Annotated in this window: 36 protein-coding genes; 25 read left to right on the forward strand and 11 right to left on the reverse strand. The window is 73.1% G+C overall.

What is annotated here, in order from left to right; translation table 11 throughout:
* Positions 1-243: 243 nt before the first annotated feature.
* From recN to ACFV46_RS32670, 3 genes are all read left to right on the forward strand, one after another.
* Positions 244-1,962, forward strand: a complete 1,719-nt coding sequence (recN, locus tag ACFV46_RS32660; RefSeq protein ID WP_385500873.1) for a DNA repair protein RecN — start codon at positions 244-246, stop codon at positions 1,960-1,962.
* 45 nt (positions 1,963-2,007) lie between these two features.
* Positions 2,008-2,772, forward strand: a complete 765-nt coding sequence (locus ACFV46_RS32665) for a hypothetical protein (protein ID WP_385500846.1) — start codon at positions 2,008-2,010, stop codon at positions 2,770-2,772.
* 333 nt (positions 2,773-3,105) lie between these two features.
* Positions 3,106-4,242, forward strand: a complete 1,137-nt coding sequence (locus tag ACFV46_RS32670; protein ID WP_361935430.1) for a glycosyltransferase family 4 protein — start codon at positions 3,106-3,108, stop codon at positions 4,240-4,242.
* Positions 4,243-4,254: 12 nt separating this feature from the next.
* Here the strand turns inward: ACFV46_RS32670 and ACFV46_RS32675 are convergent, their stop codons facing one another.
* The 3 genes from ACFV46_RS32675 to ACFV46_RS32685 all read right to left on the reverse strand — a co-directional run bounded on the left by ACFV46_RS32675 (position 4,255) and on the right by ACFV46_RS32685 (position 9,250).
* Positions 4,255-5,934, reverse strand: coding sequence for a PucR family transcriptional regulator (locus ACFV46_RS32675; RefSeq protein ID WP_385500847.1), 1,680 nt, complete (start codon positions 5,932-5,934; stop codon positions 4,255-4,257).
* A gap of 66 nt (positions 5,935-6,000) precedes the next feature.
* Positions 6,001-7,380 carry an FAD-binding oxidoreductase gene (locus ACFV46_RS32680; RefSeq protein ID WP_385500849.1) on the reverse strand — a complete coding sequence of 460 codons (1,380 nt, stop codon included), beginning with the start codon at positions 7,378-7,380 and terminating at the stop codon, positions 6,001-6,003.
* Positions 7,381-7,447: 67 nt separating this feature from the next.
* Complete coding sequence (locus tag ACFV46_RS32685; RefSeq protein WP_361935503.1) at positions 7,448-9,250, reverse strand: glycoside hydrolase family 15 protein; 1,803 nt, start codon at positions 9,248-9,250, stop codon at positions 7,448-7,450.
* Positions 9,251-9,750: 500 nt separating this feature from the next.
* Between ACFV46_RS32685 and ACFV46_RS32690 the strand changes: the two genes are divergently transcribed.
* The 12 genes from ACFV46_RS32690 (at position 9,751) to ACFV46_RS32745 (ending at position 23,480) form a co-directional block, all read left to right on the forward strand.
* Positions 9,751-11,418, forward strand: a complete 1,668-nt coding sequence (locus ACFV46_RS32690; protein ID WP_151783306.1) for a CTP synthase — start codon at positions 9,751-9,753, stop codon at positions 11,416-11,418.
* Between the two features lie 83 nt (positions 11,419-11,501).
* Positions 11,502-12,128 (forward strand): NUDIX domain-containing protein, encoded by a 627-nt coding sequence (locus ACFV46_RS32695; protein WP_385500850.1) that lies wholly within the window; start codon positions 11,502-11,504, stop codon positions 12,126-12,128.
* A gap of 178 nt (positions 12,129-12,306) precedes the next feature.
* Positions 12,307-14,403, forward strand: a complete 2,097-nt coding sequence (locus ACFV46_RS32700) for a tetratricopeptide repeat protein (protein ID WP_385500851.1) — start codon at positions 12,307-12,309, stop codon at positions 14,401-14,403.
* A gap of 134 nt (positions 14,404-14,537) precedes the next feature.
* A complete protein-coding gene (gene ald / locus ACFV46_RS32705) occupies positions 14,538-15,662 on the forward strand; it encodes an alanine dehydrogenase (protein ID WP_179199280.1) in 1,125 nt (374 codons plus the stop codon).
* 399 nt (positions 15,663-16,061) lie between these two features.
* Positions 16,062-17,198: a ParA family protein gene (locus ACFV46_RS32710; protein WP_079033693.1), complete on the forward strand. Its 1,137-nt coding sequence runs from the start codon at positions 16,062-16,064 to the stop codon at positions 17,196-17,198.
* Positions 17,183-17,767: a hypothetical protein gene (locus ACFV46_RS32715; RefSeq protein ID WP_151783302.1), complete on the forward strand. Its 585-nt coding sequence runs from the start codon at positions 17,183-17,185 to the stop codon at positions 17,765-17,767. The genes ACFV46_RS32710 and ACFV46_RS32715 overlap by 16 nt, the downstream gene beginning before the upstream one ends.
* A gap of 18 nt (positions 17,768-17,785) precedes the next feature.
* A complete protein-coding gene (locus ACFV46_RS32720; RefSeq protein ID WP_385500853.1) occupies positions 17,786-18,937 on the forward strand; it encodes a segregation and condensation protein A in 1,152 nt (383 codons plus the stop codon).
* The gene (gene scpB / locus ACFV46_RS32725; RefSeq protein WP_361935452.1) at positions 18,934-19,584 is read left to right on the forward strand and encodes an SMC-Scp complex subunit ScpB; all 651 of its coding nucleotides are present in this window, start codon (positions 18,934-18,936) and stop codon (positions 19,582-19,584) included. Before ACFV46_RS32720 ends, scpB begins: the two co-directional genes overlap by 4 nt.
* Positions 19,584-20,699 (forward strand): pseudouridine synthase, encoded by a 1,116-nt coding sequence (locus tag ACFV46_RS32730; protein WP_385500854.1) that lies wholly within the window; start codon positions 19,584-19,586, stop codon positions 20,697-20,699. The genes scpB and ACFV46_RS32730 overlap by 1 nt, the downstream gene beginning before the upstream one ends.
* Before the next feature lie 268 nt (positions 20,700-20,967).
* Positions 20,968-21,708 (forward strand): NUDIX domain-containing protein, encoded by a 741-nt coding sequence (locus ACFV46_RS32735; protein ID WP_385500855.1) that lies wholly within the window; start codon positions 20,968-20,970, stop codon positions 21,706-21,708.
* Positions 21,705-22,727 carry an ADP-ribosylglycohydrolase family protein gene (locus ACFV46_RS32740; protein ID WP_385500856.1) on the forward strand — a complete coding sequence of 341 codons (1,023 nt, stop codon included), beginning with the start codon at positions 21,705-21,707 and terminating at the stop codon, positions 22,725-22,727. Before ACFV46_RS32735 ends, ACFV46_RS32740 begins: the two co-directional genes overlap by 4 nt.
* A gap of 3 nt (positions 22,728-22,730) precedes the next feature.
* Positions 22,731-23,480, forward strand: coding sequence for a DNA polymerase beta superfamily protein (locus ACFV46_RS32745; RefSeq protein ID WP_385500858.1), 750 nt, complete (start codon positions 22,731-22,733; stop codon positions 23,478-23,480).
* Here the strand turns inward: ACFV46_RS32745 and ACFV46_RS32750 are convergent.
* Together ACFV46_RS32750 and ACFV46_RS32755 are read right to left on the reverse strand one after the other, a co-directional pair.
* Positions 23,406-24,149 carry a DNA polymerase beta superfamily protein gene (locus ACFV46_RS32750; RefSeq protein WP_376729642.1) on the reverse strand — a complete coding sequence of 248 codons (744 nt, stop codon included), beginning with the start codon at positions 24,147-24,149 and terminating at the stop codon, positions 23,406-23,408. The genes ACFV46_RS32745 and ACFV46_RS32750 overlap by 75 nt on opposite strands.
* A gap of 22 nt (positions 24,150-24,171) precedes the next feature.
* Positions 24,172-24,597 (reverse strand): Rieske (2Fe-2S) protein, encoded by a 426-nt coding sequence (locus ACFV46_RS32755; protein WP_385500860.1) that lies wholly within the window; start codon positions 24,595-24,597, stop codon positions 24,172-24,174.
* A 246-nt stretch (positions 24,598-24,843) separates the two neighbouring features.
* Between ACFV46_RS32755 and aroH the strand changes: the two genes are divergently transcribed.
* From aroH to der, 5 genes are all read left to right on the forward strand, one after another.
* On the forward strand, positions 24,844-25,206 hold the full coding sequence (gene aroH / locus ACFV46_RS32760; RefSeq protein ID WP_361935466.1) for a chorismate mutase: 363 nt from the start codon (positions 24,844-24,846) through the stop codon (positions 25,204-25,206).
* A complete protein-coding gene (locus ACFV46_RS32765; protein WP_385500861.1) occupies positions 25,203-26,288 on the forward strand; it encodes a prephenate dehydrogenase in 1,086 nt (361 codons plus the stop codon). The genes aroH and ACFV46_RS32765 overlap by 4 nt, the downstream gene beginning before the upstream one ends.
* 131 nt (positions 26,289-26,419) lie before the next feature.
* Entirely contained in the window at positions 26,420-27,106 is a 687-nt protein-coding gene (gene cmk, locus ACFV46_RS32770; RefSeq protein ID WP_151783291.1) for a (d)CMP kinase, read from the forward strand.
* Between the two features lie 53 nt (positions 27,107-27,159).
* On the forward strand, positions 27,160-27,747 hold the full coding sequence (locus ACFV46_RS32775) for a lysophospholipid acyltransferase family protein (RefSeq protein ID WP_385500874.1): 588 nt from the start codon (positions 27,160-27,162) through the stop codon (positions 27,745-27,747).
* Between the two features lie 78 nt (positions 27,748-27,825).
* A complete protein-coding gene (der, locus tag ACFV46_RS32780) occupies positions 27,826-29,304 on the forward strand; it encodes a ribosome biogenesis GTPase Der (protein WP_361935471.1) in 1,479 nt (492 codons plus the stop codon).
* Positions 29,305-29,355: 51 nt separating this feature from the next.
* Here the strand turns inward: der and ACFV46_RS32785 are convergent, their stop codons facing one another.
* Both ACFV46_RS32785 and ACFV46_RS32790 read right to left on the reverse strand, forming a co-directional pair.
* Positions 29,356-29,706: a hypothetical protein gene (locus ACFV46_RS32785; RefSeq protein WP_385500863.1), complete on the reverse strand. Its 351-nt coding sequence runs from the start codon at positions 29,704-29,706 to the stop codon at positions 29,356-29,358.
* Positions 29,707-29,779: 73 nt separating this feature from the next.
* Positions 29,780-30,562, reverse strand: coding sequence for a hypothetical protein (locus tag ACFV46_RS32790; protein WP_283290033.1), 783 nt, complete (start codon positions 30,560-30,562; stop codon positions 29,780-29,782).
* Between the two features lie 545 nt (positions 30,563-31,107).
* Here ACFV46_RS32790 and ACFV46_RS32795 point away from each other — a divergent pair.
* Together ACFV46_RS32795 and ACFV46_RS32800 are read left to right on the forward strand one after the other, a co-directional pair.
* Positions 31,108-31,770: a transglycosylase family protein gene (locus ACFV46_RS32795; protein ID WP_385500865.1), complete on the forward strand. Its 663-nt coding sequence runs from the start codon at positions 31,108-31,110 to the stop codon at positions 31,768-31,770.
* A 110-nt stretch (positions 31,771-31,880) separates the two neighbouring features.
* Positions 31,881-32,744 (forward strand): transglycosylase family protein, encoded by an 864-nt coding sequence (locus tag ACFV46_RS32800; protein WP_385500866.1) that lies wholly within the window; start codon positions 31,881-31,883, stop codon positions 32,742-32,744.
* Here ACFV46_RS32800 and ACFV46_RS32805 read toward each other — a convergent pair.
* Genes ACFV46_RS32805 through ACFV46_RS32815 form a run of 3 tightly spaced genes read right to left on the reverse strand, consistent with a single transcriptional unit; the run spans position 32,674 to position 36,736 of the window.
* Positions 32,674-33,354: an ATP-binding cassette domain-containing protein gene (locus ACFV46_RS32805; protein WP_361935479.1), complete on the reverse strand. Its 681-nt coding sequence runs from the start codon at positions 33,352-33,354 to the stop codon at positions 32,674-32,676. The genes ACFV46_RS32800 and ACFV46_RS32805 overlap by 71 nt on opposite strands.
* Positions 33,351-36,260, reverse strand: a complete 2,910-nt coding sequence (locus ACFV46_RS32810) for an ATP-binding cassette domain-containing protein (protein ID WP_385500868.1) — start codon at positions 36,258-36,260, stop codon at positions 33,351-33,353. Before ACFV46_RS32810 ends, ACFV46_RS32805 begins: the two co-directional genes overlap by 4 nt.
* A complete protein-coding gene (locus ACFV46_RS32815; protein WP_385500869.1) occupies positions 36,260-36,736 on the reverse strand; it encodes a hypothetical protein in 477 nt (158 codons plus the stop codon). The genes ACFV46_RS32810 and ACFV46_RS32815 overlap by 1 nt, the downstream gene beginning before the upstream one ends.
* A gap of 153 nt (positions 36,737-36,889) precedes the next feature.
* Between ACFV46_RS32815 and ACFV46_RS32820 the strand changes: the two genes are divergently transcribed.
* Together ACFV46_RS32820 and ACFV46_RS32825 are read left to right on the forward strand one after the other, a co-directional pair.
* Positions 36,890-37,438, forward strand: coding sequence for a hypothetical protein (locus tag ACFV46_RS32820; RefSeq protein WP_385500870.1), 549 nt, complete (start codon positions 36,890-36,892; stop codon positions 37,436-37,438).
* Complete coding sequence (locus ACFV46_RS32825; RefSeq protein ID WP_385500871.1) at positions 37,413-38,705, forward strand: ABC transporter substrate-binding protein; 1,293 nt, start codon at positions 37,413-37,415, stop codon at positions 38,703-38,705. Before ACFV46_RS32820 ends, ACFV46_RS32825 begins: the two co-directional genes overlap by 26 nt.
* Positions 38,706-39,134: 429 nt before the next feature.
* Here ACFV46_RS32825 and ctaD read toward each other — a convergent pair whose 3' ends face one another.
* Positions 39,135-40,820 (reverse strand): cytochrome c oxidase subunit I, encoded by a 1,686-nt coding sequence (ctaD, locus tag ACFV46_RS32830; protein ID WP_376729651.1) that lies wholly within the window; start codon positions 40,818-40,820, stop codon positions 39,135-39,137.
* Between the two features lie 469 nt (positions 40,821-41,289).
* Between ctaD and ACFV46_RS32835 the strand changes: the two genes are divergently transcribed.
* Entirely contained in the window at positions 41,290-41,505 is a 216-nt protein-coding gene (locus tag ACFV46_RS32835) for an I78 family peptidase inhibitor (protein ID WP_062670700.1), read from the forward strand.
* The last annotated feature ends 29 nt before the right edge of the window (positions 41,506-41,534 follow it).

Below are 41,534 nucleotides of genomic sequence, written 5' to 3' on the forward strand. Positions count from 1 at the left end.
CCGCGTACTGGTTGTACGCGGGTGGGCGGCCGGTGCGGCGAGAGTGCGTGCCGGGCGCCGGGCGGCAGGCGGGACTTTGCGGACACGACCTAGGGCACCTGCGGGACCTGGGGAAAGGCCACCCGCCCGGGTGACAAGGTGGGGTCCGTACCCATTCGTCACCTGGACCTTCACAGGACTGGGACCGGGGCCCGTCGCATCCCCGGCCCCGGACCTCGTAAGGTCGTGTCCGTGTTGGAGGAGATGCGGATACGGTCGCTCGGAGTCATCGACGACGCGGTGGTCGAGCTGTCGCCCGGATTCACCGCCGTCACGGGTGAGACGGGCGCGGGCAAGACGATGGTCGTCACGAGCCTCGGGCTGCTGCTCGGCGGGCGCGCGGACCCGGCGCTGGTGCGGATCGGGGCCGAGAAGGCGGTCGTGGAGGGACGGATCACCGTTCCCCCGGACGCGTCGGCCGCCGTGCGGGCCGAGGAGGCGGGCGCCGAGCTGGACGACGGCGCGCTGCTCATCAGCCGTACCGTTTCCGCCGAAGGGCGCTCCCGGGCGCACCTCGGCGGACGCAGTGTCCCCGTGGGGATGCTCGCCGAGCTCGCCGACGAACTGGTGGCCGTGCACGGGCAGACCGACCAGCAGGGTCTGCTGAAGCTGACCCGGCAGCGGCAGGCGCTCGACCGGTACGCGGGGGACGCCGTCGCCGTGCCGCTGGCCAAGTACGGCGAGGCGTACCGGCGGCTGCGGGCGGTCTCCACGGAGCTGGAGGAGATCGTCACGCGCGCGCGTGAGCGCGCCCAGGAGGCCGACCTGCTGCGGTTCGGGCTCGAAGAGATCGCCGCGGTCGAGCCGCGGCCCGGTGAGGACGTCGAGCTCGCCGAGGAGGCCGAGCGGCTCGGGCACGCCGAGGCGCTGTCGTCGGCCGCCACGGCCGCGCACGCCGCCCTCGCGGGCAACCCGGAGGACCCCGAGGGCATCGACGCGGCGACGCTCGTCGCGGGCGCCCAGCGGGCCCTGGACGCCGTCCGGTCGCACGACCCGGCGCTGTCCGCGCTGGCCGACCGGATCGGGGAGATCGGCATCCTGCTGGGCGACGTCGCCGGGGAGCTGGCCGGGTACGCCGACGACCTGGACGCCGACCCGCTGCGGCTGGCGGCCGTGGAGGAGCGGCGGGCCGCGCTGACCGGACTGACCCGCAAGTACGGCGAGGACGTCGCCGCCGTGCTCGCCTGGGCCGAGGAGAGCGGGCGCCGGCTGACCGAGCTGGACGGCGACGACGAGCGCATCGAGGAGCTGACCGCCGAGCGGGACGCCCTCCGCGCCGAGCTGGGCGGGCTCGCCCAGGCCCTGACCGACGCGCGCACCGAGGCCGCGGAGCGGTTCGCGGCGGCCGTGACCGCCGAGCTCGCCTCGCTCGCGATGCCGCACGCGCGTGTGTCGTTCGCCATCCGGCAGACCGAGGACCCGCAGGGCGTGGAGGTCGGCGGGCGCACCGTCGCCTACGGCCCGTCCGGCGCGGACGAGGTCGAGCTGCTGCTCGCCCCGCACCCCGGGGCGCCGGCGCGCCCGATCGCCAAGGGCGCCTCCGGCGGTGAGCTCTCGCGCGTGATGCTCGCCGTCGAGGTGGTCTTCGCCGGCACCGACCCGGTGCCGACCTACCTGTTCGACGAGGTCGACGCGGGCGTCGGCGGCAAGGCGGCCGTGGAGATCGGGCGCAGGCTCGCCCGGCTGGCCAAGTCCGCGCAGGTGGTCGTCGTGACGCATCTGCCGCAGGTCGCCGCGTTCGCCGACCGGCAGCTGCTGGTGGAGAAGACCAACGACGGGTCCGTCACCCGGTCCGGTGTGAAGGTCCTGGAGGGCGAGGAGCGCATCAAGGAGCTGTCCCGGATGCTCGCCGGCCAGGAGGACTCCGAGACGGCCCGGGCGCACGCCGAGGAACTCCTGGAGACGGCCCGCGCGGACGTGTAGGACTCGGGCGGGGGCGTTGTCGGTGGTGCGGCCTAGGCTGGCCGCATGATCGAACGCGCCCGCCGGGTCACCTCCTTCGCCCTGTCCGCGGCCCTCACCCGGGCCGCCGGTGGCGTGCTGCGCGCCACGTCACCCGGCGGGCTGGACCGTTGGGAGCGGAAGAACCACGCGGGCCGGACCGTCACGCTGCACGCCGGGCCGGCCTGCGCGGTGGCCGCCGCGCTCGGCACCGCGCGCGTGTCGCCCGCCGCCGGGTTCGCCGTGGCCGTCGCCGGGGCGTGCGGCGCCTACGACGACATCGCGGGGGCCGGTGACCCCAGGCGGGGCTTCTGGGCCCATCTGTCCGCCCTGCGGGACGGCGAAGTCACCAGCGGCCTCGTCAAGTTGGCCGGGATATCGGCGGCCGGGCTCGTCGCGGGCGCGTTCCTCAAGGAGCGGCCTGCGGACCGGCTGCTCGCGGGCGTGGTCATCGCCGGGGCCGCCCACGCCGTCAACCTGGTCGACGTACGGCCGGGGCGGGCCGCCCTCGGTGTGCTGGCGCTCGGAGCGCCGGGGCTGCTGCGCGCCGGGCCGGGTGCCCGGATCGCCGCCGCCGCCATGGGGGCCGCCGCGGCCGTGCTCCCCGACGACCTGGGCGAGAAGGCGATGGTCGGCGACACCGGTGCCCACGCGCTGGGCGCGGCCCTCGGCGCCGCCGTCGTCGCGGGCAACGGCCGGGCCTCACTGGCCGTCCACGCCGCAGCCGTGGTCGCGGCGGCCGTGTACGGCGACAAGGTCAGCGCCATCGCGCGCGGGGCGGGCACGGTCTGAGACGGCGTCGGGGGCGGGCCGGCGCGCTGCGGGGCGCGGGTGCGTGATCGCCGACGAGTGTCGATCCGGCGTACGGGATCACGCCGGGTGTCGAAAAGTGCGCCACGCGCGCGTGTTCGTGGACCGCGCGCCACGCGCCTCACTCGTGCAGGTGACTCCCGGCGCCGCGTTGCCCGGCCGCCGCCCTCCCACCGGTCCCGGAACGGCCCCGCGTCCTGGCATCCTTGGCGTAAACATGTCGTACGCGTAGGGATTCAGGCGGTACACCCCCTCCGCCCGATCCTTCTGTACGTTCTTCGTGACTGCCCGACCCGAAGCAGGAGACTTGGCCACGTGACCCCCGTGAGCAGCCACTCACCGCACGGCCAGTCGTCGCTGCGCACCGTGCAGGTACTGGGCGGTGGCAACGCCGGCAGTAGCGCGCATGTGCGATCGCTGTCCTCGGGGCTGGTCGCGCGGGGCGTGCGGGTCACCGTATGCGCCCCCGTGGAGGCCGATCACCTCTACGACTTCAAGGGCGCCGGCGCCGAACACGTGCACGTGCCCCGCAGCAGCGACCCCGCCGCCGTGGCCGCGCTGCGTGCCGCCTGCGCCGACGCCGACCTCGTGCACGCGCACGGGCTGCACGCCTCCTTCCGCAGTGTCCTCGCGCTGAGCGGCCGGCGTACACCGCTCGTCGTCACCTGGCACGACCGGGCCCACGCGGAGGGCGCCCGGGCCCATCTCGTCCGGCTGCTGGAGCGACGGGTCGTCAGGAACGCCTCCGTGGTGCTCGGCACCACGTCCGCCCTGGTCGAGCGGGCCCGCCGCACCGGCGCGCGCGACGCCCGGCTCGCCGCGGTCGCCCTGCCCCGGCCGCGCCGGACCGCCGGGCGCGACGACCCCGACCGCCTCACCGCCAAGGCCCGCGCCGAACTCGGCGCCACCGGACGCCCGTTGCTGATCGCGGTCGGCGCGCTCGAACGGCACCGCGGGTACGACGTGCTGCTGGACGCCGCGCGCGCCTGGCGGGCCCTCGATCCCGCGCCGCTCGTCGTGATCGCGGGGGAGGGGCCGCTGCGGGCCGCGCTCCAGCAGCGCATCGAGGAAGAGGCCCTGCCCGTACGCCTCATCGGGCGCCGTGACGACGTCACCGACCTGCTCGCCGCCGCCGACATCGCGCTGCTGCCCAGCCGTGGGGAGGCGCGGTCCGTCCTCGCCCAGGAGGCGCTGCACGCGCGCGTGCCGCTCGTCGCCGCCGGGACCGGCGGTGTGCCCGAACTCGTCGGTGACGCCGCGGAACTGGTGCCGTACGGCGACGCCCACGCCCTCGCCGCCGCCGTCGTGCGGCTGCTAGGCGACCCCGCCCGGCGGGACCTGCTCCGGGAGCGCGCGGTGCGGCAGGCCGCGACCTGGCCGACCGAGGACGAGACGGTGGCCCAGGTGCTCAGCGTCTACGACGAGTTGACGCAGCCCCGGCCCATGATCTGACCCCGCCGCGTCCTACGGCACATACCGCCGGGCCCGCAGCGCGAGGCTCAACGCCAGGACCGTGTGCGGGTCGTCGAGGTCGGTGCCGAGCAACTCGCCGATGCGCGCGAGCCGGTTGTAGAGCGTCTGCCGGTTCAGATGCAGTTCGCGGGCCGTCTCCGCCTTGCGGCCCGCGTGCGCCAGGTACGTCTCCAGGGTGGGCAGCAGGGGCGGCCGGGACCGTTCGTCGTGCGTGCGCAGCGGGCCGATCGCCCGGTCCACGAACGCCGCCAGGCCGGGGTGGTCGCGCAGCCGCCACAGCAGCAGGTCGATGTCCAGCCGCCGGGCGTCGTGCCAGGGCACGTCCGGCAGCCCCTGCGCGGCCGTCGCCGTCTCCGCCGCGTGCCGCAGGGACGCCGAGGCCGCCGCCCAGCCGCCCGCCTCCCCGACGACCACGACCGGCGCCGGCGCGCCCGGCCGCCGCATCCCGGCCCGCTCCGCGCCCGCCCGCAGCGCCGCCGCGACCCGGTCCGCCACCGCCGGCCGCTCCGACTCCGAGCGCAGCCCCAGCAGCAGCGGCACCCGGCCCTCCACCGGCCGCACCCCCAGCAGCACCGGCACGCCCACCGAGGCCAGCTCCTCGCCGACCGCGCGGGCCAGCACCGCCCAGCCGCCCCCGCTCTCGGCGCCGCCGGGCCGGGACGCCCCTCCGGGCGCCGCCAGCCCGTCGCCGAGCCGCATCACGACCGGCAGCAGCGGACCCGCACCCGGCTTGAAGCCCAGGACACGGGCCTGCGCCGGGGCGTCCTCCGGGGTGATCCGGCCCTCCGCGAGATCGGTCAGGAAGTCGCCGCGGCCCCGGGCGGCCAGCTCCTCCTCCTGCCGCGCCTGCATCAGCACCACGGCGAGGATGCCCGCCGCGCGCTCCGCCGCGATCCTGTGCACCGGCGCGAGCGGCCCGCGCACCGGCAGCAGGACGAGCCGGGCGCGCACCGACCCGGTGCCCGCGCCGCCCCCGGGCACCTCCACCAGCACGGACCCGGCCGGCGGCGGCGCCTCCTTGTGCTGGCCGCGCAGGCCCTCCCACACCTGCAGCGGGTCCGTGCCCTCGGGCCCGGCCCCCGCCGCGTACAGCAGCCGGCCGTCCGGCGTCTCCAGGAAGACCGGGTTGCCGGCGAAGTCCGCCAGGATGGCGAGCACCTGCGGCACCCCGCCCCCGCTGAGCAGGGCCTCGGTGCACCGGCGGTGCACCTCCTCCGCCCGCTGCAGCAGCGCGTAGTGCCCGTTGACGATCTCGGTGTGGATCTCCTCGGTGACCGTGACGAACGGCACCTCGCGATGGAGCTGGACCAGCGGCAGCCCCGCCGCGCGCGCCGTGTCGACCAGCGCGGCGGGCAGCCGGGTGAAGCGCGCGCCCAGCTCCACCACCAGGGCCGCGATGCCCCGGTCGGCCAGGGTGCGCACGAACGCCCGCTGGTCGGCGGGCCGGGTGCCGAGGCCGTAGCCGGTGGTCAGCAGCAGTTCGCCGCCCTTGAGCAGCGAGGCGATGTTGGGCACCTCGCCCGCGTGGACCCAGCGCACCGTGCGCCCCAGCCGCTCGCCGCCGGCGAGGATTTCGGGCAGCCCGCTGCGCAGTCCGGGCAGCTCGAGGGCCCGGCGCACGGTGATCCCGGCGCTGTGGGTGTCGAACGCGCTGTCCCTGCGGCTGTCCATAGCCGGACGCTACCCGCGGGCGCCCACCCGGGGCACATCCGCACCGTGCGGCGACGCGTCCGCCCGTCAGGCCGGGGCGATGTTGTGGTTGAAGCGGAACACGTTGTCCGGGTCGTAGCGGCGTTTGAGCGTGGCGAGCCGCTGGAAGTTCTCGGCGCCCAGCCCGGCCTTCACCCGGTCCGTGCCCTCGTCCCCGATGAAATTGAGGTACACGTCTCCCGTGCTGTACGGCCGCGCGCCGGCGCGCACGTCCCGCACCCACTGGACACACCGCTCGTCGTCCGCCGGGTCCTCCCAGATCGCGAAGGGGTGGACGGCCCACGGCGCGTCCCGATAGGGCACCGGGTACTCGCGCGGGCCCGCCGCGATGGCCCCGCCCTGCGGGAACAGCACATGGATGGTGGCGCTCGGCGGCAGGGCCTCGCCGCCCGCGCAGAACACGTCCAGGTAGTCGTCGGGCGCGCCCGTCAGATACTCGGCGGACCAGTAGTTCCGCATCCCCGGCGGGTCGTCGAGCATGCACTGGACGTCGGCGTACGGCATCGCGCCGACGATCTCCTGCTCGTGCGGCAGCGCCAGCAGGGGCTCGGCCAGCTTGCGCAGGTCCTCCTCGGGTCCGGCGTACGTGAGCAGCGCGCCGCACAGCAGCGAGCCGACCAGGTGCGGCGGCACGAAGTCCTCCGGCGGGCCGGTGAGGTAGATCACGCCTCCGCTCGCCTCGTCCGGGGCCGCGGCGATCAGCTCGCGGTAGGTGCGGGCCACCTCGCGGGCGAACTCCGGCAGATACAGCAGCAGGGCGATCGAGAAGTCGGGCAGCGGGTGGAGCCTCAGGGTGAGCGCGGTCGCGACCCCGAAGTTGCCGCCGCCGCCGTGCAGGCCCCAGAACAGCTCCGGGTTCTCGTCGGCGCTCGCGTGGACCCGCTCGCCGTCCGCGGTGACGAGTTCGACGCCGAGGAGGTTGTCGACGGCCAGTCCGAAGCGGCGGTCCAGCCAGCCGGTGCCGCCTCCGAGGACGAAGCCGCCGACGCCGGTCGTGGAGGCCCGGCCGCCGGTGGTGGCCAGGCCGTGCGGCTGGCACGCCCGGTCCAGGTCGCTCATCGTGGCACCGCCCGCGATCCGCACCGCCTCGGCGCCGGGGTCGACGGAGACCGCGCGCATGTGCCGCAGATCGATGACGAGCCCGTTGTCGTTGACGGCCGAGCCGGCGACGCTGTGCCCGCCGCCGCGCACCGCGATGTTCAGGTCGAGGTCCCTGCCGAACCGCACGGCCCGCATGACGTCGTCCTCGTTCGCGCACTGCGCGATGACGGCGGGCCGTTTGTCGATCATGGCGTTGAAGACGGTGCGGGCCTCGTCGTAGCCCGCGTCCGAAGGGGCGAACACGTCGCCGACCAGTTCCTCGCGCAGCGCGGCGAGGGCCGCGCCCGCCTTCGATGGGGAGGCCATGAGGCGCCCCCTTCCCTGCAGGGGCTGATGGCTCCCAGCTTAGGCAGGCTCCGGCCGTCCTTCCTGTTCAGCCGCCGTACGCCCCCGACGCCGTCAGGCGCAGCGCGGTGTCGATGAGCGGGACGTGGCTGAAGGCCTGCGGGAAGTTGCCGACCTGGCGCTGGCGGACCGGGTCCCACTCCTCGGCGAGCAGACCGAGGTCGTTGCGCAGTGACAGCAGCTTCTCGAACAGCTTGCGGGCCTCGTCGACGCGGCCGATCATCGCGAGGTCGTCCGCCATCCAGAACGAGCAGGCCAGGAAGGCGCCCTCGTCGCCCGGCAGGCCGTCGACGCCCTCGTCCTCGCCCTCCGTGGGATAGCGCAGGATGAAGCCGTCCGTCGTGGACAGTTCGCGCTGGATGGCCTCGACGGTGCCGATGACCCGCTTGTCGTCCGGCGGCAGGAAGCCCACCTGCGGGATCAGCAGCAGGGCGGCGTCCAGCTCCTTGGAGCCGTACGACTGCGTGAACGTGTTGCGTTCCTTGTCGTAGCCCTTCTCGCAGACGTCCCGGTGGATCTCGTCGCGCAGTTCCTTCCAGCGCTCCAGCGGGCCGTCCGCGTCGCCGGACTCGATGAGCTTGATCGTCCGGTCCACGGCGACCCAGGCCATCACCTTGGAGTGCACGAAGTGGCGGCGCGGGCCGCGCACCTCCCAGATGCCCTCGTCCGGCTCGTCCCAGTGGTCCTCCAGGTAGCGGATCAGCTTCAGCTGCAGCAGGGAGGCGTAGTCGTTGCGGGCGAGGCCCGTCATGTGGGCCAGGTGCAGAGCCTCGGTGACCTCGCCGTACACGTCGAGCTGGAGCTGGTGGGCGGCGCCGTTGCCGACCCGCACCGGGGCGGAGTTCTCGTAGCCCGGCAGCCAGTCCAGCTCGGCCTCGCCGAGCTCGCGCTCACCGGCGATGCCGTACATGATCTGCAGGTTCTCGGGGTCGCCCGCGACCGCCCGCAGCAGCCACTCGCGCCAGGCGCGGGCCTCCTCGCGGTAGCCGGTGCGCAGCAGCGACGACAGGGTGATCGCCGCGTCGCGCAGCCAGGTGTAGCGGTAGTCCCAGTTGCGCACCCCGCCGATGTCCTCGGGCAGCGAGGTCGTCGGGGCGGCGACGATGCCGCCCGTCGGGGCGTAGGTGAGGGCCTTGAGGGTGATCAGCGAGCGGATGACCGCCTCGCGGTAGGGCCCGTGGTACGTACAGTGCTCGACCCACTCGCGCCAGAAGTCCTCCGTGGCCTCCAGCGACTGCTCCGGCTCGGGAAGGGCCGGCGGCTGCTTGTGCGACGGCTCCCAGGAGATCGTGAAGGCGATCCGCTCGCCCGGCGCGACCGTGAAGTCCGAGTAGGTCGTCAGCGACTTGCCGTAGGTCTCGGCGTCCGTGTCGAACCACACGGAGTCCGGCCCGGCGACGGCGACCGTACGTCCCTCGTGCTTGTGCACCCACGGCACCACCCGGCCGTACGAGAAGCGCATCCGCAGCGTCGAGCGCATCGGCACCCGGCCTGAGACGCCCTCCACGATCCGGATGAGCTGGGGCGCGCCGTCCCGCGGGGGCATGAAGTCGATCACCCGGACCGTGCCGCGCGGGGTGTCCCACTCGGACTCCAGGATCAGGGAGTCGCCCCGGTAGCCGCGCCGGGTCGCCGTCGGCGGCTGGGAGTCGGAGGCGTGCGCCGGCCCGAGCCGCCAGAAGCCGTGCTCCTCTGTGCCCAGCAGGCCGGCGAAGATGGCGTGCGAGTCGAAGCGGGGCAGGCACAGCCAGTCGACCGTGCCGTCCCGGCAGACCAGCGCGGCGGTCTGCATGTCTCCGATGAGTGCGTAGTCTTCGATGCGCCCGGCCACGTGCAACTCCAGTCGAACGGCCACGTCACCCCCTCTTTCGTGCGACAAGGGGGCTCTCGCTAGTGCGGTCAAGGGGTGGTTGTAAATCGTCGTTGAGCGGTGAAGCAAAGCAGTCGCCGTGGCCGTGAGGCAAAACGGTGGGCACTGCTCGACGATCTCTGCTCAACGAACTGACGAGCTCTCGTTGTTCCGGTGCTTACGGGCGAGGGGTGGTGCCGTGTTGCCGGCCGGGCTCGGCAGCGAATGTCCGAGCAGGATACGACGCACGTAGATGATCTGCGTGCCGCTCCGGGCAACCCGGGTCGGCCGAACGGGTGAGCAGTGGGTGACCGGACCGTGAGGGCCCGGTGAAGTGTGCGGATGTGTGCCGGGGCGTGCGCGGAGCGTGGCCGGAAGCCATCGGTCCCGGTCGCTGATACCCTGGTAGCCCGTGGACCGGTGGGCGTGAAGACCCCCGAACCGCACTTCAAGATCGCGACCACGGGAGCCCCCTCTTGGCCATGCCGCCCGCTGCTTTCCGAACCAACGCAGCCACGACGACCAAGCACATCTTCGTCACCGGGGGTGTCGCCTCCTCGCTCGGCAAGGGCCTGACGGCCTCCAGCCTCGGCATGCTCCTGAAGGCGCGTGGTCTCCGCGTCGTCATGCAGAAGCTCGACCCGTACCTCAATGTCGACCCTGGCACGATGAACCCCTTCCAGCACGGTGAGGTGTTCGTCACCAACGACGGCGCCGAGACCGACCTGGACATCGGCCACTACGAGCGCTTCCTCGACCGTGACCTGGACGGATCGGCCAACGTCACCACCGGCCAGGTCTACTCCACGGTGATCGCCAAGGAGCGGCGCGGCGAGTACCTGGGCGACACCGTCCAGGTCATCCCGCACATCACCAACGAGATCAAGCACCGCATCCGCCGCATGGCGACGGACGAGGTCGACGTCGTCATCACGGAGGTCGGCGGCACGGTCGGCGACATCGAGTCGCTGCCGTTCCTGGAGACCGTCCGCCAGGTCCGCCACGAGGTCGGCCGTGACAACGTCTTCGTCGTCCACATCTCGCTCCTGCCGTACATCGGCCCCTCCGGGGAGCTGAAGACGAAGCCGACGCAGCACTCGGTGGCGGCCCTGCGCAACATCGGTATCCAGCCAGACGCGATCGTGCTGCGCTGCGACCGTGAGGTCCCGACCGCGATCAAGCGGAAGATCTCGCTGATGTGCGACGTCGACGAGGCGGCCGTGGTGGCCTGCCCCGACGCGCGGTCCATCTACGACATCCCGAAGACCGTGCACGGCGAGGGACTGGACGCCTATGTCGTCCGCAAGCTCGACCTGCCGTTCCGCGACGTGGACTGGACGACCTGGGACGATCTGCTCGACCGCGTCCACAACCCGGACCACGAGGTCACCCTCGCGCTGGTCGGCAAGTACATCGACCTGCCCGACGCCTACCTCTCGGTCACCGAGGCGCTGCGCGCGGGCGGTTTCGCCAACAAGGCCCGCGTGAAGATCAAGTGGGTCACCTCGGACGACTGCAAGACGCCGGCCGGCGCCGCCGCCCAGCTCGGCGACGTCGACGGCATCTGCATCCCCGGCGGCTTCGGCGAGCGCGGGGTGAACGGCAAGGTCGGCGCGATCAAGTACGCCCGCGAGCACAAGATCCCGCTGCTGGGCCTGTGCCTGGGCCTGCAGTGCATCGTGGTCGAGGCCGCCCGCAACCTGGCGGACATCTCCGACGCCAACTCCACCGAGTTCGACCCGGCCACCTCCCACCCGGTCATCTCCACGATGGCCGAGCAGATGGACATCGTCGCCGGTGAGGGCGACATGGGCGGCACGATGCGGCTCGGCATGTACCCGGCCAAGCTCGCCGAGGGCTCCATCGTGCGCGAGGTGTACGACGGCAAGGAGTACGTCGAGGAGCGGCACCGTCACCGGTACGAGGTGAACAACGCCTACCGGGCCGAGCTGGAGAAGAAGGCGGGCATCCTGTTCTCCGGCACCTCGCCCGACGGCAAGCTCGTCGAGTACGTGGAGTACCCGCGCGAGACGCACCCCTACCTGGTGGCCACGCAGGCCCACCCGGAGCTGCGGTCGCGCCCCACGCGCCCGCACCCGCTGTTCGCCGGGCTCGTGAAGGCCGCGGTCGAGCGCAAGATTTCGAAGTAACACGAGAGTTGTACGGTGGCCGGGGCGCAAACCTTCAACGGTGGGCGCCCCGGTTTTCCTTTGCGCACGTGGAAGGGCAGGGCATGACGATCAAGGACACCCCCGAGGAGTGGGAGGTCCGGGCGACCGAGACCCCCTTCGTGGGCAACAAGACCTCCGTCCGCACCGATGACGTGGTCATGCCGGACGGCTCGGTGGTGCGACGCGACTACCAGGTCCACCCCGGCTCGGTCGCCGTGCTCGCCCTGGACGACGACGACCGCGTCCTGCTCATCAAGCAGTACCGCCACCCGGTCCGCCACAAGCTGTGGGAGATCCCGGCCGGCCTGCTCGACGTCCCCGGCGAGAACCCGCTGCACGCCGCCCAGCGCGAGCTGTACGAGGAGGCCCACGTCAAGGCCGAGGACTGGCGGGTCCTGACCGACGTCTACACCACGCCGGGCGGCTGCGACGAGGCCGTGCGGATCTTCCTCGCCCGGCAGCTCTCCGAGGCCGAGGGCGAGCGGTTCGTGGTGGAGGACGAGGAGGCCGACATGGAGCACGCGCGCGTGCCGGTCGACGAGCTGGTGCGGCACGTCCTCGCCGGTGACGTGCACAACAACTGCCTGGTCGTGGGCGTGCTGTCGCTGGCCGCCGCACGCAGCGGCGACGGGCTGGACGCGCTGCGCCCGGCGGAGGCCCCCTGGCCCGCGCGGCCCTTCGCCTCCTGACCGGAGCACACCACAGCACTCCACCAGCGGTGTGAAGATCGGCTGATCCGATCGGGCGATGTCCCCGCCGTGCCCGCCGCACTCCGCCCGGAACGTACCGGAGCGTCAACTAGGCTCTGAGCACGCCCGAACCGGAGTCCCGGCGGGCTCGCGCGTGCGTGGGACGGGAGTGTGGCCCGTGACGGACCAGGTGGTGGACACAGGCGACGTCCGGACGTCGGCCCGGACCCCCGACGGCAGTCATTTCCTGGGCCGCACACGCGAGTTGAAGGAGCTGCGCGCCGACATCGAGCGCGCGGGCCTGGACACCCTCTCCGGCCGCAAGGCACCCCGCGCGCGCGTGCTGCTCATCGCCGGCCGCCCCGGCTCCGGCCGTACGGCACTCGCCGGGGAACTGGCCCGCCAGGTCGCCGGCCGCTACCCCGACGGGGTGCTCCGCGCCCGGCTCAGCGAGCCCGACGGCACCCCCGTCCCCGTCGTCCGCACCGCCCGCGACCTGCTCGCCGACCTCGACGTGCCCGCACCGCCCGGCGCCGCCGAGGACGACCTGACGGCCACCCTGCGCGAGGCGCTGGCCGACCGCCGGGCCGTGCTGCTGCTCGACGACGCGGCCGACGCCGAGCAGGTCGACGCGCTGTTGCCGGACACCCCGGAGTGCCTGGCCGTCGTCGTCTCCGGCGGTCCGCTGACCGGCATCTCCGACGTCCGGCCCTGCACGCTCGGCGGCCTCGACACCAAGTCGGCCGTGGACCTGCTCACCCGGCTCTCCGGCTCCGTCCGCATCACCGTCGACCCGAGGGCCGCCGAAGGGCTCGTGGAGGTGTGCCAGGGGCAGCCCGCCGCGCTGACGCTGGCCGGCGGCTGGCTCGCGGCCCGCCCCAAGTCCGCCGTCTCCGACCTGGCCAAGCAGCTGCGCGCCGAGGGCGAGGAGGGCACTCCGCTCGGCCGCATGCTGCGGCTCGTCCACGCCTCGCTGCCCGCCCCCGCCGCCCGGATGCTGCGCCTGCTGACGCTGGCCCCCGCCGGACTCGTCGACCCGCACGGCGCCTCCGCCCTCGCCGGCTGCTCGGTGGACGGCGCCCACACCACCCTGGAGGACCTGGCCGCCCTCGGGCTGCTGCACCGCGTCGACTCGCCGCTGCCCCAGTACCGCGTCCCGGGCTGTCTGCACCCGCTCCTGCAGGCCCTCAGCGAGACCCAGGACCGGCCCGCCGAGGTCCAGCTCGCCCGCGCCCGCATGCTGGAGCGGACCGTCCGGCTGCTCCAGTCCTGCCGGGCGATCACCGAGACCGACAGCCCCGAGACCCGCCAGAAACTCCTCGGCGTGCCCCGGGCCCTGCGCTTCCCGAACCCGCGGGCGGCCGCCGAATGGCTGCGGCTGCGCCGGCCGGCCCTGCTGGCGTCGGCCCGGGCCGCGGTCGCCGACGGGGAGCTGGACACCCTCGCCAGGCGCCTGATGTCGCAGCTGGTCAGGGCGATGGCCGCGCACTTCGGCACCCAGGCCGCCGCCGGGGACCTGTACGAGATCCACGGCCTCGTCCTCGACGTGGCCGAGCGCCGGAACCTGCCCAGGGAGAAGGCGGCGGCCCTGCTGAACCTCGGCGACCTCGACGCCCGCACCGGGCGCACCCGCGAGGCGCTGGCGCGTTTCCGGGCCGCGCTGGACGCCGGACGCGAGGCGGACGACCCGTACGCGACCGGCCGCGCGATGGAATCCGTGGGCGGCGCGCATCTGGAGCTCGGCGACTACGACCGGGCCGCCGACTGGTACGGCCGGGCCCTCGCCCAGCGCCTGGCCCGCGGGGAGCGCGCCGAGACCGCCCGGCTGTACGGCAGGACCGCCGAGGCGCACACCTACGCCGGCCGGTACGGCGAGGCCCAGCGCAACTGGCGGGCCGCGGTCGCCGTCCACCGCAAGAACGGCGACGTCGCGGGTCACGCGCGTGCCCTGAGCGAACTCGCCCGGGTCCAGGAGTACGCCGGACGGCTCGACGACTCGCTGCGCACCTGCCAGGAGGCGGTGGAGCTGGCCCGCCGGGCCGAGGACGTACGGCTCCAGGGAGCGCTCTATCTGCGGCTCGCCGACACCCTGGACCGGCTCGGCGACCCCTCGGCGGCTGAGCTGCACCGGGGCGCCGCGCGGCGGATCCTGGTGGAGGAGACCGATGCGGCCGAGGAGGCCGGCGCGGCCGGGCCCGAGCTCGAGGACCAGGCCATCGAAACGAAACACCGCGCTGACGCCTGCGAAATCCGTAGCATGCCGAACGAAGATTGATGCAATGAAAGGCTAGACAGCGGGAACACCTTCATTAGACTGGCTCTGCCGCACCTTCTCCTGCGGTGTCTCCCGGTATGCCACTGCATGCCTGGGATGTGTAGCAATGCCCCACACCCCCTGAGCCAAGGACCGTGATCGACGTGAAGGTCGGCATCCCCCGCGAGGTCAAGAACAACGAGTTCCGGGTGGCCATCACCCCCGCCGGCGTGCTCGAGCTGGTGCGCAACGGCCACCAGGTCGTCATCGAGCAGGGCGCCGGCCTCGGCTCGTCGATCCCGGACAGCGAGTACGTCGCCGCGGGCGCCCAGATCCTGCCCACCGCGGACGAGGTGTGGGCCGCCGCCGACCTGCTGCTGAAGGTCAAGGAGCCCATCGCCGAGGAGTACCACCGCCTCCGCAAGGACCAGACGCTCTTCACCTACCTGCACCTGGCCGCGTCCAAGGAGTGCACGGACGCCCTCATCGAGTCCGGCACCACCGCGATCGCCTACGAGACGGTCGAGCTGCCCACCCGCGCCCTGCCGCTGCTCGCCCCCATGTCCGAGGTCGCGGGCCGTCTCGCCCCGCAGGTCGGCGCCTACCACCTGATGCGCGCCAACGGCGGCCGCGGTGTGCTGCCCGGCGGCGTGCCCGGCGTGCTCGCCGGCCGTGCCGTGGTCATCGGCGGCGGCGTCTCCGGCTGGAACGCCGCGCAGATCGCCATCGGCATGGGCTTCCACGTGACCCTGCTCGACAAGGACATCAACAAGCTGCGCGAGGCGGACAAGATCTTCGGTACGAAGATCCAGACCGTCGTCTCCAACGCCTTCGAGCTGGAGAAGGCCTGCCTCGAGGCCGACCTCGTCATCGGCGCGGTCCTCATCCCCGGCGCCAAGGCCCCGAAGCTGGTCACCAACGAGCTGGTCTCCCGCATGAAGCCGGGAAGTGTCCTTGTCGACATCGCGATCGACCAGGGCGGCTGCTTCGAGGACTCCCGTCCGACGACGCACGCCGAGCCGACCTTCCCGGTCCACAACTCGGTCTTCTACTGCGTCGCCAACATGCCCGGCGCGGTGCCCAACACCTCCACCTACGCGCTGACCAACGCCACGCTGCCGTACATCGTCGAGCTGGCCAACAAGGGCTGGGTCGAGGCGCTGCGCCGTGACCCCGCGCTGGCCAAGGGCCTCAACACGCATGACGGCAAGGTCGTTTACCGCGAGGTCGCGGAGGCGCACGGCCTGGAGCACGTCGAGCTCGAGTCGCTCCTCGGCTGAGGCGGACCGGCAAGTCACTTTCTGGTAAAGGCGATACGTCAACACAGGTCGTCAACCCCGCGCATCCAGCCGGACCTTGCTCGAAAAGGTCCGGCTGGATGTGTGTATGGTCACTTTGCGACGCTCGGTCAACTCGCCTCGAACGTAACCCTTCGACCGATTCGCACACCGGTGAAACCTGCTGTGCGACGGTCGTACGCCCTTGACAGCGGGATGTTTCATTGTCGACACATCTGCCCGGTCCGGTGGATTGTGTTGCTGCGGACCGCCGACACGCCATAGAGTCGCCAACCGTCGGCATGGTGCCACGCTGACCTGTCTAGAAGTTTCCTGGTCACCAAGGAGGTAAGACGACTTGTGAATGAGTCGACATTTTCTCCCGGGGGTGGTCAACCAGGAATGCCTGTACGGGGCCAGGGTCCCGCGGGATTCGAGGCTGTCGGCTCCGTCGCTGTCCGAACCTTCGCAGCCCACCAGAGCCAGACCAGCCCCCACACGGCTCTGACAGCAAACAAGAGCATGGATGGCCATCACGTGAACGCCATGGCCGGCGACGGAAGTGGCGCGCCCCGCAACCACTTCGCCGACTACGACGAACTGCCCGAAGGGCACTTCTACGACCCCGACGCGGAGTACGAGCCCGACCCCGAGTACGCGGCCACCCTCGCGCCCGACGCTGCCCGGCAGCGCCGCGAGCGCATCGGCCCGACCGGACGTCCGCTGCCGTACTTCCCGATCCCGGGTCCACTGACCGACCACGGTCCCGCGAAGATCATCGCGATGTGCAACCAGAAGGGCGGCGTCGGCAAGACGACGTCGACCATCAACCTGGGTGCCGCACTCGCCGAATACGGTCGCCGCGTACTGCTGGTGGACTTCGACCCGCAGGGCGCGCTGTCGGTCGGACTCGGTGTGAACCCGATGGAACTCGACCTCACCGTCTACAACCTGCTCATGGAGCGGGGCATGTCGGCCGACGAGGTGCTGCTGAAGACGGCGGTCCCCAACATGGACCTGCTGCCCAGCAACATCGACCTGTCCGCCGCCGAGGTGCAGCTCGTCAGCGAGGTCGCCCGGGAGTCCACGCTCCAGCGCGCCCTGAAGCCGCTGATGGACGACTACGACTTCATCGTCATCGACTGCCAGCCCTCGCTCGGCCTGCTCACGGTCAACGCCCTGACGGCCGCGCACAAGGTGATCGTGCCGCTGGAGTGCGAGTTCTTCGCCCTGCGCGGTGTGGCGCTGCTGACCGAGACGATCGAGAAGGTCCAGGAGCGGCTGAACCCGGAGCTGGAGCTCGACGGGATCCTCGCCACGATGTACGACTCGCGCACGGTCCACAGCCGTGAGGTCCTGGCGCGTGTGGTCGAGGCGTTCGACGACCACGTGTACCACACGGTCATCGGACGCACGGTCCGCTTCCCGGAGACCACGGTCGCCGGTGAGCCGATCACCACGTACGCCTCCAACTCCGTCGGTGCCGCCGCCTACCGCCAGCTCGCCAGGGAGGTGCTCGCCCGGTGTCACGCCGAGTGAGTCTGCCGGGGGCCGACGAACTGTTCCGCACGACAGGGGGTACGGCGCTCCAGCCGTCCACTCCCCGGCGCCCGGCCAACGGCGAGGCCCGGGTGCCGGCTCCCGCGGGGGAGAGCGACGCCGCGGCCGCCGAGGACGCGCCGCAGTCGGTGCCCGCCCAGGGCGGCGACGGCGAGGGCGCCGAGCATGTGGCGGCCGACACCGAGCAGGCCGAGGCGGGGGAGTCCCGCAGCCGGTCCGCCTCCGGTGAGCGCTCCGCGCGGCGTCAGGGCGCGCAGGAAGGTTCTGCCGGGACCGCCGCGGCCAACGCCGCCGCCGCGCCGCGCAAGCGGGGGCGTGCCGCCGCACGCCGGCCCAGCGGACGCGAACGGCACGACGAGAAGATCACCGTCTACGTCTCCGCCGAGGAACTCATGGACCTGGAGCACGCGCGCCTGGTGCTCCGCGGTGAGCACGGGCTCGCCGTCGACCGCGGGCGGATCGTCCGCGAGGCGGTGGCCGTGGTCCTGGCCGACCTGGAGTCCCGGGGCGACGCCAGCATCCTCGTACGACGGCTGCGCGGGCGGTAGCGGTAGCCTGCGGGGGCCATGACCTCGAACGACGTTCCCGCCCCGCGCGCCGGCGCCCCCGCCGGCCGCCGGCGTGCGCTGGGCCGGGGACCGGGGGCGGCTCCGCCGGTTCCGCCCGAGCCGGCACCGGAGCAGGCGCCCACCGAGCCGGAACAGGGCCCGGGCGTCGTCGAGACCCCGGCGGTCGCCTCACCGCCCGCGTTCGAGCCCGCGCCCACGCTCGCCGCACCCACACCTGCACCCGAACCCGCACCCACACCTGCACCCGCACCTGAGTCTCCCGCGGCACGAACCGCCGTCGAGGATCCCGGCCCCGCGACGCGGCCCGCCCCGCAGGACGGTGCCGAGACGGAGACCGACGGTGTCTTCAAGGTCCGGCTCGCCAACTTCGAGGGCCCCTTCGACCTGCTCCTCCAGCTGATCTCCAAGCACAAGCTGGACGTCACCGAGGTCGCCCTGTCCAAGGTGACCGACGAGTTCATGGCGCACATCCGCGCCATGGGCCCGGACTGGGACCTGGACGAGACGACCGAGTTCCTGGTGGTCGCCGCCACTCTCCTCGACCTCAAGGCGGCCCGGCTGCTGCCGGCCGCCGAGGTCGAGGACGAGGCCGACCTGGCGCTCCTGGAGGCGCGGGACCTGCTGTTCGCACGGCTGCTGCAGTACCGGGCGTACAAGCAGATCGCCGACATCTTCAGCGGGCGGCTCGACGACGAGGCCCGCCGCTACCCCCGTACCGTCGGCCTGGAACCGCACCACGCCGAGCTGCTGCCCGAGGTCGTCATCAGCATCGGGGCGGAAGGATTCGCCAGGCTCGCGGTCAAGGCGATGCAGCCCAGGCCCAAGCCCCAGGTGTACGTCGAGCACATCCACGCGCCGCTGGTCAGCGTGCAGGAACAGGCGGGGATCGTCGTCGCGCGGCTCAAGGAGCTGGGCGAGGCCAGCTTCCGGGACCTCGTCGCGGACACCGGCGACACCCTCACGGTCGTGGCGCGCTTCCTGGCGCTGCTCGAGCTGTACCGCGAGAAGGCCGTGGCCCTCGACCAGGAGACCGCGCTCGGCGACCTCATGGTGCGCTGGACCGGCGGGGACGGGGACGACCGGCCGAGGGTGACCGACGAGTTCGACCGGCCGCCGGAGGCGCCCGAGCAGGAGGAGAAGAAGGCGTGAGCGAGATCACCGGGCTGCCCGCCGGATCGCGTACCGTCGCGGACCTCGACCTCAAGCCCGCCCTGGAGGCGATGCTCATGGTCGTGGACGAGCCCGCGTCCGAGGAGCATCTGGCGAAGCTGCTGGAGCGGCCGCGGCGGCAGATCGCGGACGCGTTGCGGGAGCTCGCCGACGAGTACGCCGTGCAGGGACGCGGCTTCGAGCTGCGGTTCGTCGCGGGCGGCTGGCGTTTCTACACCCGGCCCGAGTACGCGGCCGCCGTCGAGCGCCTGGTCCTGGACGGGCAGACGGCCCGCCTCACGCAGGCCGCCCTGGAGACCCTCGCGGTCGTCGCGTACCGCCAGCCGGTCAGCCGCAGCCGCGTCTCGGCCGTGCGCGGAGTGAACTGCGACGGTGTGATGCGCACCCTGCTGCAGCGCGGTCTGGTCGAGGAGGCGGGCGCGGAACCTGAAACAGGTGCGATCCTGTACAGGACGACGAACTACTTCCTGGAGCGGATGGGCCTGCGCGGTCTGGACGAGCTCCCGGAGCTCGCGCCCTTCCTCCCCGAGGCGGAGGCGATCGAGGCCGAGACACTGGAAGCGGTCCCGTCGTTCGATCCGGACGCCCCGGATTCCGAGGACGCAGACGACAAGACGGAACTTTGATGCGAAGCAGCAGCGGCAGGAACAGCAGCGGAAACAACGGCGGGAGCCGTGGTGGCAACAGCGGCGGCCGCGGCGGGAGCGGCGGTGGCCGCGGTAACCACCGCGGTGCCGGCAACAACCGCGACGACCGGCAGGGCGGTCGTCCGAAGAAGCCGCGCCCGGAGGAGCGACGCTACGACGTAGGTCCGGGCGCCACCCAGGAGGGCCCCAAGTCGGGCCGTGGGCCGTCGGCGCGCGGCGGCGCCAAGGGCGGGCCGAAGAAGCCCCTGCAGCGGGGCCGGTCGGTCCCGGCGACGTCCCGTGAGTACGAGGCGCGCGCCGAGGAGCGCAACCGCGAGCGGTACGCGGGCAAGAAGGACGTCAAGCTGCCCAAGACGTTCCCGGGCGCCGAGCAGGAGGGCGAGCGGCTGCAGAAGGTGCTCGCCCGGGCCGGCTACGGCTCGCGGCGCGCCTGCGAGGAGCTGATCGACGAGGCACGCGTCGAGGTCAACGGCGAGATCGTCCTCGAGCAGGGTCTGCGCGTGGACCCGGAGAAGGACGAGATCAAGGTCGACGGGCTGACCGTCGCCACGCAGTCGTACCAGTTCTTCTCGCTCAACAAGCCCGCCGGTGTCGTCTCCACGATGGAGGACCCCGAGGGCCGGCAGTGCCTCGGCGACTACGTCACCAACCGGGAGACCCGGCTGTTCCACGTCGGGCGGCTGGACACCGAGACCGAGGGCGTCATCCTGCTCACCAACCACGGCGAGCTGGCCCACCGCCTCACCCACCCCAAGTACGGCGTGCGCAAGACCTATCTCGCGCACATCGTCGGCCCGATCCCGCGCGATCTGGGCAAGCAGCTCAAGGACGGCATCCAGCTGGAGGACGGCTACGCGCGCGCCGACCACTTCCGGGTCGTCGAGCAGACCGGCAAGAACTACCTGGTCGAGGTCACCCTGCACGAGGGCCGCAAGCACATCGTGCGCCGCATGCTGGCCGAGGCCGGGTTCCCCGTCGACAAGCTGGTGCGGGTCGCCTTCGGCCCGATCACCCTCGGCGACCAGAAGTCCGGCTGGCTGCGCCGGCTGTCGAACACCGAGGTCGGCATGCTGATGAAGGAAGTCGATCTGTAGACACGCGTGCGTGTGTGTCCTGACGGCCGGTCCGGGGTTCACCCGGGCCGGCCGTCGCGTTTACCCGGCCCGTGGGCCTGTGGGGGCCGGGAGGGAGGGCGAGGCCGCGAAGGGTGCGCCCTGGCTCCGGAGGCCCGCAGGCAGCCGCCAGGGGGCTGCGCGGGGCCTTTCCGGCCGACTGGTGGCGCCCAGGGGTTGTGGAAGTGTGCGCGGATCCTTTATGGTCAAGGTGACTAATAGTCGTACTGACCATTAAGGGGGTGGCTCGGTGACGCCCGGACCCGTCGTGCCCGACGGCTACGACAAGCACGCCCACGAGCCCTTCGCCGTCACCGCCGACCTCGCCGTCCTCACCATCCGCGAAGGCGCCCTGCACGTCCTGCTCGTCGAGCGCGGACAGGAGCCGTACCGCGGACACTGGGCCCTGCCCGGTGGCTTCGTACAGCCCGACGAGTCCGCCGAGACGGCCGCCCGGCGCGAACTCGCCGAGGAGACCGGTCTGTCGGACGTCAGCGGCCTCCACCTCGAGCAGCTGCGCACCTACAGCGAGCCGGACCGCGACCCCCGGATGCGGGTCGTCACCGTCGCCTTCACCGCCCTGCTGCCCGACCCGCCCGAACCGCACGGCGGCAGCGACGCCGCCCAGGCCCGCTGGGTCCCGTACGACAAGGCCCGGCCGCTCGCCTTCGACCACGACCGGATCCTGGCCGACGCCCACGACCGGATCGGCGCGCAGTTGGAGTACTCCGGTCTCGCCACCGCCTTCTGCCCGCCCGAGTTCACGCTCGGCGAGCTCCAGAAGGTCTACGAGGTGGTGTGGGGCACGGCCTTGGACCGGCCCAACTTCCGGCGCAAGGTGCTCGCCACGCCCGGCTTCGTCGAGCCCGTCCCCGGCGCGGCCCGGCTCACCGGCGGCCGCGGCAAACCGGCCGCGCTGTACCGCGCGGGCACCGCGACCACCCTCCACCCGCCCCTGCTCAGGCCCACCCCGGAAGGACGCCCCGCATGACCGCCACCACCGTCCGCAAGCACGCCGCCACCGGCTCCCTGCTCGGCCTCGCCCTCGGCGACGCGCTGGGCTTCCCCACGGAGTTCAACGACGTCCCGTCGATCCTCGCCAAGTGCGGACCGTGGCGCGAGATGGCCCTGCCGACGCCGGCGATCGTCACCGACGACACCCAGATGACCCTGGCGCTGGGGAAGGGGCTGCGGACGGCGATGGACCGGGGCCTGCTCGGGCCCAAACGGCTGGAGCGGCCCGTACGCGAGGAGTTCGTGGACTGGTACCAGTCGCCGGAGAACAACCGGGCGCCCGGCCGGACCTGCCTGGTCGCCTGCAACCTGCTCAAGGACGAGCGCAGGCCCTGGCAGGACGCCTCCCAGATCGGCTCCAAGGGCTGCGGCGCCAACATGCGCGTCGCCCCCCTCGGCCTCGTCCCCGGACTCAGCGACGAACAGCGGGCCGGCGCCGCCCAGTTGCAGTCCGGGCTCACCCACGGGCACCCCACCGCGCTCGCCGCGTCCGACCTGACCGCGCACGCCGTGCACCTCCTCGCGGGCGGCGCCGACCCGACCGGACTGGTCGGGCTGCTGCGGTCGTACGCCTACGACAACCGCACCCGGTACCACGAGCGCTGGCTCGGCGACCTGTGGACCCGCTCGCAGGACCCCACCCCCGAGCACTTCATCGCGCGTGGCTGGGACGACTGCCTGGCCGTGCTGGACCGGCTCCAGGAGGCCGTCCGGTCCGTGTCGCCGGAGACCGATCCCTGCCTGGCCACCGGCGAGGGCTGGATCGCCGAGGAGGCGCTGGCCACCGGGCTGCTGTGCTTCCTGTGGTTCGTCGACGAGCCGCTGACCGCGCTGCGCCGGGCCGCCTGCACGGCCGGGGACTCCGACTCGATCGCCTGCCTGGCCGGGGCGTTCGCCGGCGCCCACCTCGGCGCGGACGCCTGGCCCGCCGACTGGGCCGACCGCGTCGAGTACCGGGGCGACCTGCTGGCCCTCGGAGCGCTCTGGGACGCTTGACCGATGCTCGACGCCCTCGATCTCGACCTCGCGCCCGTCATCGCCGAACAGCCCGACCCCGTGCTGTTCGCGACCGTCTCCGGCGCCCATCTGTACGGCTTTCCGTCGCGTGACTCGGACGTCGACCTGCGCGGGGTCCACCTGCTGCCGGCGGCCGACCTCGTCGGGCTGCGGGAGCCGGACGAGACCCGCTCCCGGATGTGGGTGCGCGACGGTGTCGAGATGGACCTGGTCACCCACGACCTGCGCAAGTTCGTACGGCTCATGCTGCGCCGCAACGGCTATGTGCTGGAGCAGCTGCTCTCCCCGCTCGTCGTGCACACCACCGACGCCCACCGCGAGCTGGCCGAGCTCGCGCCGGGCGTGCTGACCGCACACCACGCCCACCACTACCGGGGGTTCGCCACCACCCAGTGGCGGCTGTTCGAGCGGACCGGGGAGCTCAAGCCGCTGCTCTACACCTTCCGTGTGCTGCTCACCGGCATCCATCTGATGCGCAGCGGCGCGGTCGAACCCCACCTGCCGACCCTGCTGGAAGCGGTCGACGCGCCCCGCTATCTGCCCGAGCTGATAGCGGCGAAGGCCGAACGGGAGCACGGGGACGCCGGCGTCGACCACGCGCGCGTGGCGGCCGACGTGGAGCGCCTGCACGCCGTGCTGGACGAGGCGCAGTCCGCCTCAGCGCTGCCCGACGCTCCGGACGTCCACGACGCCCTGCACGCCTTCGTCGTCCGCGTACGTCTGGAGGGCTGAGGCACGGCGGACGCGGACCAGGAAGTCCTCCACCCGGCGCCGGTCCGGCTCGGCCGGCAGCGGGCTGTGGCGCAGCGCCTCCTCCGCCTCCGCGGCGAGGCGGTTCATCCGGGCCTCCACCTCCGGCCAGGGCACCTCGCCGCGCTTGACCTCCAGCAGGGACGCGCGCGCGTCGCCCACGTCGAGCGTCATGCGGCCGGTGCGCAGCAGGTCGCGGGCGCTCGCCAGGAGGCGGAGCAGATGCATGGCGTGCTTCCAGCGCGGGGCGCCCTGGGAGCGCAGGCCCGCCTCCAGCTTGCGGCGCTGGCCGAGCGCGTACCGGGTGAACGTCTCGTACGCCTGGCGGGACAGGAACGCCTCGCGCAGGGCGAGCAGCTCGTGCCCGGTGGCGTCGGCGTACTCGACGAGCGGGGAGTGCAGGCACTCCAGGATGTTCGGGTTGGCGCGCAGGGCCAGCTCGCAGAAGCGTTCCAGCTCCCAGCCGAACTGCTCGGGCAGCGGTCCCTCGACATGGGTCGGCGGCTTGTCGAAGCGCCAGAACAAAGGGGTGGGGGCGAGGAACACGCCCCGGCGGTCGGTGTCGCTGCCGTCCGTCGCGAGACCGAAGGCGCGCGACCCCATGACACAGGAGTAGATCGTGTGGTCGCGGACCAGGGTCTCGGGGCGCATGCCCGGCAGCGTACGGGCCCGGTCACACCAGGCGGATCGAATTTCCCTCCACCACGATGTTCTCCGCGGGCAGCGGCCGGGTGGCCGGCGGGTTCGCCACCGTACCGTCCGTGATCTTGAACTTGCTGCCGTGGCACGGGCAGTCGATCGTGCCGTCGGCGACGGTGGAGACCAGGCACTGCTGATGCGTGCAGACCGCCGAGAACGCCTTGAACCGGCCTTCCTTGGGCTGGGTCACCACGACCTTCTCGTCGGCGAAGATCTTGCCGCCGCCCACCGGGATGGCGTCGGTCGTGGTGAGCTCCTGACCGGGCGTCCCGCCGGACCGGCCGGGGGAGACGTTCGACGACGAGTCGCCGCCGGAGTCGCCGCAGCCGACGGCGAGCGCCGCGGCGCCCGCCGTGCCCGTCGCGATGAGGAGGTCGCGGCGCGTCGGACGGTTGGTCATGTCGTCACTCCGGGGTGTGCGCGAAGGAAGGCGAAGAGGCCGGGGGCGACCCGCTGCGGGCGGGGGCAGCAGCATCTTCGCATCCGAAGCGCCCAAGGAGTGGTAATTCGGGAACCGCACCGCAAATCGAGCATTCGTCCCCTCCCGGGCGGTGTCTCAGCGTACGGGCGCGGTGCGTGGGCGGCCCACGGGCTGACTAGGCTGGACGGGCGGAAGACGATCGGTATGTCAGCGAGGAGCAGCGCCGTGGCGGTACGAGCGGTCCGGGGGGCCGTCCAGCTGGAGCGGGACGAGGCCGGCCACATGGACGAGCGGGTCGGAGCCCTGCTCACCGCCGTCCTCGAACGCAACGGCCTCACCGCGGACGACCTGATCAGCATCTGGTTCACGGCCACGCCCGATCTGCACAGCGACTTCCCCGCGGCCGCCGCCCGCAAGCTGGGGATCGTGGACGTCCCGCTGATCTGCGCCCAGGAACTCGACATCGAGGGCGCCATGCCCCGGGTCGTCCGGATCCTCGCGCACATCGAGTCCGACCGGTCCCGCGCCGACATCGCCCACGTCTATCTCGGGGCCGCGGCCGCCCTGCGCAAGGACATCGCCCAGTGAGAACCGCACTCGTCATCGGCACCGGACTCATCGGCACCTCCGCCGCCCTCGCCCTGTCCCAGCGGGGCGTCACCGTCCACCTCGCCGACCACGACCCCGAGCAGGCCCGTACGGCCGCCGCGCTCGGCGCCGGCACCGACGAGGCGCCCGACGGGCCCGTCGACCTCGCGATCGTCGCCGCGCCGCCCGCGCATGTGGCGGCCGTCCTCGCCGACGCTATGCGCCGGGGCGCGGCCCGCGGTTACCTCGACGTCGCCAGCGTCAAGGGCGGCCCGCGCCGCGACCTGGAGGCGCTGGGCCTGGACCTGTCCGCCTACATCGGCACCCACCCGATGTCGGGCCGTGAGAAGTCCGGCCCGCTGGCCGCCACCGGCGACCTCTTCGAGGGCCGCCCCTGGGTGCTCACCCCCACCCGCGACACCGACACCGAGGTGCTGAACCTCGCCCTGGAACTGGTCTCGCACTGCCGCGCGGTCCCGGTCGTCATGGACGCCGACGCCCACGACCGCGCGGTCGCCCTGGTCTCCCACATGCCCCACCTGATGTCCAGCATGGTCGCCGCCCGCCTGGAGGGCGCCGAGGAGGCGGCCGTACGGCTGTGCGGCCAGGGCGTACGGGACGTGACGAGGATCGCGGCCTCCGACCCCCGGATGTGGATCGACATCCTCTCCGCCAACCCCGGTCCCGTCGCCGACCTGCTCACGGATGTCGCCGCCGACCTGGAGGAGACCGTCCGGGCCCTGCGGGCGCTGCAGTCCTCCGACGAGGACAAGCGGCTCGAGGGCGTCTCCGGCATCGAGGACGTCCTGCGTCGCGGGAACGCGGGCCAGGTACGGGTCCCCGGCAAGCACGGCACGGCCCCCCGCGTCTACGACGTCGTGGCCGTGCTCATCGACGACCAGCCCGGACAGCTGGCGCGGATCTTCGCCGACGCCGACCGGGCCGGCGTCAACATCGAGGACGTCCGCATCGAGCACGCCACCGGGCAGCAGGCCGGTCTGGTGCAGCTCATGGTCGAGCCCAAGGCGGCCCCGGTGCTCACCGCGGCCCTGCGCGAGCGGGGCTGGGCGATCCGGCAGTAGACGGCCCCGCGGCCCGCGCCCGCCCTCCCGTCCGGGCGCGGCCGGACGAGTGACGCGCACCCAGTAACCTTGTGCGGGGCACCCTCGCGTCCCCACACTCCCGCCCCACAGCACCAGGAAGGTGTCCTCCCGTGGAAAACGGTGCCGCCAAGCCCGTGATTGTCGCCATCGACGGCCCCTCCGGCACGGGCAAGTCGAGCACCTCGAAGGCCGTCGCCGCGCAGCTCGGACTGAGCTACCTGGACACCGGCGCCCAGTACCGGGCGATCACCTGGTGGATGGTGACCAACGGCATCGACATAGAGGACCCGTCCGCGATCGCCGCCGTGGCGGGCAAGCCCGAGATCGTCTCCGGCACCGACCCGTCCGGCCCGACGATCACCGTGGACGGCGTCGACGTGGCCGGCCCGATCCGCACCCAGGAGGTCACCTCCCAGGTCAGCGCGGTCAGCGCGGTGCCCGAGGTACGCGCCCGGATCACCGAGCTGCAGCGCTCGATCGCCACCTCCGCCGAGCGCGGCATCGTCGTCGAGGGGCGCGACATCGGCACCACCGTCCTGCCCGACGCCGACCTGAAGATCTTCCTCACCGCCTCCGCGGAGGCCCGCGCGGCCCGCCGCAGCGGTGAGCTCAAAGGCGCCGACGTGCACTCCACCCGTGAGGCGCTGCTCAAGCGGGACGCGGCCGACTCCAGCCGCAAGACGTCCCCGCTGGCCAAGGCGGACGACGCGGTCGAGGTCGACACCACCGAGCTCACCCTCCAGCAGGTCATCGAGTGCGTCGTCACGCTCGTCGAGGAGAAGCGGGCCGCCCAGTGACAGCAGCATCCGAGCGCGGTGCCGACATCGGGCGGCGGATCGGCGTCGGCCTGATGTACGGGCTGTGGCGGCCGCGCGTCCTGGGCGCCTGGAAGATGCCCGCCACCGGGCCGCTGATCCTCGCGGTCAACCACAGCCACAACATCGACGGGCCCATGGTGATGGGCGTCGCACCCCGGCCCGTGCACTTCCTGATCAAGAAGGAAGCCTTCATCGGCCCGCTCGACCCCTTCCTGACCGGCATCGGGCAGCTGAAGGTGGACCGGCACTCCGCCGACCGGACGGCCATCACGCGGGCGCTCGACGTGCTGGCCCAGGGCGGCGTCCTCGGCATATTCCCCGAGGGCACCCGGGGCGAGGGCGACTTCGCGTCGCTGCGCGCCGGACTCGCGTACTTCGCCGTGCGCGGCGGAGCCCCGATCGTCCCGGTCGCGGTGCTGGGAAGTTCCGAGAAGCGCGGACGGTTGATCAAGGGACTGCCTCCGCTGCGGCACCGCGTGGACGTCGTCTTCGGCGACCCGTTCGACGCGGGCGACGGCAGCGGACGGCGCACCCGGCGCGCGCTGGACGAGGCGACGGAGCGCATCCAGAAGGAGCTCACCGCGCACCTGGAAAACGCCAGGCGACTGACCGGTCGCTAGGCGACACTGAGTAGTGGATCAGCGGGTGGACCACCGGCCGATCCACCGATCACCACGATGAACGAAGGTACGGACTTCATGAACGACCACATCCACTCCGAGGGCTCGGGCGAGGAGCACGACCACGGAGAGCTTGGCGACGCCGAGTACGCGGAGTTCATGGAGCTCGCCGCGGAAGAGGGCTTCGACCTCGAGGACGTCGAGGGGGCGATCGAGGCGGCCGGGCACGGCCCGCTGCCCGTGCTGGCCGTCGTCGGCCGGCCCAATGTCGGCAAGTCGACCCTCGTCAACCGGATCATCGGGCGCCGCGAGGCCGTCGTCGAGGACAAGCCCGGCGTGACCCGCGACCGTGTCACCTACGAGGCCGAGTGGGCGGGCCGCCGCTTCAAGGTCGTCGACACCGGCGGCTGGGAGCAGGACGTCCTCGGCATCGACGCCTCCGTGGCCGCCCAGGCCGAGTACGCGATCGAGGCCGCCGACGCCGTCGTGTTCGTCGTCGACGCCAAGGTCGGCGCCACCGACACCGACGAGGCCGTCGTCCGGCTGCTGCGCAAGGCCGGCAAGCCCGTCGTGCTGGCCGCCAACAAGGTGGACGGCCCCAGCGGCGAGGCCGACGCGGCCTACCTGTGGTCCCTCGGGCTCGGCGAGCCGCACCCGGTCTCCGCGCTGCACGGCCGCGGCACCGGCGACATGCTGGACGCCGTCCTGGAGGTCCTGCCCACCGCGCCCGCGCAGACCTTCGGCGGCACGGCCGTCGGCGGCCCTCGCCGCGTCGCCCTCATCGGGCGCCCCAACGTCGGCAAGTCCTCCCTGCTGAACAAGGTGGCGGGCGAGGAGCGCGTCGTCGTCAACGAACTCGCCGGCACCACCCGCGACCCGGTCGACGAGCTGATCGAACTGGGCGGCGTCACCTGGAAGTTCGTCGACACCGCGGGCATCCGCAAGCGGGTCCACCTGCAGCAGGGCGCCGACTACTACGCCTCGCTGCGCACCGCGGCCGCCGTGGAGAAGGCCGAGGTCGCGGTCATCCTGATCGACGCCTCGGAGTCCATCTCGGTCCAGGACCAGCGGATCGTCACGATGGCCGTCGAGGCGGGCCGGGCCATGGTCATCGCCTACAACAAGTGGGACACCCTCGACGAGGAGCGCCGCTACTACCTGGAGCGGGAGATCGAGACCGAGTTCGGCCAGGTCTCCTGGGCGCCCCGGGTGAACGTGTCGGCCCGCACCGGGCGGCACATGGAGAAGCTGGTCCCCGCGATCGAGACGGCCCTCGCGGGCTGGGAGACCCGGGTCCCCACCGGCCGCCTGAACGCCTTCCTCGGTGAGCTGGTCGCCGCCCATCCGCACCCGATCCGTGGCGGCAAGCAGCCCCGCATCCTCTTCGGCACCCAGGCCGGCACCAAGCCGCCGCGGTTCGTGCTGTTCGCCTCCGGCTTCATCGAGGCGGGCTACCGCCGCTTCATCGAGCGCCGGCTGCGCGAGGAGTTCGGCTTCGAGGGCACGCCGATCCATATCTCCGTGCGCGTGCGCGAGAAGCGCGGCAAGAAGAAGTGACCACATGACGGAGGGGCGGTCCCGCTCGGGACCGCCCCTCCGTCATGTCCGTCAGCCCCTGCGCGCCGGCGGCAGCGCCGCCGGGACATGCTGCATGCCCGCGCTCTGAGGCCCGATGTGCCCGACGCGCTGCCACTGCGGCTGCTGCCCGCCGTGGTGCCGGGCGCTGTGCGCCCCCGCGCTGTAGGCGCTGTACGAGCTGCTGAACGACCCCGGGCGGTGGCCGCCGTAGGTGCCGGTGCCGCGCTGGATGTTCCCGAAGGCGACGAACCCCAGATCCTCCTCGCCGCTGCGATCTCCCGGCAGGGAGCGGAAGGACTTGACGTACTCGGCGTAGAGCGCGTCGTAGATCGGCGTGGGCGAGGAGCCGCCCTGATAGCGGGGAACGTCGTATGCATGCACGTATGTCCAAACGACCCGGCACCCGAAGGGATGCGGCCGGTCAGCGGATGACGGGCCCGCCGGACGGGCGCGGTCAGGTCCCCGCGAGCGGCAGCGCGGCCGCCACCAGCTGCCCGTTGGCCGCCGCCTTGTCCAGCGCGCCGCGCAGCAGGTCCTCCCGGGGCTGCCGGCCGATGGAGCCCACGGGGGCCGCGAACATCAGCACCTGCTGGTGCTTGTTGGCGGCGGCCCGCCAGCCGTCGGTCACCTGGAGCGGCTGGTGGGCCTGCCACCAGGCCACCGGCTGACCGCCGTTCGGCCCCGGCTGCAGCACGGCGTGCAGCTGCCCCATGGCCAGCAGCACGGACCAGCCGTGCAGCACCGGCGGGACCTCCGCCAGTTCCGTCGCCGGCATGAACCCCTGCTCGATCAGCAGCGGCAGGAAGTCGTCGCCCGTGCCGGTCGCGCCGGGCCGCACGATCGGGCCGGTCGGCTCGACGACCAGGGCGGGGTGCAGCTCCCCGGCGATCAGGACCAGCCCGCTGGTCACGCCCAGCACGGCCTGCTCCGGCACGACCCGCTCGGGCTCCGGGTCGACGCGGTCGCCGGTGATGGACTTCACCGCGCCGCGCAGCTGGTCCTCGGTGACCTGGACGACCTGCGAGGGCAGACAGGTGGCGTGGGCGAAGGCGAGGACGGCGGTCTCCTCGCCGATGAACAGGACGGTGCTGGTGCGCTCCTGTCCGGAGTCGCCCGGGGTGCGGCAGGACGTGCAGTCGTAGCTGCCCGGGGCGTTCTCCCCGGCGAGCAGCCGGTCGGCTTCCTCGTCGCCGATCTCGGCACGTACCTCGTCGCTGACGTCGAGCATGCGCGGCACGGATGGCTCCCTCGGGATATGGCGTGGCGGGGCCGGGTGGCTCCCGGCCCGTGAACCGGGCTGGTCCCGGGCTCATGAAGAAGACAACGGGCGATCTGTGGCGGGAGTCACGCATCAGGGCGAACGGAATCGAACCATCCGACGCACTCGGTCACCATCGGTCCGGAATCGCCTACTCAGCGTCAAGTGGAGGGAAACGTATAGGAGTTGGTTGCGTGGGGTGCGTCACAGAGGAGCGTGGCCGATGGTCGACAAATCCCGAAATCGGGGAATGAAGTGGGTGGCCGAAAATCGCCGATACCTGAGGTAACGGCGAACCGGCCTGGAACGACAGGGAATTGGTTGATGCCGGGCGGGCCGACTCCTTAGATTCCTCCGCCGTGTGCAACGAGCACCGCCCGGTTACGTCCGCCAACCGGCCCGCAGCACCGGCCGGAACGCAGTACCAGCCTCCCGGCGGACGGGGCGGGGCGCCGGCCACGCGTCCCACGGCGCGTGCGGCGGCGTACCGCCCGAGGAGCCCGGGTCCTCGGAGAGGGAACCATATGTCCGAATGTGCCGATACCACTCGTCGCGACGTCCGCCGGACGGCGAAGGCCCCCGGCGCAAGCCGGACCAGGGCGGGAGCCGTCCTCGCCGGAGCGGCACTGCTCGCTCCGCTCGGACTGCTGGCCGCCACCGGCGACGCCGCGGCGGCGGACGGCGGCGTGTGGGACCGCATCGCCCAGTGCGAGAGCGGCGGAAACTGGCACATCAACACCGGGAACGGCTACTACGGCGGGCTCCAGTTCGCCGCCTCCACCTGGCGGGCCTACGGCGGCACCGCCTACGCGCCCACGGCGGACCGCGCGTCCAGGGAGCAGCAGATCGCCGTGGCCACCAAGGTGCAGCGCGCCCAGGGTTGGGCCGCCTGGCCCACCTGCTCGGCCCGGGCCGGCGCCAACGACGGCGCACCGGCGGCCTCCTCCCCACCCGCCGCGGCGAAGAAGGCGGCTCCGTCGACCACTCCCGCGCGTACGGCGGATCGTCAGGACGGACACCCCGCGCGCGGCTCCTCGCGGGGTGACTACACCGTCCGCGCGGGTGACACGCTGAGCGGCATCGCCGCCCGGCACGGCACCACCTGGCAGCGGCTGCACGCCGCCAACCGGGCCGTCATCGGCGACGACCCCGACCTGATCGTGCCGGGACAGCGACTCGAACTCTGACCCGCGCACGCCTGATGAGGGCCCCGCCCGGTCCGCCGACCGGGTGGGGCCCGGCCGTTGTCGGACGCGCCGCGCCGGGACGGCCGTAAGGAGCTGCCTAGCGTGCTCATATGAAGAACGCACCGCTGACCATCGTCCTGGCCGCCGTCCTGCTGACCGCCGTCACCCCGGGGACGTCGCAGGCCACGTACGCCCCCCGGGGGGCCTCCGCACCACATATGTCCGGGCCTCCGCCCAAACCCGCGTCCCTCGGCTGCGCCAAGGACCAGTGGCCCTGGGGCTGTGTCGCCCAGTGCGAGAGCGGCGGCGACTGGGACATCAACACCGGCAACGGCCACTACGGCGGGCTGCAGTTCTCGCAGTCCACCTGGGAGAGCTTCGGCGGGCTGAAGTTCGCCCCGCGCGCGGACCTCGCCACCCGCGACGAGCAGATCACCATCGCCGTCAAGGTGGTGGCGGTCCAGGGCTGGGGCGCCTGGCCGCAGTGCTCCCGGCGGTACGGGCTCACCGGCCGTATGACGCTGGAGAAGCCGGCCGCCACGAAGCCCGGCAAGACCAGCAAGCCCAGCGCCGCGAAGCCCGCCAAGCCCGCGAAGCCCGCCAAGCCGGCGAAGAACGACAAGACCGAGAAGAACGACAAGACCGAGAGGCCGGCCAAGGCCCAGAAGCCCGCCAAGGGGGACGAGCCGGCCCGGGGCGAGGCGAACAAGCAGAGCAAGCCCGCCGCGTCCGGGTCGGGTTCCGGCTCCGCCGCGTCGAAGGGGACCGGGAAGTCCCCGAAGACCGACCCGGCGGCCCAGCCCGGGAAGGCCACCGCCCACGGCTGGGACACGGGCGCAGCGGGCCAGCCCGCCTACCCGGACCACCGGCTGGAGGACCTGCTCATCCCCGGCGCGCTGCTGCTCATGCCGAGGGGGTCGACCCTCCTGCCCGTGCCGCGTACCGACGCCGGTACTCAGCGGTCTCACCACTGAAGACGACCGTGCCGCGCCGCAGTTCGTGGACGACCGCCGCCCGCTCCCGCAGGGCGGGCGGCAGTCGTTGCTCGGCGACGACCACGCACGCGTCGAGGCCGGCCAGCAGGTCGTACGTCCGGGCCGCCACCGCCGGTGCCATGCCCTGCGCGGGCTCGTCCACCAGGACGACCCGCGCGCGGGTCAGCAGGGCGCGGGACAGGGCCAGCATCCGCTGCTCGCCCCCGGAGAGCGTGCCGGCGCGGCGCGCGAGGAGCGGGACGAGCGCGGGATAGGCGTCCAGCGCCGAGTCGGGTGAGGGGGCGGCGAGTTCGAGGTTCTCCCGCACGGTGAGGGAGTCGAACACCGCCTGCCGTTCGGGCACCAGGCACATCCCCCGGCGGGCCCGCTCGTAGGCGGGCGTCCGGGTGACGTCGGCGCCGTCCCACACCACCGCGCCCGCCGCCAGGGGCACCACCCCGGCCAGGGCCCGCAGGACGGTCGTACGGCCGCTGCCGTTGCGGCCCAGCAGCACGGTGACGCCCGGACCGGCGGCGGCCAGCGTGACGCCGTGCAAGGCCTCCAGGGGGCCGTAGCGCACGCGCGCGTGGCGCAGGGAGACGGTCGTCATGCGGGCGCCTCCAGGGCCTCGGCCGCGTCCAGGACCCGGCCGGGCGGACCGGAGGCGACGATGCGGCCCGCCGCCATGACGTGCACGGTGTCGGCGAGGTCGGCGACCAGGTCCAGGTCGTGCTCCACGACGAGCAGGGCCGTGCCGTCGGCGGCGAGGGCCCGCAGGATCCGGGCGAGCGCGGCGACCTCCGCCGTGTCGAGTCCGGCGGCGGGTTCGTCGAGCAGCAGGACGCGCGGGTCGCCGGCGAGCGCGCGGGCGAGCTCGACGCGGCGGAGCGTGCCGGTGGGGAGCCCGGCGGCGGGCAGTGCGCGGAGGGGGCCGTCCAGCCCCAGCAGCCGCAGGGCCCGCTCGACGGCCGCCGGGTCCCGCACCCGGCCCTGCTCGGCACCCAGGCGGACGTTCTCCGCCACGGTCAGGGAGGGGAAGACGGCCAGCTGCTGGAAGGTGCGGGCGACCCCGAGCCGGGTCCGGGCGTGGGCGGGCAGCCGCGTGACGTCCCGTTCGCCCAGGAGGACCTTCCCGCGCGCGGGGCGATGGGTGCCGGCCAGGCAGTGGAAGAGGGTGCTCTTGCCCGCGCCGTTGGGACCCACGACCGCGGTGATCCCACCCGGCGGCACGACGAGGCCGACGCCGGCCAGGGCGGTGAAGCCGCCGTACCGGGCCCGCAGGCCCCGAGCCTCCAGCTGGGCCCGCGCGGGGCGCCGAGCACGGGGAGGGGACGGGGCTGCCCCCGCGGGCGCGTCCACCACCGGACGCTCCGTGTCCGGTGGGCCCGTGGGGAGGGCTTCTCCGCGTGAGGTCGTGTGACCGTCTGCTGGACGCGGCGGCGCGCCCGGCGTGTCCGGCCGGGCGGTGGGTCCCGCAGACGGGGGCGCTGCGGGTTGCCCGCTCCCGGCCGCGCCCGCGCGCGTGTCGTCACCAGGACCGCGTCCCCCGTCGGCCCCTGGCTCCGGGCGGGGCCCCTGCTCCGCCCGGCCCGCGACCGACCCGGGCTCCCCGGCCGCCCGCGACGCCGTGAGCCCCGCCAGGTGCGGGGACGGGGCCGGGGGGCCTCCCCGGGTCAAGCGCAGCCTCGTCCGGCTGCCCAGGGCTGTCAGGTGGGGTCTGCCGGGGCGGCCCGGGGTGACCGCGCGGAGCGTTTCGTGGCGGCCGCCCGGGAGGCGGCCCGCGAGGACGGCCAGGACACCGATCAGGGCTGCCGCGAGGCCGCCCCTGGTGCCTGCGTCGAGGCCCACGACGAGGGCCGCGGCGGCGAGTGCGCCGAGGGTGCTGTCGGCGCCCAGCACCATCACCGCGGCGAACCAGAGCAGGCTGCGGACGGGGTCGTAGGCGGCCGGGTCGAAGGCGCGCAGGCCCATGCCGAGCATGCCGCCGCCCAGGGCCGCGAGGGCCGCGCCCGAGACGAACGCCAGCAGTTTGAGGGACGGCACCCGGACACCCGCCGCAGACGCCCCCGGCGCGTGGTCCCGCATCGCCGCCAGGGCCCGCCCGGTGCGGCCCCGGCGCAGCAGCCAGGTCGCCAGCAGCGCGGCGGCCAGCAGCACCAGCTCCAGGACGTAGTACGCGCGGTCGTCGTCGAAGCCGGCCGGGCGGTCCAGGGAGAGTCCGGAGACCGCGTACGGCTGCGCGAACACGAAGCGGCTGACGCCCACGCCCACCGCGAAGGTGACCAGCGCCAGCGCGAGCCCCCGGCGGCTGATCGCCGGCCAGCCCGTGAGGAGGCCCAGCGGGGCCACCAGGACCACGGCCACCACCAGCGCCGCGAGTTCCGGCAGCCGGGGTAGGCCGGGGAAGCGCCCCGCCGCCAGCAGGGCCGTGAACAGGGCGCCCAGGCCCGCGAAGGCGGCCTGCCCGAGCGAGATCTGGCCGCCGCGGCCCGTGACGACCACGAGGGACAGCAGCACGACCGCCAGGGCCGGCACCTGGACCGACGTGTGCAGGTCCGCACCCGCGAGTCCCAGCGGGAGGAGGAAGAGGACGGCCGCCACGATCCAGACGCCCGCCGGGACCGGCCGGCGCACGGCCGCCGGGCGGGGGAGCACGGCCTCGTGGCCGCCCGGCCGGGGCAGCGCCAGGGCCGCGACCAGCAGGGCCACCACGAACAGGTTGGTGCCGACGGCCTGGACGAGCGGAGCGGCCCAGCCCGACGGGTGCAGCCGCGTCAGCTGGCTCTGCGCCACCCCGATGAGCAGCGCCGCCGCGACCGCCACCGGCAGGCTCCGCATGCGCGCGGCCACCGCGACCGCCACCACCTCCATCACCAGCAGCGGCAGCCCGTACGGGTCCAGCCGCACGGACGGCGCGAGCAGCACTCCCGTCAGCCCGGCGGTGAACGCGCCGAACGCCCAGCCGGCCGCCGCCACCCGGTCCGCGTCGACGCCCGAGAGGACCGCCAGCTCCCGGTCGTCCACGACCGCCCGCAGCTCCCGGCCGAAGCGCGTCCAGCGGACGGCAGCCCCCACGCCCGCCGCCAGCACCAGGGCCGCCCCGAGCTGTCCCCACGGCTCCGCCGGCAGCAGCCGCGGCGCGTCGTCCCGCGCGCCCTGGCCCCACAGCAGCGCCGCCCCACCCACCAGCAGTACGAACACGCCGATCGACGCGACAAGGGTCCGCGCGGGGTCGTCGCCCGCCGGCGCCATGGGCCGGAAGACCAGCCGTTCCAGGACCATCCCGATGCCGGGAGCGAGGACCAGGAGCGTGACGGCCGCGCCCGCCCACAGCGGCCAGCCCCACTCGACCACGCACTGCCGCAGCGCGTACGCGCACACCATGGCGATCGCGCCGTGCGCGAAGTTCAGCACGCCGGTCGCCCGGTACGTGACGACCAGACCGATCCCGGTGAGCGCGGCGGCGGCGCCGACGGACAGACCGGCCAGCGTGAGGTCGTAGGTCAGACCGGACATCAGTCGTCCGCTTCGGCCGGCTCACAGATCGGGCAGGGGCTCAGGTCCCCGCCGCGCACCAGCCCGGCGTCCACCGGCACGGCCTCCGCCTTCCCGGCGACCAGTGGGCAGTCCGCCCGGTGCCACAGGGTGCCGCCGGGCACCATCAGCAGCCTCCCGCTGACCGCGAGCGGCGCCGCCGACGGCGATGTGCCCCGCTCGGAGTCGTCCGGTTCGGCGGCGACGAGCAGCCCGTACAGCTCCTCCACGCGCGCGGCGGCGAGCGCGCCCCGCCCGTGGGCGAGCAGCACCGCCCCGGCGACGATCAGCGCCGCGCCGGGCACGGTGCAGGAGGCGAGATACGGCAGCTGCCGCTCGGCGAACCGCTCGCCCGAGACGCCGTACCAGCCGATGACACAGAGCACCGCGCCCGCGGCGAGCGCGGCCCAGCCGGCCCACAGGACGGGGTGCACGGTCCGCAGTCGCGTCGTCCGCATCGCTGGCTCCCACACGTCGCTCGGTGTGCATGCGCCGGCTTCGTACGCATGTGCCTGTCCATGCCAGCCAATGGCTTGCACTATGCCTCGTGCAAGCCGACCCTGAAAGCACCGGGCCTCCACGCCCGGATCGACACCCCGGTGGTGAGCCAGATGGTTCTCGGGAGCGACCTCAGGCACAGCGGCACCCGCAGGGGACGGGGGACGGCGGTCGCGGCCGCCCTGCTCCTCGTTCTGGGTCCGGCCCTCGCGGCGTGCGGCGACGGCGACGGAGGCGGCGGCTCGACCCCGCCGTCGCCCACCGCCGAACGGACCGGACGGTCGCCGGCGGCCACCGCCCCCGCCGACGCGCAGACGGCGACGACGGAGATCAAGCAGAACTGGCAGAAGTTCTTCGACCCGAAGACGTCCCTGGAGGAGAAGCAGGCCGTCCTGGAGAACGGCGACCGGATGGCACCGGTCCTGAGGGCGTTCGGCGGGGACGAGCGCGGCGGCCAGGTGCAGGCGAAGGTCTCGAAGGTCGAGTTCACCTCGCCGACCGAGGCGAACGTGACGTACGACCTGACGCTGAAGGGCGCCACCGCCCTGCCGGACGCGTCCGGGACCGCCGTCGAGCAGGACGGCACCTGGAAGGTGTCCGCGAAGACCCTGTGCGCGCTGGTCCGGATGAGCGGCAATGGGTCGCCGGTTCCGGGGTGCTGAGGCGGCGATCGCCGTGCTGGTGCTGGCCCTCGGGACCGCCTGCGGCAGCCGGCTGCCGGAGAGCGACTTCGTCCACCGCGACCGGGACGGATCCTCCCCGCCGTCCGGCCGCGCCCCGATCCGCGTCGGCATCATCACCAGCGCCACCAGCCCCGTCGGCGGCGGCGCCTTCACCGGGCCGCGCGACGGCGCCCGGGCCTGGTTCGACCGGCTCGACGCACGCGGCGGCATCGACGGCCGCCGGGTCGAGGTACGGCTGTGCGACGACGGCGGCAGCGGCGTCGGCAACAACGAGTGCGTGCACCGCCTCGTCGACGAGGACGAGGTGGTCGCCCTGGTCGCCACCACGGCACTCGACTACGCGGGCGCCCCGCGTGTCTCCCGCGCGCGGGTGCCCGACATCGGGGGCCAGCCCATCGGAGCCGCCTACGACACCTATCCGCACCTGTACGGCGTCTACGGCAGCCTCGCTCCCCGCGACGGCACCACGGGCTGGGACGGCACCCAGTACGGCGGCACCGAGGTCTACCGGTACTTCAAGCGCGAGCACGGCGCCCGCACGGCGGCCGTCGTGTCGTACAACCAGCCCGCCTCCGCCGCCTACGCCCGGCTCGTGGAACGCGGCCTGAGGGCCGAGGGCTACAAGGTGGTCACCGAGCAGGTCGACTTCGCGCTGCCCAACTTCCGCGCGGTGGCCGCCGATCTGAAGGAGCAGGGCGCCGACCTCGTCCTCGACGCCGTCGACGGGCACGGCAACGCCCAGCTGTGCGAGGCGATGGACGACGTCGGCGCCGACGTCACCGCCAAGGTCACCAATGTGCAGAACTGGACGTCCACCGTCGCCGAGGACTACAAGGACGCCCCGCGCTGCCGCAACGCCCTGTGGGCGACCGGCTCGTCCCGCAACTTCGAGGACACCGGCCATCCCGCGGTACGCGAGTTCCGGGACGCGACGAAGGGGCTCCCCACGCACTCGCAGTGGCAGCTGGAGGGCTGGGCGGCGGCCCGCTGGTTCACCGAGGCGGCGCGGGCGTGCGCGGCACGCGGCGTCACCCGCGCGTGCGTGGACGACCACATGAACCGCAGTCAGGGGTTCACCGCGGGCGGGCTGCTGCTCCCCGTCGTGTTCGAGCGGCTGCCCGAGCCGCCGAAGAGCCGCCGGACCTGTCTGTCGGTGGCCCGCTGGGAGGACGGCCGGGGCTGGGTCTCCCAGGGAGACATGAACCGTACGTGCTTCGAGGTGCCGCAGCTGCCGTACCGGCCCTGAGGGGCAACCAAACGGCGGCATCGCCGGTCCAACCGACGTAGCCCCGAGCAGAGGAGGAACCGCAGCGCATGACGACCGTGCCGCAGGCCGCGCCCCTGCGCGCCGACTGCATCGCCGACTCGGCCGGCGGGCTGACGTTCGACGTCACCGCTCCCGACGCGAACGACACGGCCCATCTCGTGCTGCGCCGTCGCGAGGGGCCCGAGGAGGTCATGCTGCCGCTCGCTCCGGCGGCCCGGGGCCGGCTGCGCGCGGCCCTGCCCAGCAGTGTGGTCCTGCCGGAGGGCCACTGGGACGCGTACGCCAGCGTGACGGCGGAGGACCCGGACGCCCGGGTGGTGTCGGGCGACATGGACGTCCACCCGTCGGCGTCCCGCGTCCCCTACGTGACCCGGCAGGGCAACCTGAGCGTCGAGAGCCGGTTAGCGGTCAGGCGGACGCCTGATGGGACGGCGGCTCGGGCTGCGGCGCCTCCAGGGCGTGCTGCGGATGATGCAGGTCGAACGCCGGGGCCTCCGAGCGGATGCGTGGCAGCGTCGTGAAGTTGTGCCGGGGCGGCGGGCAGGAGGTCGCCCACTCCAGTGAGCGGCCGTACCCCCAGGGGTCGTCGACCTCGACCTTCTCGCCGTACCGGGCCGTCCTCCAGACGTTGTAGAGGAACGGCAGGGTCGACAGGCCGAGCAGGAACGCGCCGATCGTCGAGACCGTGTTCAGGGCGGTGAAGCCGTCGGCGGCGAGGTAGTCGGCGTACCGGCGGGGCATGCCCTCCGCGCCCAGCCAGTGCTGCACCAGGAACGTGGTGTGGAAGCCGACGAACAGCGTCCAGAAGTGGATCTTGCCGAGCCGTTCGTCGAGCATCTTCCCGGTGAACTTGGGCCACCAGAAGTGGAACCCGGCGAAGATCGCGAACACCACGGTGCCGAACACGACGTAGTGGAAGTGGGCGACCACGAAGTAGGAGTCGGACACATGGAAGTCCAGCGGCGGCGACGCGAGGATCACCCCGGTCAGCCCGCCGAACAGGAACGTCACCAGGAAGCCCGCCGCCCACAGCATCGGTGTCTCGAAGGACAGCGAGCCCTTGATCATGGTCCCGGTCCAGTTGAAGAACTTCACCCCGGTGGGCACCGCGATCAGGAAGCTCATGAAGGAGAAGAACGGCAGCAGCACCGCTCCGGTGACGAACATGTGGTGCGCCCACACCACGATCGACAGCCCGGTGATCGCCATCGTCGCCCCGACCAGCGTCAGATAGCCGAAGATCGGCTTCCGGCTGAAGACCGGGATGATCTCCGTGATGATGCCGAAGAACGGCAGCGCGATGATGTAGACCTCGGGATGCCCGAAGAACCAGAACAGGTGCTGCCACAGCAGCGCCCCGCCGTTGCCCGCCTCGAACACCACCGAGCCGAACCGGCGGTCCGCCTCCAGCACCAGCAGCGCGGCGGCCAGCACCGGGAACGCCATCAGGATGAGGATCGACGTGAACAGGGTGTTCCAGGTGAAGATCGGCATCCGGAACATCGTCATGCCGGGGGCCCGCATCCCGATGATCGTGGTGATGAAGTTGACGGCGCCCAGGATCGTGCCGAAGCCGGCCAGGGCCAGGCCCATGATCCACAGATCGGGGCCGATGCCGGGGGAGCGCTCGAGGCTGTTGAGCGGCGCGTAGGCGAACCAGCCGAAGGACGCCGGCCCGTCCGGCACGATCAGCGAGCCCATCACGATCAGCCCGCCGAACAGGAACAGCCAGTACGAGAACATGTTCAGCCGGGGGAAGGCCACGTCCGGGGCGCCGATCTGCAACGGCATCAGCTCGTTGGCGAAGCCGGCGAAGGTCGGCGTCGCGAACAGCAGCAGCATGATCGTGCCGTGCAGGGTGAAGAGCTGGTTGTACTGCTCGTTGCTCACGATCTGCATCCCGGGCCGGGCCAGCTCGGCTCGCATCAGCAGCGCCATCACACCGCCGGCCAGGAAGAACACGAACGACGTGATCAGGTAGAGATGGCCGATCTTCTTGTGGTCGGTCGTGGTCAGCCAGTCGACGACCACCCGGCCGCCGGGCCTGCCGCTCCGCATGGGTCGTGCCGTCGCCGGTACGGTCTGCGTCCCCATCGCTCGCTCGCCCCTTCGCTCGCCGTGCCCCGGGCCCGCTGAACCCGCGCCGCACGCGCCGGCGCGAGCTCACGCCATGATGCTCGCGTCGGCGGCGCGGCGACAGAGGGCGTACGGAGGTCCTGTGGTGGAACCATGTACTTTCCGTGCGGCACCCGCAGCCGGAGCCCGCGCGAAATCCCGGGAAAAGGAGTGCCGAGGCGCTTGTGCGGGAACTCTCGCGCTCCTCTTCCCGAGGCCTTCGGCGACACGCGGGAATTACGTTCGAATGCGCGCGGCAAGCCCCGGAAATCCCTCGTTCGTGTGACGGCTCATCGTGTCCTCCACGGCCGTTCCGGTGAACGAAACGCGTGTCGTGATGCTGTGACAGAAGCGTGACCCCGAGGGGACGCGGACGGCGCGGGAGCACGCTGCGCACCCTCCGGCGGCCTCTGGCCCGAACCGGCGCCGAGGCCCTAGCGTGGGCCGCATGGCACCCATTCCGCATCCCCCCACCGAGCCCCAGGACGACCCGGACACCTACGTCGGCCTCGACGCCGACGGGGCCGAGCGGCGCGCCCGGACCCGAGGGTGGTCCACGGTGCGCGCGCTGCCGCCGGGGGCGATCATCACGATGGAGTACCGCGCGGGCCGGCTGAACTTCGAGGTGAAGGACGGCCAGGTCGTGCGGGCCTGGAAGGGCTGAGCACGGCGAAGGCCCCGGCTCCCTCCTCG

This window comes from Streptomyces sp. NPDC059852 (assembly GCF_042731455.1).
GTDB lineage: Bacteria > Actinomycetota > Actinomycetes > Streptomycetales > Streptomycetaceae > Streptomyces.

What these genes read in the sequence shown, in the direction of transcription:
- recN (WP_385500873.1), top strand. Translation starts at nt 244, where the DNA reads ATGCGGATACGGTCGCTCGGAGTCATCGACGACGCGGTGGTCGAGCTG.
- ACFV46_RS32665 (WP_385500846.1), top strand. Translation starts at nt 2,008, where the DNA reads ATGATCGAACGCGCCCGCCGGGTCACCTCCTTCGCCCTGTCCGCGGCC.
- ACFV46_RS32675 (WP_385500847.1), bottom strand. Translation starts at nt 5,934, where the DNA reads ATGGACAGCCGCAGGGACAGCGCGTTCGACACCCACAGCGCCGGGATC.
- ACFV46_RS32680 (WP_385500849.1), bottom strand. Translation starts at nt 7,380, where the DNA reads ATGGCCTCCCCATCGAAGGCGGGCGCGGCCCTCGCCGCGCTGCGCGAG.
- ACFV46_RS32690 (WP_151783306.1), top strand. Translation starts at nt 9,751, where the DNA reads ATGCCGCCCGCTGCTTTCCGAACCAACGCAGCCACGACGACCAAGCAC.
- ACFV46_RS32695 (WP_385500850.1), top strand. Translation starts at nt 11,502, where the DNA reads ATGACGATCAAGGACACCCCCGAGGAGTGGGAGGTCCGGGCGACCGAG.
- ACFV46_RS32710 (WP_079033693.1), top strand. Translation starts at nt 16,062, where the DNA reads ATGCCTGTACGGGGCCAGGGTCCCGCGGGATTCGAGGCTGTCGGCTCC.
- ACFV46_RS32720 (WP_385500853.1), top strand. Translation starts at nt 17,786, where the DNA reads ATGACCTCGAACGACGTTCCCGCCCCGCGCGCCGGCGCCCCCGCCGGC.
- ACFV46_RS32730 (WP_385500854.1), top strand. Translation starts at nt 19,584, where the DNA reads ATGCGAAGCAGCAGCGGCAGGAACAGCAGCGGAAACAACGGCGGGAGC.
- ACFV46_RS32740 (WP_385500856.1), top strand. Translation starts at nt 21,705, where the DNA reads ATGACCGCCACCACCGTCCGCAAGCACGCCGCCACCGGCTCCCTGCTC.
- ACFV46_RS32745 (WP_385500858.1), top strand. Translation starts at nt 22,731, where the DNA reads ATGCTCGACGCCCTCGATCTCGACCTCGCGCCCGTCATCGCCGAACAG.
- ACFV46_RS32750 (WP_376729642.1), bottom strand. Translation starts at nt 24,149, where the DNA reads ATGCGCCCCGAGACCCTGGTCCGCGACCACACGATCTACTCCTGTGTC.
- ACFV46_RS32755 (WP_385500860.1), bottom strand. Translation starts at nt 24,597, where the DNA reads ATGACCAACCGTCCGACGCGCCGCGACCTCCTCATCGCGACGGGCACG.
- ACFV46_RS32775 (WP_385500874.1), top strand. Translation starts at nt 27,160, where the DNA reads ATGTACGGGCTGTGGCGGCCGCGCGTCCTGGGCGCCTGGAAGATGCCC.
- der (WP_361935471.1), top strand. Translation starts at nt 27,826, where the DNA reads ATGAACGACCACATCCACTCCGAGGGCTCGGGCGAGGAGCACGACCAC.
- ACFV46_RS32795 (WP_385500865.1), top strand. Translation starts at nt 31,108, where the DNA reads ATGTCCGAATGTGCCGATACCACTCGTCGCGACGTCCGCCGGACGGCG.
- ACFV46_RS32800 (WP_385500866.1), top strand. Translation starts at nt 31,881, where the DNA reads ATGAAGAACGCACCGCTGACCATCGTCCTGGCCGCCGTCCTGCTGACC.
- ACFV46_RS32805 (WP_361935479.1), bottom strand. Translation starts at nt 33,354, where the DNA reads ATGACGACCGTCTCCCTGCGCCACGCGCGCGTGCGCTACGGCCCCCTG.
- ACFV46_RS32810 (WP_385500868.1), bottom strand. Translation starts at nt 36,260, where the DNA reads ATGTCCGGTCTGACCTACGACCTCACGCTGGCCGGTCTGTCCGTCGGC.
- ACFV46_RS32815 (WP_385500869.1), bottom strand. Translation starts at nt 36,736, where the DNA reads ATGCGGACGACGCGACTGCGGACCGTGCACCCCGTCCTGTGGGCCGGC.
- ACFV46_RS32820 (WP_385500870.1), top strand. Translation starts at nt 36,890, where the DNA reads ATGGTTCTCGGGAGCGACCTCAGGCACAGCGGCACCCGCAGGGGACGG.
- ACFV46_RS32825 (WP_385500871.1), top strand. Translation starts at nt 37,413, where the DNA reads ATGGGTCGCCGGTTCCGGGGTGCTGAGGCGGCGATCGCCGTGCTGGTG.
- ctaD (WP_376729651.1), bottom strand. Translation starts at nt 40,820, where the DNA reads ATGGGGACGCAGACCGTACCGGCGACGGCACGACCCATGCGGAGCGGC.
- ACFV46_RS32835 (WP_062670700.1), top strand. Translation starts at nt 41,290, where the DNA reads ATGGCACCCATTCCGCATCCCCCCACCGAGCCCCAGGACGACCCGGAC.